Origin of the sequence: Streptomyces sp. NPDC056734, assembly GCF_042790455.1 — a bacterium.
GTDB lineage: Bacteria > Actinomycetota > Actinomycetes > Streptomycetales > Streptomycetaceae > Streptomyces.
The window spans coordinates 56127-113535 of record NZ_JBHTZD010000014.1; the positions used below are offsets into that span (position 1 = coordinate 56127).

Sequence of the window (57409 nt, forward strand, 5' to 3'; positions counted from 1 at the left end):
ACGAAGCCGAGGTCCTGGACGTCCTCCGCGAGCCGCTGGAGCAGCCGGTAACCCAGCTCGGGCCGGGACTGCTCGCGTCCGCGGAACATGATCGTGATCTTGACCTTGTCGCCCTGCTTGAGGAACCGGACGACGTGACCCTTTTTGGTGTCGTAGTCGTGCGGGTCGATCTTCGGCCGGAGCTTCATCTCCTTGATGACCGTGTGCGCCTGGTTCTTGCGCGCCTCACGGGCCTTCATGGCCGACTCGTACTTGAACTTGCCGTAGTCCATGAGCTTGCATACGGGCGGACGGGCGTTCGCCGCCACCTCGACGAGGTCGAGGTCGTACTCCTGGGCAAGCTCCAGTGCCTTGGCCAGCGGGACGATACCCACCTGCTCGCCACTGGGACCGACAAGTCGCACCTCAGGAACGCGAATCCGGTCGTTGATGCGGGGCTCGGCGCTGATTTGTCCTCCTCGGTAGCACCACACGGCAGTCTGGCGGACGGCCGCGTTACGTCACTTTTCGGTAGACCTAACCGCGCCGAAGCACAAAAAATGCCCCGGGACGATCACAGGCGGGGCTCCTCGAACTACCGGAACACCGCCGCGAGGATCGCGGGGCGCGTTTCGGACGGATCACCGCCGGATGGGCGGGACCGTCTGACCGGTGACCCGCCGCCCGGCAGGGCGATCAGGTGGGAGTTCGAAGCCTCCACTTGTGGGCCGGGCTCGTGAGCCGCGAGGCATACGTGTCCGGCCGGTCGTCACACAAGGTTAGCAGCTCCCCAGGGCCACGGCGAACCGGGAGGCAGGGGCGGCCTCCGACGCGCGCGGGAGGGGTGGACGACTGGCGCCCGGCCGGATCCCGGACCGGCGGGGGCGAGGCCCCTGCGTCCCCCTCTAAGGTGAACGCCATGAGTGAAGAGACCCCCGACTTCAACGACATGACCCGGGACATCGCCGAGGTCCCCGCGGTCGAGGTGATTGTGACGGTCGCCGTCAATCTGATGAGTGCCGCCGCCGTGAAGCTCGGGCTCACGGAGGAGGGCGAGAAGCACAAGGACCTGGACGAGGCCCGCAAGCTGATCCACGCCCTCGCCGGTCTGATGGACGGCAGCGCGACGGAGATCAGCTCCTTCCACGCGGCCCCGCTGCGCGACGGACTGAAGTCGCTCCAGCTGGCGTTCCGCGAGGCGTCCGTGGTGCCGGACGCGCCGGGCCAGGGCCCGGGCGAGAAGTACACCGGCCCGCTCTACACCTGACCCACGCTCCGCCCGCTCCGCTCTTCTCCATTGCCCGTACTACGGCTCGTCCCGTACGTAGAGGGGCTCGCCCGGTGGTGGTGTCCCGGCCGGCAGCAGTGCCAGGTCGAGGCCGCGTACCAGGCGGGCCCGCAGCGTCTCGTCCCCCGCCAGCCGCCCGGCGACGGCCCGTGCCGTACCGGCCGGGGCGGCGTCGGGGTCGAGGACGAGGGCCAGGGTGCCGTCGGCGGGTCCGGGGCCCAGGTAGGCCCGTACGACGGCCGGCTCGGCGGCGACCGCGGCCCGCACCGCCTCGGTGACCGCCGGGTCGGCCAGCGGGTCGGCGCTGGTGCGTCCCTCCGCCAGCGCCCGCAGCGCGGGTCCGGTCAGCTCGAACGGCACCGGCCCGGCCAGGTCCAGCACCACCGTGTCCGCCTTCTCGTGCGCCGCCGCCCGGAGCGCCTGGTGCAGGGGTACGGCGACCGGGCGGGCCGCCGGGTCCCAGCGGGCCAGGGTGGCGGTGGAGGTGAACGCGGGCAGCGCGGTACGGCCGCCCGCCTTCAGGGTGGGCACGGCCATGTCGCTGGTCTTCTCGCGGCGCAGCCCCCGCGCGTCCTCCTCGACCTCGCCGAGCACGGCGACGACCGGGACCAGCAGCCGGCTGTCCTTGAGCGCGGACAGCACCGGCTCCACCGCGGTACGGTCCGTGGCCCAGGCCGCCAGCGCCGCGCTCAGCCGGGGGTCGGCACGGCCGTCGTCGTCGGAGTAGCCCGGGTCGGGAATGTTCTTGTTCGCCACGGTCCCGACCCTATCGAGGCGGTGGCGCCGGACTTGGGCGGGGCGGTTTACCCGGCTGTCACGGCCTCACTCCGCACCCGGGAATCTCTGACGGAAAATTAATGTCCGTCTAACAAGCCGCACAGCCGGCACCCGGAGCATCGCGGGCATGAAGTCCCGACGAGACCGACGTGCCGTGCTCGGCGCAGCCCTCGCCGCGGCCGTCGTGGCGGCCGGTACGGCGGCGGGGATGGCGTACGCCCTGGCCTCGCCCGACTCCGCCCTACGGCCCGTATCCTCGGCGGCGACGTCGTCGGCCCCGGCGGCCGAGGGGACGGTACAGCCCGTGGTGACCCAGCCGCCGATCGACTATGACGCCCTGCTGGCCGACGCGATGGCCGGGGTGCCGCTCGGGGACCAGGCGCGGGTGTCGGTGGCGGTGCTGGACGTGGCGTCCGGGGACAGCGCGGTGTACGGCGACGGCAGCACGTTCGACACCGCGAGCATCGTCAAGGTGGACATCCTGGCGACGCTGCTGCTCCAGGCGCAGGACGCGGGGCGGCAGTTGACGGCGTCGGAGAAGTCGTACGCCACGGCGATGATCGAGCAGAGCGACAACGCGTCGGCGTCGGCGTTGTGGACGGCGATCGGGGAGGCGCCCGGGCTGGACGCGGCCAATGAGCGGTTCGGGCTGACCGGGACGCAAGGGGGCGACGCGGGGTCGTGGGGTCTGACGCAGACGACGGCCGCCGATCAGCTCGTGCTGCTCCAGCAGGTGTTCGAGGACGGTTCGCTGCTGAGCGCGGACTCGCAGGCGTATGTGCAGGGACTGATGGGGCAGATAGTGGCCGGGCAGCAGTGGGGGGTGTCGGCGGCGGCCGACGCGGATGCGTGGGCGCTGAAGAACGGGTGGCTGCCGCGGACGGCCACCGGGTTGTGGGACATCAACAGTGTGGGGCGGGTGTCGGCGGGCGGGCGGGAGTTCCTCGTCGCGGTGCTGTCGGACGGGAATGTGTCGCAGGCCGAGGGGATCTCGGTGGCGGAGGGCGCGGCGCAGGCGGCGGTTTCCGTGTTCGACGGGACCGCCGGATAAGAGCCCGTACAGGGATATGGGGATATCTCGTACAGGGATATAGGGATACGGCCCCGCACCCCTGGGGGCGTTGCCCTCGCCCTTACCCTCCCCCCTGCCCTGTCGCCGTCAGAAGCGCTCGTACTCGCGCCTGCCGCGCCAGATGATCACCGCGCCGACCAGGAGCGCGCCGCCCGTGCCGACCGCCAGGGGAATGGCCCAGCCGCCCGTGGCGGAGTCGTCGTCGGGGCGGTCGGGGCCGGGGCCGAAGTAGTCGGCGCCGTAGGCCGCCGCCGTGAGGTTCTCCGGGGTCAGGTCGGCGGCCTGGGCGATGGCGGCGGCCGGGTCGATGAAGCCGAAGCCCCGGGAGTCGTCGCGGCCGTCGACGGGGGCGTCGCGGGCGGTGTCCTCCAGGAGGGTCTTGATCTGGGCCGGGGTGAGGCCGGGGTGGGCGGACTTGACGAGGGCGACCGCGCCCGAGACGAAGGCGGCGGCGGCGCTGGTGCCCCAGCCCTCGTAGTACTTGCGGTCGGGGTCGGCGATGACGACGTCGACGCCGGGGGCGCTGACCGTGGCGTACCAGCGGCGGGTGGAGAAGGAGGCGCGGGTGCCGTACTTGTCGACGGCGGTGGCCGCTATCACGCCGGGGTAGGCGGCCGGGTAGGAGATGTGGTCGCCGCTCTCGCCGCCGTTGCCGGCGGAGGCGACGACGACCGCGCCCTTGTCGAGGGCGTACTGGACGGCCTCGTCCTCGGCGGGTTCGGGGTGGGCGGAGGCGGAGTCGTCGCCGAGGGAGAGGTTGATGACGTCGGCGCCCTGGTCGGCGGCCCAGCGGATGCCTTCGGCGAGGGCGTTGCCGCGGGTCTCGCGGGCCTCGGCGCGGGAGGCGTCGCCGTCCTCCAGGATCACCCGGACCGGGAGGATCTTGGCGGCGGGCGCGATGCCGAGGACGCCGTCCTCGCCCTCGTCCCCGTGGCCGTGTCCGGCGATGATGCCGGCCATGGCCGTGCCGTGCCGGGCCCAGGCGCGGTCGCCCTGCTCGGCGCCGAAGCCGACCATGTCCTTGCCGGTGAGGACGTTGCCGACGAGGTCCGGGTGGTCGGCGTCGACGCCGGTGTCCAGGACGGCGACGGTGATGCCCTCGCCCTGGGTGGTGCGCCACGCCTCTTCGGTGTGCATGGCCTCCAGGGCCCACTGCTGGGCGCGGATGCTGTCGGCGTGCGCGGTGGTGGGCGGTACGAGGGTGACCGCGGCGGCGAGGAGGACGGCGAGCGGCCCGGCCCGGCCGGGGGTCCGCCCGCCGTGCGTACGGCGGCTCATGACGGCTGCTCCGGGGGTGAGGTGACGTTCTTTCGCAGGGCCCGTTCGACGCGGTCGGCGAGGCCCTTGGCCTCGTGGCCGAGGCCCGCCTGGGCGGGGTCCGTGGCGGCGTCGGCCTTGACGGCCTCGGCGGCGGGTTGCGGGGCGGCGGCCTCGCGGCCGTCGGCCCAGCCGCTGACGGAGTAGACGACAACCGGCGCGTCGGTGAGCACATGCACGGTCCAGGAGGCCCGCTGGGCGTCGCCGAAGCCGGCCGCGGGGGTGTCCTCGGCGGCGTACGGGCGGGGCATGAGGTCGGTACGGTCCGCCAGGCCCTCGTCGTCGAACCGCTGGGCCAGTGCGCGCATCGCGGTGGCGTCGGCGCCGGTGAAGAGCAGGCCGACGGTGGTCACGAAGCTCTGGGTGGCGTCGGTGTAGGTGGCGCGCAGCAGCCGTTCGCAGCCGACGGGGGCGAGCGCCTGGCGCAGCAGCGGGTCGAAGGCGTCGGAGCAGCCGCTGTCCGGTGCCACGGCGATCCGGGTCCAGGTGCGGTCGGCGCCGCCGGGGCCCGCGCCCTGGCCGTCGACATCGGGCGGGAAGAGCTGGTCGACGGGGAGGCTGTGCCACATGTCACCGGCGGTGGCGTACGCGTCCCGCTCCTGTGCCGGGTCGTCGGCCAGCCAGCTGCCGGTGAGGGCGCCGCCGATCAGCCCGAGCCCGAGCACCAGGCAGGAGGCGGCGGCGACGGTACGGCTGCGCAGTCGCCGCCCGAGCGGCCGGGGCCGCGCGTCACCGTCGTACCCCTCGGGCCGCCCGAAACTGACCACCGGCCGCCCGCCGAGGGCGTCCCCCGGCCCGGGGAGCGGGCGTACGCCGTGCTCGGCGTCCGGCGCGAGGGGGCGCGGCCGTCCGGTCCGCTCGCCGGGCGTCTCGACGGGGAGGTGCGGTCGGCGCGGGGCCCGGTCCGGGAAGCGCGCGGAGGCGACGGGCGGGGGCGGCGCGAAGGGGCCTGCGGGGGGCGGGGGGAGGTACGGGGGCGCGTCTGCCGGGGCGGGGCGGGGGTCTGGTGGGGTGGGGCGGGGGTCTGGTGGGGTGGGACGGTCCCGCCGCGGGTGGGAGGGGGAGGTTGCAGGCCCGTTGCGGTGGGGTGGGGCGGGGCGGCCCGGTTGGTCAGCCCCGGCGCCCGTCCGGCGGGCGGGGGAGGTTGCGGCCCCGTCGCCGTCGGGAGGGGCGGGGCGGCCCGGTTGGTCAGCCCCGAGGCCCGACCGGCGGACAGGGGAGGTTGCGGCCCCGTCGCGATCGGGCTGGGCAGGGACGCCCGGTTGGTCAGCCCCGGCGCCCGTCCGGCGGGCAGGGGAGTCCGGAGGGCCGTCGCCCTCGGGTGGGGTGACGGGAGCGTCGGTCGGCCTTGGGGGCGTGGGTGCGGGGCCACGGTTGTGCGGGGGGATGCCCTCCCGGTGGACGGGCTGGGCGCCTGGCTCGGGGGTGGGCGAGCCCTCTAGGTCGGGTGGGGCGGCGGTCGGGGGCCGGGTCCAGGCGTTGCCGGTGGGTGCGGGGGCGCCGACCGGCGTGGAGTCGCCGTCCCGGTGGGCGGATCCGACGCCGGGTTCGCGGGTGGGTGAGCCCGGCGCGCGCTCAAGGGCGGTGGCTGGGGGGCGGGTCCAGGCGTCGCCGGTGGGTGTGGGGATGCCGTCGTCGCGGTGGGCGGGCCCGCGGTGTGGCGGGGCTTCCGGGGTGGGGGGAGGGGGATTCGGGCGGGCGGTGGGGGTGAGTGGCTCGCTCGGGGCGGGGTCGTCCGAGGGCGGGGGGGGCGAATGTGTCGGGGAGGGGGGGCGTCGTGCTTCCGTGCTCATGCGCCCCCCGTTTCCTCATGTTCTGGGCCCGCGGCCGCCCGGACGCTCGTGCCCGCGTCGTACGCGCGTGCCCGTGCGTCCTCCCCGGGCACGCATACCCGCACGGCCGGACCGCCATCCCCGTACACCTACGCGAGCGGTGGCGTTCCCGGTGCGTGCGCGTCACTCTACGGGCTGACCGCGCTCGAACGGGAACCAGTCCGCGGCCCCGGGGCATCTGCCCGGAACGTCCCCCTACCCTGCGGTAATCGGGTCTGGCAGGCTTCGTCCCATGACCGCACGAGCCGCCGACCGGGCCCGCTACGACCGGGCCACCGCTCATCTCGACGCCCCGTTCGCGATCGTGGACCTGGAGGCATTCGACGCCAACGCGGACGACCTGCTGCGCCGGGCGGGCGGCAAGCCGGTCCGGGTCGCCGGCAAGTCCGTGCGCTGCCGGGCCCTGCTCGAACGGGCGCTGGCCAAGGACGGGTTCGCGGGCATCATGTCGTTCACGCTCGCCGAGTCGCTGTGGCTCGCCCGCTCCGGCTTCGAGGACGTACTGCTGGCGTATCCGTCGGCGGACCGGGCCCGGTTCGCCGAACTCGCGGGCGATCCCAAGCTCGCCGCCGCCGTCACGGTGATGGTCGACGACCCGGCGCAGCTCGATCTGATCGACGCCTCGCGCGCGGGCGGACGCGAAGTGGTGCGGGTCTGCCTGGAGTTGGACACCTCGCTGCGGCTGCTCGGCGGACGCGTACGGATCGGCGCCCTGCGCTCCCCGCTGCACTCCCCCGCCCAAGTCGCCGACCTCGCGCGGGCGGTGACCCGGCGGCCGGGGTTCGAGGTCGTGGGGATCATGGGGTACGAGGGTCATGTGGCCGGCGTGGGCGACTCGGTCGCCGGGCGGCCGGTGCGCTCCCGGGCGGTGCGGCTGATGCAGGCCGCCGCGCGCCGGGAACTGGCCGAGCGGCGGGCCGCGGTGGTGCGGGCGGTGCGGGCGGTGGTACCGGACCTGGAGTTCGTCAATGGCGGGGGCACCGGGAGTGTGCAGTACACCGCCGCTGAGGACGCCGTCACCGAGATCGCGGCCGGGTCGGGGCTGTTCGCGCCGCGGCTGTTCGACAACTACACGTCCTTCCGCGGGCGCCCCGCCGCCCTGTTCGCGCTGCCGGTCGTACGCCGGCCCGGTGTGGGAGTGGTGACGGTGCTCGGCGGCGGGTATCCGGCGTCGGGGCCGGTCGGCCGCGACCGGCTCCCGGTGCCGTATCTGCCGCAGGGGCTGCGCTACGACGCCCAGGAGGGGCCCGGCGAGGTGCAGACGCCGCTGCTGGGCGCACCGGCCGACGATCTGCTGATCGGCGACAAGGTGTGGTTCCGGCACGCCAAGGCCGGGGAGGTGTGCGAACGGTTCGAGGCGCTGCACCTGGTGGAGGGGGGCGCGGTGACGGCGACCGTACCGACGTACCGGGGCGAGGGCCGGACGTTTCTCTGACACCCCTTCTCCGGCCTAGGACCCCGCCCCGCCGGTCGGGCGGATGCCCTCGGTGATCCGGTCCATGTCGGTGAGCGGCGGGGCGTCCTGGCCCGCGTCGAAGATGTACCGGACGACGACCGGGGCCTTGGTGCCGGTGCTGGACGGGAACGCGAGGGACTGCACGTAGCCGCCCGGTCCGAGGGCCGTCTCGACCCGCCAGCGCACGTAGTACCCGGCGCGTCCGGCCACCGTAGCCGGCCCGGCGGCGATCTCCCGGTGCGACTCGATGCCGCCGAAGGGGCGCCGGTCGATCGCGTCGCGGTCGTACGCCTCGTCGGCGGCGTGGTCGATGTCGGCCCGGGCGAGGGCCTCGGGTGAGGTCTCGTCGTTCTCGGTGACCGTGCGGGACGTGACCGTGCCGTGGCGGCACACCGAGCCCTCGCCGGGGCAGTCGTAGCTGCCGTCGGTGTGCAGCACGGAGTGCTCCGGCAGCCCGCTCCCGGCGGGCTCCCAGCCGTCCAGGACCGGGAAGGTGAGCCCGTTGAGGTGGTCCACGACCATGTCGGGGGCAGCGGTCGTGGCCGACGGGGCCGGTCCGCTGCCGGTGGCCGTGGGTGCGGGGACGGGTTGCACCTGGGTGTCGCCGCCGCCGGTGTCGGCGTCGCGCAGGACGAGGGCGCCGGTGACGATGACGGTGACCAGGACCGCGCCCGCGACGGTCATGGCGATGGCCTTGGCCCGCGCGGACTCGCCGCCGACGGGTGGGGGCCCGAACGCCCGGTGCTCGTGCGGCGGGGGCGGTGTGGGCTCCGGCTGCCGCCAGTGGTCGGTCCAGGCCGTGCCGTCCCACCATCGTTCGAGGTGCGGGGCCGACGGATCGTGGTACCAGCCGGGCGGCGGTGAGGTGCTCACCCCGGCACTGTAGGACGAGCGCGGGCCCCGCGGCGCGGGCGGGCTACAGGGGTGTGACGTACGCTCCCGAGATCCCGCCGTCCACCAGGAAGTCGGTGGCGTTGACGAACGAGGAGTCGTCGCTGGCCAGGAAGGCGACGGCGGCGGCGATCTCGTCGGCCTCGGCGAACCGGCCGACGGGGATGTGCACGAGGCGGCGCGCGGCCCGCTCGGGGTCCTTGGCGAACAGCTCCCGCAGCAGCGGGGTGTTGACCGGGCCGGGGCACAGCGCGTTGACGCGGATGCCCTCGCGGGCGAACTGCACGCCCAGTTCGCGGGACATGGCGAGGACGCCGCCCTTGGAGGCGGTGTAGGAGATCTGGCTGGTGGCGGCGCCCATCCGGGCCACGAACGACGCGGTGTTGATGATGGAGCCCTTGCCCTGGCGCCGCATATAGGGGAGGGCGGCCTTGCAGCACAGGTAGACGGAGGTGAGGTTGACCTCCTGGACCCGCTTCCACGCCTCCAGGCCGGTGTCCAGGATGGAGTCGTCGTCGGGCGGGGAGATCCCGGCGTTGTTGAAGGCGATGTCGACGCTGCCGTAGGTGTCGTACGCCGCCTTGAAGAGGGCCTCGACCTGCTCGGCGTCGGTGACATCGGCCTTGACGAAGAGGCCGCCCGCCTCGTCGGCGGCGGCCTTGCCGCTCGTCCCGTCGATGTCGGCGCAGACGATGTGCGCGCCCTCGGCGGCGAGGCGGCGGGCGGTGGCGAGGCCGATGCCGCTGCCGGCTCCGGTGATGACGGCCGTACGGCCCACGAGGCGGCGGCAGATGCTGTCTTCGGTCACTGTGCGGGGTCCTCCGTGCTCATGAAGCGGTGCTGATCGGCCGATGCGGTGCTGATCAATCGTTACGGCGCTGATCAGCCGTTGCTGATGAAGACGTTCTTGGTCTCGGTGAAGGCGGTGAGCGCGTCCGGGCCCAGTTCGCGGCCGATGCCGGACTGTTTGAAGCCGCCGAACGGGGTCCAGTAGCGGACGCTGGAGTGCGAGTTGACGGACAGGTTGCCCGCGCGCACGGCCTGCGAGACGCGCAGCGCGCGGCCGACGTCCCGGGTCCAGATGGAGCCGGACAGGCCGTAGTCGGTGGCGTTGGCGAGACGGACGGCGTCGGCCTCGTCCTCGAAGGGCAGGACGACGGCGACCGGGCCGAACACCTCCTCGGTGGCGACGCGGGCGGCCGGGTCGACGCCGGTGAGGACGGTCGGCGGGAACCAGAAGCCGGGGCCTTCGGGGGCCTTGCCGCGGATGCCGCCCAGTTCGGGGGTGACGTAGGAGCGGACCCGTTCCAGCTGGGCCCGGGAGATCAGCGGGCCCATGTCGGTGCCGGGTTCGGCCGGGTCGCCGACCGTGACGCCCTCGACGGCCGGGGCGAGTAGGGCGAGGAAGCGGTCGTAGGCCGTGCGCTGGACGAGGATGCGGGTGCGGGCGCAGCAGTCCTGGCCGGAGTTGTCGAGGAACGACATGGGCGCGGCGGCCGCGGCGGCTTCCAGGTCGGCGTCGGCGAAGACGATGTTGGGGCTCTTGCCGCCGAGTTCCAGGGTGACCCGCTTGAGGTGGGCCGAGCCCTTCGCGAGGACGTGCCGGCCGACGGCCGTGGAGCCGGTGAAGACGATCTTGGCGACGCCGGGGTGTTCGACGAGCGCGTTGCCCGCGACGGGCCCGTGGCCGGGCAGTACCTGGAAGAGGCCCTCGGGCAGGCCGGCCACGAGGGCGAGTTCGGCGAGGCGCAGGGCGGTGAGCGGGGTGGTCTCGGCGGGCTTGAGGATCACGGCGTTGCCGGCCGCGAGGGCGGGGGCGGTGCCCCAGGCGGCGATCGGCATGGGGAAGTTCCAGGGGGCGATCACGCCGACGACGCCGAGGGGTTCGAGGAAGGTGACGTCCAGGCCGCCCGGGACCGGGATCTGGCGGCCGGTCAGCCGTTCGACGCCGCCGGCCGCGTAGTCGAGCAGATCACGGACATTGCCCGCCTCCCAGCGGGCATTGCCGATGACGTGCCCGGCCTCACGGACCTCCAGCTGGGCGAGTTCTTCGAGGTGCTCGTCGACGGTGGCGGCGAACCGGCGCAGCAGCCGGGCGCGGTCCCCGGGGGCGAGGGCGGCCCAGCCGGACTGGGCGCGGGCGGCGCGGCCGACGGCCCGGTCGACCTCGGCGGCGGAGGCCGCGGGGACGGTCGCGATGACGTCCTCGGTGGCGGGGTTCAGCACGTGGAGGGGGAGTTCGTCGGGCACGGGGGGCCTCACATGCGTTCGAAGGAGCGGCGCAGCTCCCAGTCGGTGACGGCGGCGTCGAAGGCGTCCAGTTCGACGCGGGCCATGTTGCGGTAGTGGTCGACGACCTCGTCCCCGAAGGCGGCGCGGGCGAGCGCGCTGTGCTCCCAGAGGTCGGCGGCCTCGCGCAGGGTGGTGGGGACGTGGGCGTAGTCGGCGGTGTAGGCGTTGCCGGGGCAGGCGTCGGGGAGTTCGAGCCGGTGCTCGATGCCGTGCAGGCCGGCGGCGACCATGCCCGCGACGGCGAGATGCGGATTGACGTCACCGCCGGGGACCCGGTTCTCGAAGCGGATGGAGGGGCCGTGCCCGACGACCCGCAGCGCACAGGTGCGGTTGTCGTGCCCCCAGGCGACGGCGGTCGGCGCGAAGGAGCCGGGCTGGAACCTTTTGTACGAGTTGATGTTCGGCGCGTACAGGAGCGCGAACTCGCGCAGGGCGGCCAGTTGTCCGGCGAGGAAGTGCCGCATGACCTCGGACAGGCCGCCGGGGTCGGTGGGGCCGCCGGTCATCACGTTGGTGCCGGTGGGGTCGGTGAGCGAGAGATGGATGTGGCAGGAGTTGCCCTCGCGCTCGTTGTACTTGGCCATGAAGGTGAGGGAGACGCCCTGCTGGGAGGCGATCTCCTTGGCGCCGGTCTTGTAGATGGCGTGCTGGTCGCAGGTGACGAGGGCGTCGTCGTAGCGGAAGACGATCTCGTGCTGGCCGGGATTGCACTCGCCCTTGGCGGACTCGACGGTCAGGCCGGCGGCGGTCATGTCGTTGCGGATGCGGCGCAGCAGGGGTTCGATGCGGCCGGTGCCGAGGACGGAGTAGTCGATGTTGTACTGGTTGGCCGGGGTCAGTTCGCGGTAGTGGGCGTCCCACGCCTGCTCGTAGGTGTCCTTGAAGACGATGAACTCCAGCTCGGTGCCGACCTGGGCGGTCAGGCCGAGCGCGGCGAGCCGGTCGAGCTGGCGGCGCAGGATCTGCCGGGGCGCGGCGACGACGGGGGTGCCGTCGGCCCAGGCGAGATCGGCGATCACCAGGGCGGTGCCCTCGTTCCAGGGCACTCGGCGCAGGGTGCTGAGGTCCGGGTGCATGGCGAAGTCGCCGTAGCCGCGGTCCCAGGACGACATGGCGTAGCCGTCGACCGTGTTCATGTCGGTGTCGACGGCGAGGAGGTAGTTGCAGCCCTCGGTGCCGTGCTGGAGGACCTCGTCGAGGAAGAAGCGCGCCGCGAACCGCTTGCCCTGGAGGCGCCCTTGCATATCGGGGAAGGCCAGGACCACGGTGTCGACGTCACCCGCCGCGACGAGGGCGTGCAGTTCCTCGATGCTCAGCGGGGGTGTGCGGTCTGCCACGGGAGAGCCTCCTTGGGGTTCTTGAGGAGTCTTCGGTCGGCCGGAGCCATAAGGTATTGCGGGAGACCATTGCTTGGGAAGGGGGCACGGCCACATGCCGGTGAATCGTGCGAACGCACCCGTCGACCGGTTGACGCCGGTGCTGCGGCCGGTGCGGGCGGGCAACGGCTTCGAGGAGGCGCTGGAGCAGATTCTCCAGGTCGTCCGGCTCGGGCTGGTCCCGGCCGGGGGCCGGCTGCCCGCCGAGCGGGAGCTGGCGGAGCGGCTCGGGATCAGCCGGGTGACCCTGCGGGAGGTTTTGAAGGTGCTCCAGGACCAGGGCCTGATCGAGTCGCGGCGCGGGCGGTACGGCGGCACGTTCGTGCTGGCGCGCACGGAGTCCGGGGGCGAGGACGAGTTGCGGCGGCGGATCGCCGAGGCCGACCTTGAGGACGTGCTGCGCTTCCGGGAGGTGCTGGAGACGGGCGCGGCCGGGCTGTGCGCGGCGCACGGGCTGAGCGAGGCGGGCGCGGCCCGGCTGCGGGCGGCGCTCACCCGCACGGGGGACGCCCCGCTGGGCGAGTACCGCCGGCTGGACACCCTGTTCCATCTGGCGCTGGCCGAGCTGTCCGGCTCACCGTCGCTGACCGCGCAGTACGCGGCGGTCCGGGCCGCGGTGAACGACCTGCTGGACTGCATCCCGCTGCTGGTACGCAACCTGGAGCACTCCCAGCGGCAGCACGCGGCGGTGGTGGAGGCCGTGCTCGACGGGGACGCGGACGCCGCCCGGGAGATCATGCGGGAGCACTGCGCGGGGACGGCGGCGCTGCTGCGGGGGTTTCTGGCCTGAGGTGGGGTCGGCCGCCGGGGCGGGGCGGGGATTCCCGGGGGTGGGGCGGTAGGTGTGTCCTTGGTGTGTCCTTGGTGTGTCCTTGCCTTCGAGGTTCCTTCGGGCAAAGGTGTGAGGGTGATCCATTGGGGGTGTGTGGAGCGGTGGGAGGACCGATGACCGGCAGGCCGTTGATCGGCGTCAGTACGTATCTGGAGTCCGGCGTGCGCTGGGGCGTCTGGGAGTGGCCGGCGGCGCTGCTGCACGCCGGGTACCCGCGGCTGATCCAGCGCGCGGGCGGGCTCGCGGCGATGCTGCCGCCGGACGCGCCCGAGCACGCGGCGGCGGCCGTGGCCCGGCTGGACGGGCTGGTGATCGCGGGCGGCCCGGACGTCGACCCGGCGCGGTACGGCGCCGAACGTGACCCGCGGACCGGGCCGCCGGCGCCGGAGCGGGACGCGTGGGAGCTGGCGCTGATCGACGCGGCGGTGGCCTCCGGCGTGCCGCTGCTGGGGATCTGCCGGGGGATGCAGCTGCTGAACGTCGCCGTCGGGGGGACGCTCGTCCAGCATCTCGACGGGCACGCCGAGCGGCCGGGGGTGTTCGGGACGCATGTCGTGGAGCCGGTGCCGGGGACGCTGTACGCGTCGGTGGTTCCCGAGGTGGTGGAGGTGCCGACGCATCATCATCAGGCCGTGGGGCGGGTGGGGGCGGGGCTGATGGTGTCGGCGTATGCGGCGGATGGGGTGGTGGAGGCGGTGGAGTTGCCCGGGGAGGGGTGGGTGCTGGGGGTGCAGTGGCATCCGGAGATGGGGGAGGACGTGCGGGTCATGCGGGCGCTTGTTTTGGCATCGGGCGCCCACTGACTCGGGGGTGGCTGCTGGATCGCGGGTGCGGGTTGTTCGTGGTTGCTCGCGCAGTTCCCCGCGCCCCTTCGGGGCGCTGGTGCTCAGGGCGTCGGGGTGCGGGTTCTTGTCAACGTCAGGAGGTCTCGGGCCGGGCCTGTGGGGCGGTGGCCGGTGCGCCAGACCGCTCTCAGGTCTCTGCGGAGGCGGACTCCGGCCACCGGGACGCTCGTCAGGCGTCTGGTGGTCAGCTCCTCCAGTACCGCCAGTTCGCTGAGGACCGCCGGGCCCGCGCCGCCCACCGCCGAGGACTTGACCGCCGTGGTGGAGGAGAGTTCGAGCAGCGGGCGGGCCAGGCCGCCCAGGGCCGCGTCCAGGACCTGGCGGGTGCCCGAGCCCTGTTCCCGCAGGACCAGCGGGGTCGCGGCGAGTTCCGCCGGGGACAGGGGGGTGCGGCGGCGGGCCCAGGGGTGGGTGGGAGCCGTGACGACCACCAGCTGGTCGTGGGCCACCACCACGGAGTCCAGGCCGGACGGCACGGACAGTCCCTCCACGAAACCCAGGTCGGCCTCGTCGGCGAGCAGGCGTTCGGCGACCGTCGCCGAGTTGCCCGCGAGCAGCGACACGGCGGTGTCGGGGCGTTGGACGCGCAGCGCGAGCAGCCAGCCCGGCAGCAGGTATTCGGCGATGGTCATGCTGGCGGCCACCCTCAGCCGGGAGTCACGGCGGTCCCGCAGCGCCTGCGCGCCCGCGTCGAACGCCTCCGCCGCCTCCACCACCCGGCGGGCCCAGTCGGTCACCAGCGCACCCGCGTCGGTGAGCCGGGAGCCGCGCGGCGACCGGTCGAGCAGGGCGACACCGAGCTGGCGTTCCATCGAGCGCAGCCGGCTGCTGGCGGCGGGCTGGCTGATACCCGTCGCCCGGGCCGCCGCGCCGAGGCTGCCGAGCCGGGCCACCGCCAGCAGCAGCTCCAGCGCCCCGAGATCCGGCACCCGATGGGCCAGCGCGCCCGGCACCGGACGGTGGTCCGCGTCCCGGCCCTCGCCACCCTCCACACTCTCCATGCTGCTCATAACTCCAGCTTATGCCCCCATAGAGGCGTAGTCCCTGGTGGCGGGGGCGCGGCGGCGCGACCGTGGAGGCATGGTCACCGCCGTCCGTCCCCTGCCCTTCCCCGTCACCCCGGGCCGGGTCCGCGCGCGGGCCGTCCGTCATCTCGGGCCCAACTGGTACGCCGCCGTCATGGGCACCGCCATCGTCGCCACCGCCGGCGCGGCGCTGCCCGTCCAGGTCCCCGGCCTGCGCACCCTGTGCGCCGCCGTATGGGCGCTGTCCCTGCTGCTGCTCGTGGTGCTGCTCGGCGCGCGGGCCCTGCACTGGCGGCACCACGCCGACCAGGCCCGCGCACATCTCCTCGACCCCGCCATGGCCCCCTTCTACGGCTGTCTGGCGATGGCCCTGCTGGCGGTCGGCGGCGGTGCGGTGACCGTCGGCGCCGACTGGATCGGCACCACGGCGGCGGTCGCCCTGGACGCCGTGCTGTTCACGGCCGGTACGGCGATCGGGCTGGCGGCGGCGGTCACCGTCCCGTATCTGATGGCCGTACGGCATCGGGTCGGGCCGGGGCAGGCCAGTGGGGTGTGGCTGCTGCCGCTGGTCGCGCCGATGGTGTCGGCGGCGCTCGGGCCGCTGCTGGTGCCGCATCTGCCGCCCGGCCAGCCGCGCGCGACGCTGTTGCTGGCGTGTGTGGCGCTGTTCGGGCTGAGCCTGGTGGCGACGCTGCTGACGCTGCCGCTGATCTTCGCCCGGCTGCTCACCGGCGGCCCGCCGCCGCCCGCCCTGGCCCCGGCGCTGTTCCTGGTGCTGGGCCCGCTGGGGCAGTCCACGACCGCCGCCGGGCAGTTCGCGGACGTCGCCCCGGGGGTCGTACCGGAGCCGTACGCGGCCGGGTTCGGGGTGTTCGCGGTGCTTTACGGGGTGCCGGTCATGGGGTTCGCGCTGCTGTGGTTCGTCCTGGCGGCAACCTTCGTGGTGCGGGCGCGCCGGCTGGGGCTGCGCTTCGCGATGACGTGGTGGGCGTTCACGTTCCCGGTGGGCACCTGTGTGACGGGGGCTGCGGCGCTGGCCCGGCACACCGGGCTCCTCGCCTTCGACGCGCTCGCCGTGCTGCTGTACGCGGTGCTGGTCACCGCCTGGCTCACGGCCGCCGCGCACACCGTACGGGGCGTGCTCAGCGGAGCGCTGCTCGCAGCGCCTGCCCCAGCACCCGCGGGGCCTCGCTGAGGGAGGGGCCGTACCAGGTCAGATGGCGTCCGCCGACCAGGGCGCTGGGGATGCCGGGGAAGGCTTCGGGGCCGTCGTCGGCGGTGAAGCGGTACGGCTCGTCCGGGAGGATCACGAGGTCGGGCTTCGCGTCCAGCAGCTCGGGCAGCGGGATCCTCGGGTAGCGCTCGGGGTGGGCGGCGTACAGATGGTCCACGCCGAGGCGGGCCAGGACGTCCCCGGCGAAGGTGTCGCGGCCCAGGACCATCCAGGGGCGCCGCCAGATCGGCACGACGGCGGTCCTGCGGCGGCCGGGCGCGGGCAGCGCCGCCCAGGCGGCCTCGGCCTCGTCCAGCCAGCGCGGCCGGGAGGGGGCACCGCAGACGGTGAGGACCCGGGCGAGTTCGGTGAACGCCTGCGCAACCGTGCGCACCTCGGTGACCAGGACCTCGATCCCGGCGGCGCGCAGGGCGGCCAGGTCGGGCTCGCGGTTCTCCTCCTCGTTGGCGATCACCAGATCGGGGGCGAGGGCGACGATCCGCTCCACGTCGGGGTTCTTGGTGCCCCGTACGCGGGTCACGGCCAGGTCGGGCGGGTGGGAGCACCAGTCGGTGGCGCCGGCCAGGACACCGGGGAGGGAGACGGCGACGGCCTCCGTCAGCGAGGGCACCAGGGAGACGACACGCGGCGGCATACCCGCAATCATCCCTGACGGCTCCGGGGAGCGCTGAAGGGCCCTACGGGCGGTCCTCGACGGCCTCGATGTGCTCGGACACGGCGACGACCAGGACCCGGGTCTCCGGCTCGGTCGCCCGCCAGCGGTGCCGGACGCCGCCGGTGAGATACAGCGAGTCGGCGCGGCCCAGGCGGTGGACCCGGCCCTCGGCCTCGATCTCGACGGCGCCGTCGGCGACGTACAGCAACTGGTCGTTGCGGTGCTGGAATTCGCGGCCCGCCTCGTGGTCGCCGGTGAACTCGGACGCCTGCATCTGGTGGTGACCGCGCACCAGGGAACGCACCCGGGGCCCGGTCACCGGTTCGGCCTGCTCCGCGCGCACCACGTCCACGCTGCACGCGGGGTCGGCGGCGGCGAGCAGTTCGACGGCGGTGGTGCGCAGGGCGTCCGCGACCTTCTCCAGGGAGCTGCGGCTGGGCCGCGCCCGGTCGTTCTCGACCTGGCTGAGGAAGGGCACCGACAGGCCGCTGCGCTCGGCCACGACGGCGAGGGTCAGGTCCAGGGCCCGGCGGCGGCGCCGCACGGCCGCGCCCACCCGCAGGGGCTGTTCTTTGTGGTCGCCCATCGCTCCGGCTCCCTCCTTCGCGCGTCGGTCCGGGTGCTTCGGTCCATCCTGCGACGAGTTCTCTTCTGTGACGAGTCCGCTTCCGCCGGTGACGAGTCCTCTTCTTGCGGTGACGAGTCCTCTTCCGGTGGCGTGGTTCTCTTCTGATGAGTTCTCTGCACCCTACGCATGTTCGGCAAACCGTTTCGGGTGGCCGTCATATCGCCGACACATTGTCCGAGGTCCGGCCCCTCGATTCACGCCATTTCGCGGGATCGCGTACGGCGTGGAGGGGCCGGTCCGGCGCGTGTGGCGGGGCTTCGCGCCGGATTCCTGAACATTCGTGCGCCGGTTGACGCCTGGTGCCGCCTGGTGGTGGCACTCCGTGATTGGCCGGATTCTTGCCGTGACTTTTCGGCAGGGCTTCGGCAGGGGCTCGCGGGCGGGGCCGACCGCTGGGACAGTCACGCGGGGGTCACCCCGTCTGGTCCGGTGTTCCCGGAGCGCCGGTGTCCGGCACGGGCGCGTACGTGTCGACCAGGCCCGGGTTCTGCTCCAGCCAGGTGCGCACGGCCTGCTGCTGGTCGCCCTTGCCCGCCTTGTTGATCTCGGCCTCCAGGCCGGTGAGCTGCTCCTCCGTCATGGTGAAGTCACGCAGCCACTGCGCGACGACCGGGTGCTCGTCGGTGAAGCCCTGGCGGGAGAGCATGTGCACCCCGTCGCCCGAACCCCAGGCGCCCTTGGGGTCCTTGAGCTTCTTCAGGTCGTAGTCGTTGTACGCCCAGTGCGGCGACCAGAGGGTGACGACGATCGGTTCCTGTTTGGCGTACGCCCGCTTCAGCTCGGCGAGCATCGCCGGGGTGGAGCTGTCGACGACCTGGTACTCGCCCTCCAGGCCGTACTCCTTGAGGATCTTGCTCTTCAGCAGGGCCATCTCACCGGCGCTGGCCTCGATGCCGGTGATCTTCCCGCCGAACCGGTCGGCCTGGCCCTTGAGGTCTTCCAGGGAGTCGATGTCCTCCATGTAGCTGGGGACGGTCAGTTCCAGGGAGGTCTCGTCGTACCAGGAGCCCAGGTCCTCGAGCCGGTCGCCGTACTTCTCCCAGTACTGCTCATGGGTGGTGGGCAGCCAGGAATTGGTCTCGAAGTCGAGGTCTCCGGCCGCCAGGGACGTATACATCGGCCCGGCGTCCAGTTGCTTGGCCTCGACCTCGTAGCCGCGCTGCTCCAGGATCTCCTTCCACAGGAAGGTGGAGGCGATGCCCTCGTCCCAGGGGATGTAGCCGATGGTGAGCTGCTCGCCCTTGCCGACGTTGCGTGCGTCGGCGGTGGCGGTGGTGTCGGAGGTGCTCTTGCCGCCGCCGAAGATGCCGAGGCCGCCCGCCACCAGGGCGAGGACCAGGACTCCGGCCATGGCGACGGCCGGGCGGGGGCGGTACTGCCAGACCTTGACGGCGTGCGCGGTGTGCGCGGCACGGGCCCGGGCGGCGGCGCGGCGGGCCATCGGGGAGACCTGGGTGCCGAGCGCGCCGGTCATCCGGTCGAGGTAGATCGCGAGGATGACGATGGCGACGCCCGCCTCCGAGCCGAGGCCGACGTTGAGCTGGCCGAGGGCCTCGTTGACATCGGCGCCGAGGCCGTCGGCGCCGACCATGCCGGCGATGGCGGCCATGGACAGGCCCAGCATGATCACCTGGTTGACGCCGGCCATGACGGTGGGCAGGGCGAGCGGCAGCTGGACCCGCAGCAGGATGTCGCGGCGGCTGGTGCCGAACGCCTCGGCGGCCTCGACCAGGTCCTTGTCGACCTGGCGGATGCCGAGTTCGGTCATCCGGACGCCGGGGGCGAGCGCGAAGATCAGGGTGGCGACGATGCCGGCCGGGGCGCCGCTGCCGAAGAAGAGGATCGCCGGGATGAGGTAGATCATCGCGGGCAGCGTCTGCATGAAGTCGAGGACCGGGCGGACCAGCCCGCTGACCCGTTCGGAGCGGGCGGCCCAGATGCCGACCGGCACCGAGATCACCAGGGCGATCAGGGTGGCGACGAGGACCAGGGAGAGGGTCATCATCGCGTTCTCCCACAGCCCCAGGGAGTCGATGAAGGCGAAGCCCGCGAAGGAGAGCACTCCGGCGAGGGTGCCGCGCAGCCAGAAGGCGATCACGGCGAAGATACCGGCGAGCAGCAGGGGCTGGGGGGCCTGGAGGACGGCGTCGATGCCGTCGTACACGCCCAGGAAGAGGGTTTTCAGGAAGTCGAACAGCCAGGCAACATTGTCCAGGAGCCAGTCGACGGTGCTGTTGACCCAGTCGCCGAAGGGGATTCTAGGCACGGGCGATCACCTTCTCGCCGCCCTGGTCCTCGCGGCCGGGTCGGTCTTCCCCGCTGTGTGGGCTGCGTGGGCCGCTTGAGCCGCCTGGGCTGTTGGGGTCGCTTGAGCCGCCTGGGCTGCTTGGGTCGCCTGGGCTGCTGGGGTCGCTTGAGCCGCCTGGGCTGCTGGGGTCGCCTGGGCCGCGGGGGGTCCCGCAGGGCTCGACCGGGCCCCGCTCGTCGCCGACGAGGGCCACCAGCCGCTGCCGGGGGACCACGCCGACCAGCTCGCGGTCCCTCAGCACGGCCACGGGGTGCGGCAGCCGGGCGCTGAGCGCGCACAGCTCGTTGAACGGGGTGCCGGGGGCCGCGGTGGGACAGCGGCAGTCGGCCTCGTCGCCGCGCAGCTCGGTGTCCATGACGGCCTCGGCGGTCAGCACGCGGGAGCGGTCGACGTCCTGGATGAAGGAGGCGACGTAGTCATTGGCCGGGCGCAGCAGGATGTCCTCGGCGGTGCCGTTCTGCACGATCTCGCCGTCCCGCATGACGGCGATGCGGTCACCGAGGCGCATGGCCTCGTTGAGGTCGTGGGTGATGAAGACGATGGTCTTCTTCAGGGTGCGCTGAAGGGTCAGCAGCTGGTCCTGCATGTCCCGGCGGATCAGCGGGTCCAGGGCGCTGAAGGACTCGTCCATCAGCAGCAGATCGGCGTTGGTGGCGAGCGCGCGGGCGAGGCCGACGCGCTGCTGCATACCGCCGGACAGCTCGTCGGGCCAGGACTTCTCCCAGCCTTCGAGGCCGGTGAGGGCGAGGGCCTCGGCGGCCCGCCGCTCCCGCTCCGCCCGGGCCACGCCCTGTACGGCGAGTCCGTAGCCGGCGTTCTCCAGCACGCTGCGGTGCGGGAAGAGCGCGAAGTGCTGGAAGACCATGCTGATCTTCCGGGCCCGTACGTCGCGCAGCGCGCGCGGGGTGAGCCCGGTGAGGTCCTGCCCGTCGAAGCGGACGGCGCCCGCGGTCGGCTCCAGCAGCCCGTTGAGCATGCGCAGCAGGGTGGACTTGCCGGATCCCGACAGCCCCATGACCACGAAGATCTGACCGGGTTCCACGGTGAAGGAGGCGTCGATCACGGCGGCTGTGGTGCCGTCGGCGCGCAACTCCTCCCGGTCGGCTCCGTCGCGGAGCCGTTGTACGGAAACGGCCGGTCGTCTTCCGAACACCTTGTACAGGTGCTCGGCCTCAAGCCTGGATGACACGCGAACCTCTTGTCTCGGGGGCAAGGACAAAGGAGCGACGCCGGGCCTCGCAGCGGTGAAGCTGCAACCGGCATCACTCCGAGGCGGCGCCTGCCCCTGCCCTCTCGCGCCAAACGAAATGTGTTCCGGCTCACAGGGAGTGGGTCTTGATTTGAGGTGGGAGTTGACTTTCGAGGCGGCTCCCCCGCCGGACCTGACCTTCCGGGCGACCTCCCGCGCCGGACCTGACCTTCCGGGCGCCTTCCCGTGCCGGACCGGTGACCCCGCGCCCCGCCCGTGCCCCCGAGCCCGTTGTCAGTGCCGTGCGGCATGATGCGAAGGTGACCGGACAGCTGATGCTCCTCGACACCGCCTCGCTCTACTTCCGCGCCTATTTCGGCGTCCCGGAGTCCGTGAAGGCCCCGGACGGCACACCGGTGAACGCGGTGCGCGGACTGCTGGAATTCATCGAACGCCTGGTCCGGGACCACCGCCCCACCCACCTGGTGGCCTGCATGGACGCCGACTGGCGCCCCCACTGGCGGGTCGAGCTGATCCCCTCGTACAAGGCGCACCGGGTGGCCGAGGAGCGCGAGAGCGGGCCGGACGCGGAAGAGGTGCCGGACACCCTGTCCCCGCAGGTGCCGGTGATCGAGGCGGTCCTCGACGCGCTCGGCATCGCCCGGGTGGGCGTCGCGGGCTACGAGGCGGACGACGTGATCGGCACCTTCACCGCGCGGGCCACCGGCCCGGTCGACATCGTCACCGGCGACCGTGATCTGTACCAGCTGGTGGACGACGCGCGCGGGGTGCGGGTGCTGTACCCGATCAAGGGCGTCGGCATGCTCCAGCTCACCGACGAGGCGGTGCTCCGCGAGAAGTACGGCGTGGACGGCGCCGGGTATGTGGATCTGGCGCTGCTGCGCGGCGACCCCAGCGACGGTCTGCCGGGCGTGCCCGGCATCGGGGAGAAGACGGCGGCGAAGCTGCTCGCCGAGTTCGGTGACCTGGCCGGCATCATGGCCGCCGTCGAGGACCCCCGGGCCAGACTCACCCCCTCGCAGCGCAAGCGGCTGACGGAGGCGCGGCCGTATGTCGAGGTCGCGCCGAAGGTGGTCCGGGTCGCCGACGACGTACCGCTGCCGCCGGTGGACACCGCGCTGCCGCACGGGCCGCGCGATGGGGCGGCGCTGGACGAGCTGACGGCCCGCTGGAATCTGGGCGGCTCCCTGCACCGGCTGCTGCTGACCCTGGAGGCGGTCCGGTGACACGCGGTCCGGTGACACGCGGTCCGGTAACACCCGCCGCTGGCCGCAGGCCCTTTCACCAAAAATCGGCCACCGCAAACACACGATAGGAAAATGCCCTGCTCCGCACAGGTGCGAGAGCCGGTCACTATGCCAAAACATGGTCATGTCGCCGCACAAGGGCGGGTGCCGACGGGAATGGAGTGCTAACTTAGGTAAACCTAAGCATGGAACAGCAGGGAGGCTGTCATGGCAGCACGTCCGGCCCGCAGGCCGCCGAAGTCGCATTCCGCGCAGGTCGTCCGCACCGAGCGGCTGACCCCTCATATGCAGCGCGTGGTGCTCGGGGGCGACGGCCTCGCCGATTTCGCGGCGGACAGCTGCACCGACCACTACGTGAAACTGCTGTTCCCGGCCGAGGGCGTCGTCTACCCCGAGCCGTTCGACGTCCAGCGCATCCGCGCCGAGTTCCCGCGCGAGCAGTGGCCGGTCACCCGGACCTACACCGTGCGCGCCTGGGACCCCCGGCTGCGCCACCTCACCCTGGACTTCGTGATCCACGGGGATGAGGGCCTGGCGGGCCCCTGGGCGCTGCGGGTACAGCCCGGTGAGACCGTGCGCTTCCTCGGCCCCGGTGGCGCCTACGCCCCCGACCCGAGCGCCGACTGGCATCTGCTGGTGGGCGACGAGAGCGCGCTCCCGGCCATCGCCGCGGCGCTGGAGGCGCTGCCGCGCGGGGCGCAGGTGCGGGCCTTCGTGGAGGTCTCCGGCCCCGAGGAGGAGCAGAAGATCGACTCCGACGCGGAGATCGTCTGGCTGCACCGCGGTGACCGCCCGGTCGGCGAGGCGCTGGTGACGGCCGTACGGGCGCTGCGTTTCCCGGAGGGCCGGATGCACGCGTTCGTGCACGGCGAGGCGAGCTGGGTCAAGGATCTGCGCCGGATGCTGCGCATCGAGCACCAGGTGCCCCGCGAGGACATCTCCATCTCCGGCTACTGGCGACTCGGCCACGACGAGGACGGCTGGCAGGCGGCGAAGCGGGACTGGAACGCCCGGATCGAGGCGGAGCAGGAGACGAGCGACGGCGAACAGACGGCGGCCTGACCCGGTCTGCCCGGACGCACCCGGACGCACCTGAGCCACCTGGGCCACCCGTACGCCCCACCCCCCTGCCGTACGCCGCAGCCGACCCCCCTCCCCCGGCAATCCCGAGAACGGCGGCGCCCCACCAAGGGCGCCGCCGTTCCACGTACCCGGACACCCCCCGAAACCGCAAACCGCAAGCCCCCGCACACACACGACATATCGCGACCGTCGGACATTGGCCACGACGTGAGCACATGGGTCCGGAGCGGACATGGCCGTGTCACGCGGCCGAAACAGCGCGTCCCTAATTTCTGTCGCTCGACAGGAATTCTCCGCGCTCCCAGGCAGGTGCCACCGTGACCACCACCGCTGACTCCGACGTCCGCCCCGACCCGCCGCGCGCCGCGCAGTCCGCCCCGGACGGCCCGCTCGCCGAGTTCGGCTACCGCCAGGAACTGCACCGCAGCCTGGGCCGGTACGCCTCGTTCGCCGCCGGGTTCTCCTTCATCTCGGTCCTGACCACCGTCTTCCAGTTCTTCGCCATCGGTTACGCGTTCGGCGGCGCGGTCTTCTTCTGGACCTGGCCGGTGGTGCTGGTGGGACAGTTCCTGGTGGCCGCCTGCTTCGCGGAACTGGCCGCGCGCTACCCGATCTCCGGCGCCATCTACCAGTGGTCCACCCGGCTCTCGAACGCGGCGTTCGGCTGGTTCGCCGGCTGGATCATGGTGATCGGGCAGATCGTGGTGGTCGCCGCGGCGGCGCTCGCGCTCCAGATGGTGCTGCCCGCGATCTGGTCCGGCTTCCAGCTGATCGGCGACGACCCGGCCCCCACCTCCGCCGACGGCGCCGCCAACGCCGCCGTTCTCGGCGTGCTCCTGCTGGCCCTCACCACCCTGGTCAACACCCTGGACAACAAGGTCCTGTCGGCGGTGAACCGGATCGGCGTCACCGCCGAGATCATCGGCGCGATCCTGATCGTCGTCCTGCTCCTCACCCACTCCGAGCGCTCCCCCGGCATCACCTTCCACACCACCGGCGGCGCCGAGTCCGGGCTCCTCGGCGCGCTGCTGGTGGGCTCGTTCACGGCGGCGTACGTGATGATCGGGTTCGACAGCGCGGGCGAGATGAGCGAGGAGACCCACCATCCGAGGCGTACCGCGCCGCGCACGATCCTCACGGCGCTCGGCGCGGCGGGCCTGCTCGGCGGGCTGATCGTGCTGGGCGGACTGCTGGCCGCGCCGAGCCTCACCGACGGCCGGCTCGCCGTCGACGGGCTGAGTTACGTCCTCACCAGCAGCCTGGGCGACGGCGTGGGCCGGCTGCTGCTGGCCGACGTGGTCGTGGCCATCGCCGTGGCGACGCTCGCCATCCAGACGTCCGCCTGCCGGATGCTCTTCTCCATGGCCCGTGACGGGCAGCTCCCCTTCTCCCGCCGCCTGGCCCGCGTCAACCCCCGCACCGGCATGCCCCACGCCCCCGCCCTGGTGGTCGGCGTGCTGGCCGCCGCGCTGCTCCTGCTGAACTTCGCGTCCCCGGAGGCGTTCCTCGCCATCGGCACCACCTGCATCGTCATGCTCTACCTGGCCTACGCGATGGTCACCGGCCCGCTCCTGATCGCCCGTCTGCGCGGCCGTCTCCCTGGCACCGGCACGGACGAGACCGGCGCCCCGCTCTTCTCCCTGGGCCGCTGGGGCGTCCCCGTCAACGCCCTGGCCCTCCTGTACGGCCTGTTCATGACCGTCAATCTGGCCTGGCCCCGCGCCGAGGTGTACGACCCGGCGGGCGGGCACTGGTACTTCCAGTGGTTCACCCTGATATTCCTGACCGTCACGGTCGCGGCCGGGGCGGCCTACCGGGCGTGGCGGACCCGGCGCCCGCAGCCGGTGCCAGTGCCGGTGCCGGTGCCGGTGCCCGTGCCGGCCGAGACGCCCACGACGACCATCCCGGCGTAGGGCCCGTCGTCATCGTCCTGTCGCCGTCAGTCCCCGCGCACCCGGGCATGCAGGTGCATGTCGTGCCAGCCGTCCGTGTGGAGCAGCGCGGAGCGCTTGGTGCCCTCCAGGGCGAAACGGGCTCGGGCGGCGACCCGGCAGGACGCCTCGTTGGCGACGGAGTGGTGCAGTTCGAGGCGCTGGAAGCCGATGTCGTCGAGGGCCCAGCGGGCGAGGGCGTCGGCGGCACGGACGGCGACCCGTCGGCCACGGGCCTCGGCGAGCGTCCAGTACGCCACCTCGGCCATGCCGTCCCCGAGCGCGAGGGAGCACAGCGCGACCCGGCCGAGCAGCCGCCCGGAGTCCTCACCGGCCACCGCGAACTGGACCCCGCTCTCCGCCGCCCACTGCGCCCGCCACTCCTCGACCCAGCCCCGCACCTCGTCCGCGCCGGCCGCGGCCCGCAGATGCCAGCGGTGCAGCGCGGGGTCCTGGTACGCCCGGTGGACGGCGGGCACGTCCCCGTCCCGCCAGGGGCGCAGCAGCAGTCCGTCACCGGTGGGGAGCGTGGGCTGCGGGCTCCCGGCGAGAACACCGGCGGGCAGCACCCGGGAAGTAAGAAGAGGCATGTCCGGCATCCTGCCGGGCCACGACAGCCCGCTCCCGGCGAATTCCGGCACCCGCACGGCCCCAAGCGCGGCCCCACCCGCCGCCGTTTCCCGGCCCCGCACCCCACCTCGTACCCTGAACCCACCATGACCCGCCGTTCCGCTCCCCCGCCCGCCCCGCTCCCCCAGCGTGACGGGGTCGACGCGGTGCGGGTGCGGCTGCCGTGGGAGGGGGAGTGGGGGTCGGTGCGGGAGTACCTGGTGGAGCGGCTGTCGGGGGCGGGGCCCGGGGTCGTGGCGGGGATGTTCGAGGCGGGGCTGGTCGTCGGGGCGGACGGGCGGGCGGTGGCGCCGGAGACGGAGTTCGTCCCGGGGATGTACGTGTGGTTCCACCGCGAGCTGCCCTACGAGGTGCCGGTGCCGTTCCCGATCGACGTGGTGTACCGCGACGAGCATCTCGTCGTCGCCGACAAGCCGCACTTCCTGGCCACCACCCCGCGCGGCAGCCATGTCGTACAGAGCGCCCTCGCCCGGCTCCGGCGTGAACTGGACCTGCCCGCGCTGGGCGCCGCGCACCGCCTCGACCGGCTCACGGCCGGGCTGGTGCTGTTCACCGTCCGGCCCGGGGAACGCGGCGCCTACCAGCGGCTGTTCGGCGAGCGCCGGGTGCGCAAGGAGTACGAGGCGGTGGCGCCGTACGATCCCGGGCTCGCCCTGCCCCGGACCGTGCGCAGCCGGATCCTCAAGGAGCGCGGGGTGCTGGCCGCGCGGGAGATTCCGGGCGAGCCCAACGCGGTCAGCGAGGTCACGCTGGTCGAGCACCGTGCCGACGGGCTGGGCCGGTACCGGCTGCTGCCCGCCACCGGCCAGACCCATCAGCTGCGGGTGCACATGACCGCCCTCGGGGTGCCGATCCTCGGCGATCCGCTGTATCCGGCGATCGCCCCGCCCGTACCGCCGGGCGACTTCCGCCGCCCGCTGCAACTACTGGCACGGGCGCTGGAGTTCACCGACCCGGTGACGGGTGTGGAGCACCGGTTGCGCAGCGGGCGGGTGCTGGGGGCCTGGGCGGAGCCGGAGGAGTGGGCTGCGGGGCGGTAGCCCCCCGCCGCAGCCGGACCGCCGTCCCGCCCCGGCTTCCTCCTCAGTCCCCCCTCCACCACCGTACGAACCGCCGCCACGCGCCCGGCCGCTTCTCGGGTTCCGGGGCGGGCTCGGGCGGTTGCGGGTACGGCGTCGGCGGGGGCGACGGGTTGGTGCGCAGGGGGGCGGTCAGGGCCGTGCCCGGCCGGGGGGAGACGATCTCCCAGGTCGGAGGGGGTTCCGGGTGCCGGACCGCCGGGGGTGTCTGGATGTCCTGCGTCGGCTTGGGGCCGAAGGTGACGGGGAGGGCGACCAGATGGCGGGAGGCGATGGACTCGGTCCAGCGCAGCCGGTCCTCGGGGCAGTCGAGTTCCACGTCGGGGAGCCGCATCAGCAGCGCGTCGACGCCGGTGTCGGCGATGGCGCGGCCGATGTCCTGGCCGGGGCATTCGTGCGGGCCGCCGCCGAAGGAGAGGTGGGAGCGGTTGCCCTGCATATGGGCGGCGAGGTCGGGCCGCACGCGGGGGTCGATGTTGCCCGGTGCGGGCGCGAACAGCAGGCCGTCGCCGCGTTTGATGCGCTTGCCGCCCAGCTCGGTGTCCTGCTTGGCGAAGTAGGCGAAGACCGTGCTGAACGGCGGTTCGTCCCACAGGGACTGCTCGACCGCCTCGGGCACGGTCATCTGGCCGCCGCTCAGCTGGGCACGGAAGCGGGGGTCGGTGAGGACCATGCGCAGCACGCTGGAGAGCAGGTTGACGGTGGTCTCGTAGGAGGCGAGCAGCACCAGCCGCAGATGCTCGCGGACCTCGTCGTCGCTCAGCTTGGCGGGGTGGCGGACGAGATAGCCGGTGAAGTCCTCCTGGGGGTCGGCGCGGCGGCGCAGGGTGAGCCTGCTGAGCGCGTCCATGACCTTGGCGTGGCTGGCGATGGCGGTCTCGGTGCCCTTGAGGGTGTCGCGGGCGGCGTGCACGAGTTCATCGCTGTACTCGTCGGGCATGCCGAGGATCTCGCACATCACGCCCATCGGCAGATGCTCGGTGAACTCGCTGACGAGATCGGCGGTGCCCCGCTCGCAGAACCGGTTGACGAGCCGCTGGGTGTGCCGGTTGATGTGCCGGCGCAGCGAGCGGTGGTTGATGGTGGACACGGCGCCGGTGACCGCGCCGCGCAGCCGCAGATGTTCGTCGCCCTCGGCGTGCGAGGCGATGGGCTGCCAGGCGATGTGCGGCATCAGCGGGTGGTCGTCCTTGACCCTGCCCTCGGTCATCGGGGTCCAGATGCGGCTGTCGCGGGTGTACTGCGCGGGGCTGCGCACCATGTGCAGGTTCTCGGCGTGGCCGAGCACCACCCACATGGGGATGTCGTCGTGGAGCAGCACGGGCGCCACGGGGCCGTGTTCGGCGCGGAGTTTCTCGTACAGGCCGCTGAGGTCGAGCGCCTCGGGGCCGTAGAGGCGCTGCGGGTCGCCGGGGCCGGGGCGGTGGGCGGGGCCGGGGCGGTGGGCAGGGCAGCCGGGGGGCGGGGCGCCGGGGAGGTCGTCCGTACCGGTCGAGGGGTGGGGTTCTGGCGTCACGGAAAGGCTCCGGTCAGGTGAGGACGCCCGCCGTGGCGAGCTTGTGCAGGAAGCGCATGAGGGTCGTCAGGGTGTCCCGGCTGGAGGCCCGGCGGCGGGCGTCGCACTCCACGATGGGGATCTCCGGGGCGAGGTCGAGGGCGGTGCGCAGTTGCTCCACGGGGTAGTGCGGGGCGCCGGGGAAGGTGTTGACGGCGACCACGAAGGGCACACCGCGCTCCTCCAGCCGGCCCATGACGTCGTAGCTGACCTCCAGGCGCCGGGTGTCGATCAGGACCACCGCGCCGAGGGCGCCCTCGAACAGGCCGTTCCACAGGAACCAGAAGCGTTCCTGGCCGGGGGTGCCGAACAGATAGAGGATCAGTTGCTCGGAGACGGTGATGCGGCCGAAGTCCATGGCCACGGTGGTGGCCGTCTTGGTGTCGGAGCCGCGGTTGTCGTCGACACCGACGCCGGCCTGCGTCATGGTCTCCTCGGTCGTCAGCGGTCTGATCTCGCTGACCGAGCCGACCATGGTGGTCTTGCCGACGCCGAACCCGCCCACGATCACGATCTTCACCGCGGCCCTGGCCGTGTGCGGGAGATGGTCCTCGGTGCGGGGGCCGGGGAGGGTGTCAGAGCCTTTGAAGTCCATGCATCACCGCTTCGAGAAGGGACCGGTCGGCAAGCGCCTGGCGGACGATGGGGGCCCGCGCGTGGACCAGTCCGGCCGCCAGCATCTCGGTGAGCAGGACGGTCACCGCGCTGTACGGGAGGCTGAGGTAGGCCGAGAGTTCGGCGACGGACAGGGGGGCGGCGCACAGGCGCAGCACCGCGGCCTGTTCGGGGGCGGTGGAGGGCGGCGGGTCCTCGGCGCGCGCCACGATCAGGGTGACGAGGTCCAGTCCCGCGCGCTCGCCGTCGGCGCCCCCGAGGACGTAGAAGCGCTCGGGGTTGCCGCCGGGCCTGCCGTCGCCGGGGGCGGTGTCCTCCGGGGGGTTGTCGTCGGGGCGCCGGGCCTCGGGGGCGTGGCTCTGCGGCGGGGACGGGTTCTCAGGGTGCCGGTTCTCCCGGGGGTGGCCGTCCCGGGCGCTCCGGTCGCCACCGGCACCCGGCGGTGGCTGGGAGGTCGACGGGAGCGGCGGTGGCCGGAGCGGCTCCTGGGGGTAACGCCTCTGGCGTTTGGGAGGCGTCATACGGTCTGCCCGTTGCTGTGCCGCGCGGGGCTGGTGAGGTGGGCGCCGATCCGGACGACGAGGTCGCGCATGCGGTTGCTCATCATGCCGGGCTCGCACCTGATGTCGGAGAGGACCGCGAGATAGGCGTTGGCACCGGCCGCCATCAGATAGAAGTAGCCGCGGTCGATCTCGATGACGATGAGGTTCATCTCGCCGTCGCTGCCGGACAGTTCCTGCGCGACGGCGTTGGCGAGGCTCTGCATTCCCGCGCAGGCGGCGGCGACCCGGTCGGCGGCGTCCGGGTCGCCGGAGTAGCGGGCGAGGCGCAGACCGTCGGCGGAGAGCACCACGATCATCTCGATGCCCGGCACCCCGTCGTACAGGTCCTTGAGCAGCCAGTCGAAGTTTGCGCGGTACGTCACTTGACGTCCCCTTCGTCATCATCGGCCTCGGTGCGGGCCGTCTCGTCGATCAGGTAGAGGTACTTGGTCGGGTTCCGGGTGAAGTCGGTCGGGTGGGTGCCGGGCGGCAGGTCCTTCTTCAGGCCCTCCCAGAAGGACTCGACCCACGCCCCGGGCGGCACGAACTCCTTCTCCGGTGCCGGCTCGGGCTCGGGTTCCGGCCTACGGGTCCCGGCGGCCAGGGCGGCCTCACGGGCCTCGCGCTCGGCCTTCTCGGCGGCTTCGGCGGCGTACTGGGCGCGGTACTGCTCGGTGATCCGCTGGGTGATCGGGATGGTGGCCCGGCTGCGGCGCTGCGGCAGGCCGTGGGCCGTCCACTCGGTGATGACCGGGACGTCGTCCTCCAGGGAGACCCCCTGCGGGATCTTCGGGCTGGTGGGGCGCCGCTTCTTGGGCGGACGGGCGGGGCCCGGCAGGGCGTCGCCGGTGACCGGGATGCCGGTGGCGCCGATGCCGTGCGCGAGGCCGACACCGCGCTCGTGGGTGAGCATGTTCATCGGCACGATGAGCACCGCGCGGACCCCGCCGTACGCGGAGGTGCGCAGCGCGATCTTCATGTTGAACTGGCCGCACAGCCGCCCGACGACGGCAAGGCCCAGACGCGGGCTGTCGTCGAGTTCCTGCATGTCGACGCCCATCATGGCGTTCTTGATCATCTCCTCGGCACTTGCCCGGGACTCCTCACCCAGGCCCATGCCGCCGTCCTCGATCTCGATGGCCAGCCCGCTCTGCACCTCGATGGCGGTGACATGCACCTTGGTGTGCGGGGGCGAGTAGCGGGTGGCGTTGTCGAAGAGTTCCGCGCAGGCGTGGATGATCGGCTCGACGTAGATGCCCTTGGCGCTGAGCCGGGCGATGTTGTTCAGCTTGATCCGGCGGTACTCCAGGATCCGGGACATCGCGCCGCGCAGGGTGGAGTACATGGAGACGTCCAGGGGCCAGTTGCGGCCGGGGCGTCCGCCGCCGAGCACGGAGATGGAGTCGGCGAGGCGGCCGATCAGCGCGGTGCCGTGGTCGATGCGCAGCAGGTCGTCGAAGACCTCGGGGTTGGTGCCGTGGTCCTCCTCCATCTCGCGGAGTTCGTTGGCCTGCTGGTGGACGATGGCCTGGACCCGGCGGGCGACGTTGACGAAGGAGCGCTGGGCGGAGTCGCGCAGGTTCTCCTCGTGGTCGACGATCCGCAGCATCAGCCGGATCAGTTCCTTCTGGACCTCGGGGATGCTGCCCCAGCCCTCCTCGATCTCGTCGAGTTCCAGGAGCGTCTCCCGGGCCGTGTTGCCCTTGCGCATGTGGTCGATGGCGCCGGGGACGATGTCGGTGGCGAGATAGAGCATGCGCCCGTCGTTGGCGGCGATCCGCTCTTCCAGCTCGGCGGTGTACCGGGCGTGTTCGGCCCGCAGTTCGCGGATGGCCCGGCCGCGGCGCACCACCTCGGCTGCGGTCAGGATCACCAGGAGCGTGGCCACCGCGCCGCAGCAGCCGACCGCGAGCCGGGCGGCCGGGGGCACCAGGGCGACGGCGGCGCCGGTCGCCGCGGCCATCAGTACGGCGGGCAGCAACAGCAGGCGCGTGTAGGGAAGTTCGCGGCGTCGGGGTGGGGGTTGAACACTCACCATGTGGGCCCTCGGAAGCGAATCGGCGGGGAAGCCGGGCGGATGCCGGACGGGCATCGGACGTGGACAGGGCAGGAATCGGACGGGCATCGGACAGGCATCAGACGGGCATCGGACGGGACAGCGCGGGCATCGGACGTGCGCCGGGCGTGCTTGGGGGCCCTGCGCCGGGGGAACACTCCGCATCGAAACTTCGGGATGTTCGAGACCTTGGGGATTTTTGGGAACAAACGCACGAATGCTCTCAACTCGGTGCGCTACGGGCGAGCTTAGTCCGAGCGGATCATCGCCGTGTCATCTTCGACAAGCCCCTGAAATGGCGGCGCGACGGGAGTAGTCTCGGCCCCATTTGCACACTGAGCGCCATTTCGCACACGCTGTGTAGCGGCGTACGGGCGTCCGAATTCCTCTCACTGTGACGAGTGAAGCCACCTCAGCCCGCGAGAGCCGGAGCGCGCCCCTTTGCCGGGCGCCCCCGCGCAACCGCCCCGCGCAGCCGCTCCCGCTCAGCCCCCCACGATCCGCAGCGCCGCATCCGCCGTGGCCGCCGCGAACACCCGCACCGGGCGTTCGGGCCCCGAGCGCCGGACCAGGATGACGCCCTCGATCAGCCCGAACACCAGATCCGTACGCAGCTCCAGCTCTCCCTTGGCCAGCGCACCCCCGGCGTCCGTGGCGGCCAGCAACTGCCGGTAGGCATCGCGCAGTTCGGCGCGCACCGCGTGGAACCCGGCGAACCGCTCGCTGCGCACCTCGGGCAGCAGATACAGCGCGCCCAGGTTGTCGGGGCCGCCGCACAGCAGTTCCACGTCCGCCCGGCACAGCTCCCACAGCCGCCGCTCGGCGGGCCGGACGTCATCGGCGAGCAGTTCACGGGCGTAGGCGAGCGACGGGGTGACCGTCGACTCCAGGAGTTCGGCGAGGAGTTCCTCCTTGCCGGACACGTAGTGGTACATCGACGCCTGCCGCATCCCGGCCCGCTCGGCGAGGGCCCGGGTGGAGGTGGCCGCGTAGCCGAGGGTGGTGAACAACTCGGCGGCGGCCACCAGCAGTTCGGCGCGTGGCTCCAGCCCGCTGTCCGAGCGCCCCGCGGCCCGGGGCCGTCCGACCCGTCGTGCACCATCCGTCGTCCCCATACGCCCGATCGTCGCACAGCCCATCGCCGGGTGATCACCGCCACCACTCCGGACGATCACCGCCCACCCGCGCGCCCGCCCTCCGTGAGCGATCGGTAACTCCCCGGGAACACACGGGCAACACCGAGGACCCGACCCCCACCTAATTTCTGTCGAGCGACAGAAACCCCCTTCAGAAACCCCCTTCATAGGTCCCCTTCAGAAGTCCCCTCGCGTGTCCCATCGGTACCCCGCCGGAGGTTCCCCATGGCAACAGCCACCACATACGGCGCCCGAGCCCACGCACGGGCGCAGCAAGGCACCCGGGCCGAGGCCATGCCCGTCGTACCGGCCGCCGACTGGCCGGGGCCGCCCTGCGAGGCGGGGCATCTGGTGTGGGCCGAGACGGTCGCGGGCGGGAACTACACCCACCGGGTGCTCGCCCGCGGCACCGAGCTGCGCCTGACCGATCTGCGCGGCGACGCCTGCGCCCATCTGCTGCTGTACGCCGCCGACCGTCCCTGGGAGCGGCTGAACGTCGCCGACACGGTCAAGGTGCAGTGGAACGCCTACCTGGGCGAGGGCGGGCTCCTGCTGTCCGACCAGGGGCGGGTGCTCGCGTCGACGGTCGCCGACAGTTCCGGGCGCCACGACGCCCTGTGCGGCACCTCCACCCTCGTCCGCAACACCGCCCGCTACGGCGACGGCACCCCCCAGTCCGCCTTCCCCGCCGGGCGTGAACTGTTCAAGCTGGCCGCCGCCAAGAACGGCCTCGGACCCCGCGATCTGCCGCCCTCGCTCTCCTTCTTCCAGGGCGTCGAGGTCGGCGAGGACGGCGCCCTGGACTTCACCGGCTCGGCCGGGCCCGGCGCGAGCGTCACCCTGCGCGCCGAGCAGGACATCACCGTACTCATCGCGAATGTCCCGCATCCCTTCGATCCGCGCGCCGGCTACCACAGCACCCCGCTGGAGGTGCTCGCCTGGCGCGCGGCCCCGACCGGCCCCGGCGACCCGCTGTGGGACGCCACCCCCGAGGGCCACCGCGCCTTCCTCAACACCACCGAATTCCTCGCCGCGAGGGGGCTCGCATGACCAGCACCCAGCACACCGGGGCCGACACGGGACCCGACCCCGACACCACCCCCGTCACCCACACCACCGTCCCCGCCCGCGCCGCCTGGTCGTCCGTGATCCGCCCCGGCGAGACCCTCACCATCACCGACCTGCACGGCAACCAGGCCGTCGACTTCCTCGTCTACGACGCCCAGGACACCGCGATCCGCTACAGCGCGCCCGACACGATCCACGCCCAGGGCGGCATCTTCCTCAGCACCGGCAGCGTGCTCCTCTCCACCGAGCACACGCCCCTGATGACGGTGACCGCGGACGAGGTCGGCCGCCACGACACCGTGGGCGGCGCCTGCTCCAAGGAGTCCAACACCCTGCGCTACGGCCACCACACCTGGTCCCAGCACGCCTGCGTCGACAACTTCCTCGCCGAGGGCGCCCGGTACGGCCTCGGCAAGCGCGACCTGGTCTCCAATATCAACTGGTACATGAACGTCCCCGTCGAGCCGGACGGCACCCTCGGCATCGTCGACGGCCGCTCGGCCCCGGGCCGCTCCCTGACCCTGCGCGCCGAACGCGAGGTCCTCGTCCTGGTCTCCAACTGCCCCCAGATCAACAACCCCTGCAACGGCTTCGAGCCGACCCCGGTCGAGCTGACCATCAGGAAGCCCAGGGCCTCGCGGACGACCCCGGAGGCCACCCGATGACCTACGACACCCTCCTGATCGCCAACCGCGGCGAAATAGCCGTACGCATCATCCGCACCGCCCGTGACCTGGGCCTGCGCACGGTCGCCGTGTACTCCGACCCGGACCGCTCCGCCCCGCACGTGCGGCTCGCGGACGAGGCGGTGCGGCTCGGTCCGGCGCCCGCGCGGGAGTCGTACCTGGACGCCGATCTGGTGCTGAAGGCGGCGAAGGACACCGGCGCGGGCGCGATCCACCCCGGCTACGGCTTCCTGTCCGAGGACGCCTCCTTCGCGCGGCGCTGCGAGGACGCGGGGATCGTGTTCGTCGGCCCGACGCCCCGGCAGCTGGAGCTGTTCGGTACGAAGCACACCGCGCGGGCGGCGGCCCAGGCGGCCGGGGTGCCGCTGGCGCCGGGCACGGGACTGCTGGCGACCCTGGAGGACGCGCTCGGCGAGGCGGCGGTCATCGGCTACCCGGTGATGCTGAAGGCCACCGGCGGTGGCGGCGGCATCGGCATGTCGGCGTGCCGGGACGCCGCCGGACTGACCGAGGCGTGGGAGCGGGTGCAGCGGGTCGCCGCCGCGTCCTTCGCGACGCCCGGCGTGTTCCTGGAACGGCTGGTCGAGCACGCCCGCCATGTCGAGGTGCAGATCTTCGGCGACGGCGCCGGGAAGGTCGTCGCCCTCGGGGACCGTGACTGCTCCCTCCAGCGCCGCAACCAGAAGGTCCTGGAGGAGGCCCCGGCCCCCGGCCTGCCCGACCGCGTCCGCGCCGGGCTCGCCACCGCCGCCCGCGACCTGTGCGCCTCGGTCGGCTACCGCTCCGCCGGAACCGTCGAGTTCGTGTACGACGCCGCCCGCGAGGAGGCGTACTTCCTGGAGGTCAACACCCGCCTCCAGGTCGAACACCCGGTCACGGAGGAGACGTACGGCGTCGATCTGGTCGCCTGGATGCTGCGGCTGGCGCGCGGTGAGCGGGACGTCGTGCGCGACCCGGGACCGCCGCGCGGTCACGCCGTCGAGGCCCGGATCTACGCCGAGGACCCCTCCCGCGACCACCGGCCCGGCGCCGGGCTGCTGACCCGGGTGGAGTTCCCGCCGGGCGTCCGCGTCGACGGCTGGGTGGAGACCGGCACGGAGGTGACGACGTCGTACGATCCGCTCCTCGCGAAGGTGATCGCCCACGGCCCGGACCGCCGGACCGCGCTCGAACGGCTGGACGAGGCGCTGGCCCGCACCCGCGTGGACGGCATCGAGACCAACCTGGGCCTGGTCCGCGCGGCCCTCACCCACCCGGACTTCCGCGCCGCGCACCACTCCACGGCCACCCTCGCCGGCGTCCACGACCCCACCCCGCGGATCGAGGTGGCCGCCGCCGGGACGCTCACCACCGTCCAGGACTGGCCGGGCCGCACCGGCTACTGGCAGATCGGCGTCCCCCCGAGCGGCCCCATGGACGACCGCTCCTTCCGCCTCGGCAATCTCGCCCTGGGCAACCCCGAGGGCGCCCCCGGCCTCGAATGCACCCTTGAGGGCCCGTCCCTGCGCTTCACCCACCCCACCACCGTCTGTGTCACCGGCGCCCCGGCCCCGGTGACGCTCGACGGCACACCGCTCGCGCAGTGGACGCCGGTCACCGTCCCCGCCGGAGCCCTCCTGGAGATCGGCGCCCCCACCGGACCCGGACTGCGCACCTACGTCCTGTTCGCGGGCGGCCTCGACGTCCCCGCCTTCCTGGGCAGCGCGAGCACCTTCACGCTGGGCCGGTTCGGCGGACACGGCGGCCGGGCGCTGCGCACCGGCGACGTCCTGCACGGCGGCACGCTCGCCGAGGGCACCCCGGTCACCGACCCGCCCGCCTTCACCTCCGTGTGGCACCTCGGCGCCGTCGAGGGCCCGCACGCGGCACCGGAGTTCTTCACCGAGGACGACCTCCGCGACTTCTACGCCGCCGAGTGGAAGGTGCACTTCAACTCCGCCCGCACCGGGGTACGGCTCGTCGGCCCCAAGCCGCGCTGGGCCCGCACCGACGGCGGCGAGGCCGGCCTGCACCCGTCCAACATCCACGACACCCCGTACTCCGTCGGCGCCGTCGACTACACCGGCGACATGCCGGTGCTGCTCGGCCCCGACGGCCCCTCGCTCGGCGGTTTCGTCTGCCCGGCCACCGTGCTCAGCGGCGAGCGCTGGAAGCTGGGCCAACTGCGGCCGGGCGACACGGTCCGCTTCACCCCGGTCCGGGTGGACGGCTCACCGCGCGCGGAGATCGTCGACGGGGGCGTCCTGGCCCGGGACGGCGATGTCACCTACCGGCGCTGCGGCGACGACAACCTCCTCGTCGAGTTCGGTCCGATGCAGCTCGACCTCGCCCTGCGGATGCGGGTGCACGCCCTCATGGAGGCGGTCGGCGCGGCGGACCTGCCCGGGGTCCTGGACCTCACCCCGGGCATCCGCTCCCTCCAGATCCGCACCGACCCCGCCCGGCTCCCCCAGCACGACCTGCTCCCCCGGGTACGGCGGCTGGTGACCGCCCTGCCGCCCACCGACCGCCTGGTGGTCCCGTCCCGCACGGTCCATCTCCCCCTGTCCTGGGACGACCCGGCGACCCGCGAGGCCATCGCCCGCTACATGGCGGGGGTCCGCGACGACGCCCCCTGGTGCCCGTGGAACATCGAGTTCATCCGCCGCGTCAACGGCCTGGACACCGTCGAGGACGTCCACCGCACGGTCTTCGACGCCGAGTACCTGGTGCTGGGCCTGGGCGATGTCTACCTGGGCGCCCCGGTCGCCACCCCCCTGGACCCCCGCCACCGCCTGGTCACCACCAAGTACAACCCGGCCCGCACCTGGACCGCCGAGAACTCGGTCGGCATCGGCGGCGCGTATCTGTGCGTCTACGGCATGGAGGGCCCCGGCGGCTACCAGTTCGTGGGGCGGACCACCCAGGTCTGGTCGGGGTGGGCGCAGCGGGGCGCGTTCGAGCCCGGCAAGCCGTGGCTGCTGCGCTTCTTCGACCGGATCAAGTGGTACCCGGTGGACGCCGACGAACTCCTCGAACTACGCGCCGACCTGATCTCCGGCCGGTTCGTGCCGAAGATCGAGGAGGGCACCTTCTCACTGGCCGCCTACGAGGAGTTCCTCGCCCGGGACGCCGAGTCGATCGCCGCGTTCCGCGCCCGGCAGCAGTCGGCGTTCACGGCGGAGCGGGACGCGTGGGAGGCGGCGGGCGAGTTCACCCGGGCCGAGGCGGCGGCAGCGCCCGCGCCCCCGGCGGGCGAGGTGACGGTGCCGCCGGGCGGACGGCTCGTCGAGGCGGAGTTCGCGGCGTCGGTGTGGCAGGTCAACATCGCGCCGGGCGACACGGTGACGGCGGGTCAGCCGCTGCTCGCGCTGGAGGCGATGAAGATGGAGTCACGGGTGTCCGCCCCGATGGCGGGCGTGGTGACGGAAGTACTGGCCCGCCCCGGCGACCAGGTGGAGGCGGGCACGGCCCTGCTCGTCCTGGCCCCGGCGACGGGTTGAGCAAGGGAGCAGGCAACCGGGCGAACCGGCACCGATCGCCCGGCCGCCCGAGCAGACGACACAAGGAGCGAGCAAACATGTCCACCACCGTCGACCGGGTCCGTGCCGCCTACGAGCGGATCGCGGCCGTGGACCGCCCGGAGATCTGGATCGGCCTGCGCCCGCGCGCGCAGGCCGAGGCGGAGGCGGCGGCCCTCGACGCCCGCGTGGCCGCCGGGGAACGCCTCCCGCTGGCGGGCAGGCTGCTCGCGGTCAAGGGCAACATCGACGTGGCGGGCCTGCCCACGACGGCGGGCTGTCCGTCGTACGCCTACCGCCCGGACGTGGACGCCCCGGCGGTGGCCCGGCTGCGCGCGGCGGGCGCGCTGGTCCTGGGCACCACCAATCTCGACCAGTTCGCGACCGGCCTGGTGGGCACCCGCTCGCCCTACGGGGCCGTGCGCAACGCCCACGACCCGGCGCGGGTGAGCGGCGGCTCCAGCTCCGGCTCGGCGGTGGCGGTCGCCCTGGGCATCGCCGATCTGGCCCTCGGCACCGACACGGCGGGCTCGGGCCGGGTCCCGGCCGCCTTCAACGGCGTCGTCGGCCTCAAACCGACCCGTGGCCTGATCCCGACTGCCGGAGTGGTCCCGGCCTGCGCCACGCTGGACTGCGTGACGGTGTTCGCCCGCACCCTCCCGGAGGCCGAGACGGCCCTGTCGTACCTGACGGCCCCACCGGCCCGGGACCTCCCGCCGCTCCCCGCACGCACCCCGGGCCCCTGGCGCATCGCCGTCCCGCCGACCGGACAGCTGGGCGAGCTGGACGAGGGCTGGGCCCAGGCGTACGAGGCGGCGGTGGCCCGGCTGGCGGAGGCGGGCGCCGAGATCCGACCGCTGGACCTCACCCCGTTCACCCAGGCGGCGGCGATGCTGTACGAGGGCGCGTTCGTGGCCGAGCGCTACACGGCCGTGGGCGCCTTTGTCGACAAGTCCCTGGCCACCGGTGCCACCGACCTGGACCCGACCGTGTCCGGCATCATCACCGGCGCCCGCGATGTCCCGGCCCACCGTCTCTTCGCCGACCAGGCTCGCCTGGAAGTCCTGCGCGCCCACGCCCTGACGGAACTCTCCGACGCGGACGCGCTCCTGCTCCCCACCGCCCCGGGCCACCCCACCCTCGCCGAGGTCACGGCGGACCCGCTGGGCGCCAACGCCCGGCTGGGCCGCTTCACCAACTCCACCAACCTCTTCGACCTGGCGGCGGTGGCCGTCCCGGCGGGCGAGGTGTCGGGCCTGCCGTTCGGCGTGATGCTGATCGGCCCGGCGTTCACCGACGACCGCCTGACCCGCATGGCGGCCTCACTGCCCCCACAGGCCCAAGTGGCAGTGGTGGGCGCCCACTTGACAGGCCAGCCCCTCAACCCCCAACTCCTGTCCCTGGGCGCCCACTTGTCCCACACAACAACAACGGCCCCCCTCTACCACCTCCACGCCCTCAACACGACCCCCGAAAAACCGGGCCTGGTGTACGTAGGAGAGGGCGGCAAGGAGATCGAGACAGAGATCTGGACCCTCCCCCCGGAGTCCCTGGGCACCCTCCTGACGACCCTCCCCCGCCCGATGACACTGGGCCGAATCCACCTGACAGAAGGCACAACCACCCCAGGCTTCCTGTGCGAGCCAAGCGCACTGGAAGACGCGAGGGACATCACGTCATTCCAGAGCTGGCGCGCATATGTCAATCGCCGTGCGGCCATCTGACCTCAGGGGCGCGGGGAACTGCGCGACCAGCCCCCACCGACCCGCACCCGCCGACGAACCCCTCACCCCACCGACGAATAGGCCACAACCCCCCGCAACAACCCATCAACCGCCTTACGCGCAGCCTTCCCCACAGTCGACCCGCTCGGCGCAGCCGCCGCCACCTGCCCCAACACATCAATCACCTGCTTGCACCACCGCACAAAATCCCCCGCCGGCATCTCCGCCTCCCGCAGCACCTCGTCGAGCCCCTTCCCGGAGGCCCACTGGTACGCGGCCCAGGCGAACCCGAGATCCGGCTCCCGCTGCCCGACCCCCTCGGTCTGGGTGATCCGGAAGTCCTCCTCCAGGGCATCCAGCCGCCCCCAGATCCGCACCATCTCGCCCAGCGCGGCCGTGGCCTTCCCGGACGGCACCTTGGGTGCCATGGCGTCATCGGCGGCCCGCGCCTCGTACACCAGCGCGGACGCGCAGGCCGCCAGCTCGGCGGGCGCGAGCCCCTCCCACACCCCGGCGCGCAGGCATTCACTGGCCAGCAGATCCAGCTCGCCGTACAGCCGGGCGAGCCGCTTGCCGTGCTCGGTGACCTCGTCGTCGCGGAGATAGTCCAGCTCGGTCAGCAGGGCCACGATCCGGTCGAAGGTGCGGGCGATGGTGTTGGTACGCCCCTCTATCCGCCGCTCCAGCTGGGAGGTGTCCCGCAGCAGCCGGTGATAGCGCTCGGCCCAGCGGGCGTGGTCCTCACGGTCGGAGCAGCCGTGGCAGGGATGCGCGCGCAGCTCGGCGCGCAGCCGGGCGATCTCCCGGTCGTCGGCGGCCTGCGAGCGCTGCTTGCGGTGCCGGTCGGCCGGGATGTGCCCGGCCTTGGTGCGCAGCGCGGAGGCGAGATCACGGCGGGACTGCGGGGAGCGCGGGTTGAAGGACTTGGGGATCCGCATCCGCTCCAGCGCCTCCACCGGCACCGGGAAGTCCATCGCGGCGAGCCGCTTGACCTGCCGCTCGGCGGTCAGCACCAGCGGCCGGGGCCCGTCGTGCGCCTCGAAGCCGCGATGCCCGTTGGACCGCCCGGCGGGCAGCCCCGGATCGAGCACCAGCGCCAGCCCGGCGTACTTCCCGGTGGGGACGTGGATGACATCGCCCGGCTTGAGCCGCTCCAGCGCGACGGCGGCCTCGGCTCTGCGCTGGGCGGCGCCCTGCCGGGCCAGGTCGTTCTCCCGGTCCTTGAGTTCGCGGCGCAGCCGCGCGTACTCCTCGAAGTCGCCGAGATGGCAGGTCATCGACTCCTTGTAGCCGTCGAGACCTTCCTCGTTGCGCTGCACCTGCCGGGAGATCCCCACCACGGACCGGTCGGCCTGGAACTGCGCGAACGACGTCTCCAGCAGCTCGCGCGAGCGGTGCCGCCCGAACTGCTCGACCAGGTTGACCGCCATGTTGTACGACGGCTTGAAGCTGGAGCGCAGCGGATAGGTGCGGGTGCCGGCGAGCCCGGCGAGCTGGTCGGGGTTCATGCCGCGCTGCCACAGCACCACGGCATGGCCCTCGACGTCGATGCCCCGGCGTCCGGCGCGGCCGGTGAGCTGGGTGTACTCGCCGGGGGTGATGTCGGCGTGCTGCTCGCCGTTCCACTTGACGAGCTTCTCCAGGATCACGGACCGGGCGGGCATGTTGATGCCCAGGGCGAGGGTCTCGGTGGCGAACACGGCCTTGACCAGGCCGCGCACGAACAGTTCCTCCACGACCTCCTTGAAGGTCGGCAGCATGCCCGCGTGGTGGGCGGCGATACCGCGCTCCAGGCCCTCCAGCCACTCGTAGTAGCCCAGGACGTGCAGATCCTCGGACGGGATGGACGCGGTGCGCTCCTCGACCAGTTCACGGACCTTCAGACGGGCCTCGTCGTCGTTGAGCCGCAGGCCCGCGTACAGGCACTGCTGGACGGCGGCCTCGCAGGCGGCGCGGCTGAAGATGAAGGTGATCGCGGGAAGCAGGCCCTCGGCGTCGAGCCGCTCGATGACCTCGGGGCGGCTGGGCGTCCAGATCCGGGACCGCTGTCTGCGCTCGCGCTCGCGGTCGGCCTCACGCATGGACCGGCCGCGTCTGCGGTCCTGGTAGGAGGGCCGGCTGGCCTCCATGCGGGCCATCCGGGTCAGATCGGGGTTGACGGCCTTGCGCTGGCCCTCGCCCTCCTCGAACAGGTCGTACATCCGCCGCCCGGCGAGGACGTGCTGGAACAGCGGCACCGGCCGGTGCTCGGAGACGATCACCTCGGTGTCGCCGCGCACGGTGTCGAGCCAGTCGCCGAACTCCTCGGCGTTGGAGACGGTCGCCGAGAGTGAGACGAGCGTCACCGACTCGGGCAGATGGATGATCACTTCCTCCCAGACGGCGCCCCGGAAGCGGTCGGAGAGGTAGTGCACCTCGTCCATCACCACATGGCCCAGGCCGAGGAGGGTCCGCGAGCCCGCGTACAGCATGTTCCGCAGCACCTCGGTGGTCATCACGACCACGGGGGCGTCGGAGTTGACGCTGTTGTCGCCGGTGAGCAGGCCGACCTTGTCGGCGCCGTAGCGGCGGCACAGGTCGTTGTACTTCTGGTTGGACAGCGCCTTGATGGGTGTCGTGTAGAAGCACTTGCGGCCCTGGGTGAGGGCGAGGTGGACGGCGAACTCGCCCACGATCGTCTTGCCGGAGCCGGTGGGGGCGGCGACCAGCACGCCCTTGCCGGACTCCAGCGCCTCACATGCCTCGATCTGGAAGGGGTCGAGGCCGAAGTCGTACATCTCGCGGAAGGACGCGAGCGCGGTGGCCTGGTCCGCAGCACGCCTGCGGGCTGCCGCGTACCGCTCGGCAGGTGAGAGGTCCTGTGTCATCGTGCTTTCGAGCGTACCGGGCCGCACTGACAACAGGACGATCATTATCCCGATCCACGTCCCGGCCCCCGCTCCGCCGCCGGGATCCACGCGGCTCAGGGCGCGGCGACCCGTACGGCGGCGGGGACACAGCGCGCGGTCAGCGGCAGCGGCCCCAGCGGCTCGCCGTCGGCGTACCCGGTGAGCCCCTCCGCCACGATCTCGACCGTCGCGGCCCGCATCACACTCACCTTCGGATGCCCGACGTGCGTGCCCCGGTACACCTTCGGGAACACCCGCACCAGCGTCCGCCGGCTGCAATCCCCCACCACGGTGATGTCGAACAGCCCGTCCCCGAGATCGGCCCCGGGACAGATCCGCATCCCGCCCCCGTACGAGGACCCGTTGCCGACCGCGACGAGCGTGGCCTCGATCTCCCGCACGGCCCCGCCGTCGAGCGTGATCCGGTACGGCAGCGGGCGGAACGCGGCGAGTTCGGCGAGCATCGCCAGGTCGTACTTGAGCCGCCCGGTGGGCCACCGCATCCGGTTGCCGCGGTCATTGACCCGTGAGTCGAAGCCGGTCGCCAGGACGGTCGCGAACCAGCGGTCCCCGACCCGGCCGAGGTCGATCTCCCGGAGCCGGGCGGCCTTGAGCCGGTCGGCGATCAGCCGCCCCGCCGCGGCCGGGTCGCGCAGGGGCAGCCCGAGGGCGCGGGCGAGATCGTTGCCGGTACCGGCGGCGACCAGACCGAGCGGCGTCGGGGTGCCCGCGACGGCCTGGAGCGCGAGGTGTGCCATGCCGTCGCCGCCGACGGCGACCAGCGCACCGGTGCCCGCGGCGACGGCCGCCCGCGCGCGGGCCAGCGCGTCCGGGGCGTCCCGCCCGAGGACCGTACGCACCGAGAATCCGGCGGCCCGCAACGCGGAAGCGGCCGGCCGCGCCGCGTGGGCGCCCCGGCCGCGACCCGCGGTGGGATTCACGAAGAGGGATATCTCGCCGATGTCACTGATCTCGCCGGTCATCCCCCAGACCTTATGAGGACCCCGGACCCCCGGACCCCCTGAGGAGCCCCCGGGCTCCCGGGTGGATCCTCAGGTCACGTCGTCATAACCGTTGACCCGGTCCGAGGACGCCTGCTCGGGCAGCGCGCGCGCAGCCGGCACGGTCTCCACCTCGCCGATCGCCTCGGGGGTGAGATCGAGGTCGGAGGCCTCGTCGTCGGCGGGGCCCGCTGCCTCGCGGCGGCGCCTGCGGCGGTCGTTGAACAGCGAGACGGCCACGGCCACGAAGTACAGGACCCAGATCGGCCCGGCCAGCCCCATCATGGTCAGCGGGTCGGTGCTGGGCGTGGCGATCGCGGCGAAGACCGTGATGCCCATGATCATGGCCCGCCACCAGCCGAGCATCCGGCGGCCACTGATCGCGCCGGTGAAGTTCAGCATGATCAGCAGCAGCGGCAGTTCGAAGGACAGGCCGAAGACGATGACCATACGGGTCACGAGGTCGAGCAGATCGTCCAGCGGCAGCAGGTTGTCCACGCCGAACGGGGTGAACTCGATCAGCACCTTGGCGGTGGTGGGCAGCAGCTTGTAGGCGAAGAAGGCACCACCGAGGAAGAGCGGGAAGCCGGTGGCGACGAACGCGTAGGCGTACTTCTTCTCGTGCCGGTGCAGGCCGGGCGCGACGAACGCCCACAGCTGGTACAGCCAGACCGGCGAGGCCAGCACCACACCGGCCATCAGGGACACCTTCAGCGCCAGCGTGAACGGCGTCAGCAGACCGTTGATGGTGATCTGCGCGCACGGTTCGGTCGTGTCCTGCGACTGCGCCAGTTGCTCGAAGGTCTGCGAGCAGCCGACCGATTCAAGGATCGGGTCGGTGAAGAAGTTGATGATGTCGTTGTAGAAGAAGGCGGCGACCACCGTGACGAGGACGATGGCGAGCAGCGCCTTGGCGAGCCGGTTGCGGAGCTCACGCAGGTGTTCCGCGAGGGGCATCCGCCCCTCGGGATCCTTCTCCTTGTTGCGGGCAGGCTTCAGCAACCCACGTTCCCATCTCGTGCGGCGGGCCGGAGGTCACCGGCCCATGATCAGCGCTTGGTCGAGTCCGTCGGCTCGGTGACCGGGCGGGAGCTGGTCACATCGCCGGGCGACGCCTGGATGATGCGCTGAGCCGGGCCCTGCTCGTCCGTCGTGGGCGGGTCGGCGGGGGCGGCGGTCTTGCTGCCGTCGTCCTTCATCGCCTTGGCCTCGCTCTTGAGGATGCGCGCGGACTTGCCGAGCGAACGAGCCATGTCCGGAAGCTTCTTCGCGCCGAACAGCAGGATGATGACGACGAGGATGAGAATGATCTCGGGGGCTCCGAGCCTTCCGAACATAAGTCTTTACCTTCTCACCGAGGCGGCTGGGTGGGTGCTGTCCAGCCGGTCGGACAAGAGTCCGATCAGCCGTGCGACAGCGATCGTAACGCTCAGGGGTGAACGCCGAGCAATCCCTGTGCGTACTCCGTACTCCCAATCCGCGGTCCGCGCCTCGTCTCCGGGCCGCGATCAGCAGCGTACCTGCCGGATACGGCCGGGTGACAGGGCGAAGGGGCCCAAATCGCGTCCGTCGCGGGACTCCGCATTGGTCGCACAGCGCAGCCGCTCCTGTCCCGCGAACCCTGATTCACGGCGGATCCACAGCTCGCGTTCACAGCGAATCCGCAGATCGCGCGGTGCTCACCGACGCCCGTTCCAGATCCTCGGCGGCCCGGTTGATCCGCGTCGCGGACTCCGTGACCTGGCGGCCCAGTCCTTCGGCCGCCAGGAAAACCCGGACGGCGAGCACACCGAGCACCATGATCCCCAGGAAACCCACGCCTACCGCGAACATCGGCCAGAACATGGGCCAGAGCCTAGACCGTCACGGGTGCGGGGGTGCACGCCGGTCCGGGCGGGGCCGTGAATCCGGGCGGGACCGCGAGGCGGCCCGGGAGTGACCTCAGTGCGCCGAGTGCAGTCTCAGGGTGCTGACCCCGCCGCCGGTGAGCAGCTGCACGATCCGCTCACTGGCCGGCTTGCGCACCAGCGTCTCGCACTGCGGACAAGTGAAGGAGTAGAACGTGCTGCGGCTGGTGGCCCCGATGGCCAGCCGCAGCGCGCTCGCGCCCAGCTCGAAGCTGCCCCGGCAGTCCGGGCAGCCCGCCCGGAACACCACGGGAGCCACACTTCTCATCCCGGCGAACGCGGCGGCGACCGTCATGCCCCGCGCACCGGACGACACCGTCTCACTCACAGCGCCAGCTCCTCTTCCCTCGCTCATCACCCCGGACGCCCCGACCGGTGCCGGGTCCCTCGCCCGTGTGTTGCCCGCATGTTGTACGTGTGTCCTCGGCGCTCTTGGCCGGGGGGGTCGGGTGGGCCCGGCCGGAGGCCCGGGTGGGCTCCGGCCGGGGCCCGGGTGCCCGGGGCCCGCATGGGCTGCGCCCAGGGGCGGATGCCGTCCGGCCGGAACCGGGGCGGGCCGCCTGCCGGGACCCCTTGCCGGATGCCGGGGCCGGGGGCCGGATGCCGGGAGCGGCGATCAGGTATCCGGCGGCTCCCGGGCGGCGCCCGGCGCGACCGCACCCGTACCGCCTTCACCGGCACCAGGGTGGTCGCCCCCGCGGCTCACGGCGTCCGGTCGCCCGATCCGCCGCCCGGTCTCTCGTCGGGACCGTCACCGACGGCATCCGACTCACCCGGCACACCCGAGGCACTCACCGCACCCGGTGCACTCGCTGCACCTGACGCACCTGACGCACCCACGGTCCGGTCTCCCGGATCAGCCTGGCCCGTCGGATCCATCTGACCCATCTGACCCGTCTGACCCATCCGATCCAGCCCGACCCATCCGATCCACCTGATCTGTCCGGCCCGTCTGATCCGACTGCCCAGCCTGCCCTGACTGCCCCTTCCCGCCCGACTGACCCTCCAGGTCCGTCCTACCCGTCCCCTCCGTGTAATCCGCCTCGACGCCGTCGTACGCCGCCAGCGCCTCGCGGGCCGCCTGGCGGGCGCTGGCGGCCAGCTCGCGGGGGGCCACGATGTGGCCGTCGGCGCCCAGGCGCAGGGCCAGGCGTCTGAGGGACGTCGGGTCGGGGGTGCGCAGGGTGATACGGAGGCCGCCGTCGGGCAGCTCGTCGGCACTGTCGTGCGGGTAGTACTCGGCGACCCAGCGCCCGCCCGGCCCGACCTCCACCACCACCTCGGGATCCTCGGCGGCGGGCTGCACCAGCCCCTCCGACAGATCCCGCAGTTCGACCTCGGGCGGCGCGGACGGCTCGTCCAGGACCTTGATCTCGGCGACCCGGTCCAGCCGGAACGTGCGCCGGGCCTCGGAGCGGCGGCACCACGCCTCCACATAGGTGTGCCCCACGCTGACCAGACGGATCGGGTCGATCTCGCGCTCGGTCAGCTCATCGCGGGCCGGCGAGTAGTAGCGGATCCACAGCCGGCGGCGCTCGGAGATCGCCCGGTCCACATCGGCAAAGACCCCGCCCTCGGACTCGAAGGTCACCGACAGCCGGGAACTGGCCCCGGCCGTCTCCCCGGCGGCGGTCTCCACCTTGGCGGTGGCCCGCAGCAGCGCCTGCCGGTCGCCCTCGCGCAGACCGGGCAGGGTGGACACCGCCCGCGCGGCGACGAGAAGCGCGGTCGCCTCGTCGGCGGCCAGCCGCAGCGGCTCGGCGGCCTCCGCGCCGAGGGCGGCCGGATTGTGCCACCAGATCCGCTCCCCGTCGGTGTCGATGTCGAGCAGATCGCCACCGCGGAAGCTGGTCCCGCACATGGGCAGCACATCGAGATCGGAGACCAGCTCGTCCTCGGTGATCCCGAAGGCGCGCGCCACATCCTCGATCCGCGCCCCGGGCCGCTCCCGCAGATAGGTCACCAGGGAGAGCATCCGCCGGGTCTGGTCGATGGCGTTCACAGGCCTGATCGGTTTACCGGCCACAGTCCCCACTTCCTGTTCCGCTCCCCCTCAGCCCTTGGCCACGGCACGCAGCCGGTCCAGCACATCGGCCCGCAGCTCCGACGGCTCCAGGACCACCACATCGGGCCCGAACTCCACCAGCCAGGCATCCAGTCCATGCCCGTACGGAACATCCAACTCGTCCCAGCCGTCGCCGAGTTCCCGGACCATGGTGGCCTTCGCCCGCAAGGGGTACCCGGAGCCCGAGCGCAGCCGGATCCGGGCGCTGCGGTCGGCGGTCTCCCCCGCCCAGCCGGCGACCGTCTCACGCACGGTGACCACATCGGGGACGGGCACCGAGAACCGCCCGCCGCGCGAGCGCACCTTCCCGGTGATCCGCGACAGTCTGAACACCCGCTCGGCGCCCCGGTCCCGGTCGAACCCGGCGAGATACCAGTGCCCGCGCCAGCACTCCAGCGCCCACGGCTCGACCGTACGGGCCTCGGGGTGCGCGGCGGTGGCCTTGCGGTACTCGAAGGCGACCGGGCGCCGGTCGCGGCAGGCCAGCATCAGCGGCTCGAACGCCGCCTCGTGCACCGGGATACGGGGTTCGAGGGCGCTGTGGGCCTCGTACGGGTCGACGTCCTCGGGCAGTCCGGCGGCGCGCAGCTTCTGGAGCGCGCCGCTCGCGGCACCGGCCAGCCGGGCCTGCTGCCACACTTTCGCGGCCAGCCCGAGCGCGGCGGCCTCCTCGGCGTCGAGAGTGATGGGCGGCAGCCGGTTGCTGTCCCGGCGGGCGAGATAGCCGACCTCGCCGTCCAGATTCTCCACGGTCTCGATGACCAGGCCCAGTTCGCGCAGATCGTCCTTGTCCCGCTCGAACATGCGATTGAAGGAGTCGTCGCTGCCCGCTTCGAGATAGGCCTCAATGGACTCCCGCAGCTCACGCTTGCTGAGCGGGCGCCGGGTCCCGAGCAGACACAGCGCGAGGTTCATCAACCGCTCGGCCTTGGCAATGGCCATCGACGCCCTTCGCCTTCCCTATGGTGCTTAGACCGATGACCGTACCGTTCCACAGTACGGTCACAAAAGCCGAGGGCCCATGCCCGCACAGGCATGGACCCCAGCTGATCGAATCCGGTCCGGTCCCGGACGCGACACGTTCGAGAACCGGACCGGAATCAGAACGCCTCGGCGCTCCGTACGACGATCAGACCTTGACCAGGTCGCAGACGAAGATCAGCGTCTCGCCCGGCTTGATCCGGCCACCGGCACCCCGGTCGCCGTACGCCAGATGCGGCGGGATGACCAGCTGACGCCGGCCGCCGACCTTCATGCCCTGCACCCCCTGGTCCCAGCCGGAGATGACCTGGCCGACACCGAGCTGGAAGCTCAGCGGCGTCCCCCGGTTCCAGGACGCGTCGAACTCCTCACCACTGGAGAAGGCAACACCCACGTAGTGCACGGAGACGGTGTCGCCCGCCTTCGCCTCCGGGCCGTCGCCCTCCCAGATGTCCTTGATCTCAAGGTTCGCCGGGGGCTCGCCGCCCGGGAAGTCGACCTCGGGCTTGTCGATGCTCACGTCTCGCTCCTGCGTCTTCTGCGGATAGTGCAACGCGTCCAGTGTTTCATCCCGACCGCGCCGGGGCGCGGGCAGCGGGCCCCGCCCTGCGCCGGAAGGGCGCCCCGCCTACATTTTCGCCAGGATGTCCACCGAGAAGATCAGCGTCGAGTCCTTCGAGATGCCGCTGCCCTCCGGCGGCTGGTCCCCGTACCCCAGCGCCGGCGGGACCACGATCAGGACCCTGCTGCCCACCTTCTTGCCGGTCAGGCCCTGCGACCAGCCCTGGACGACCTGCTGGAGCGAGAACGACGTCAGCGCGTCACGGCTGTAGCTGGAGTCGAACTCCTTGCCCGTGTCCCACAGCACACCCTTGTACTGCACCAGCACGGAATCCTCCGCCGCCAGCTCCACCCCGTCGCCCTCGATGACATAGTTCGCCACCAGATCGGTGGGCGGATCCGACTTCGGGACCGTGATCGCCGGCGACTTGCCGTCCGTGTTGGTACCGACCTTCGGCAGATCCACATTGTCCTGGGCGACATCCGTGCCCTGAGCGGAACTCTTCGAGTTGAACGCCTTCTGGATGTCCACCACGAACACCAGCGTGTCCGTGCCCTTGATCCCCGCCTGCTCATTGCCCGACGTGCCGTACCCCCAGGTCGGCGGCACGGACATCTCCACCCGGCTGCCCGCCTTCTTGCCCGCCAGCGCATACCGCCAGCCATCGATGATGGAACCCGCCGCGAGCTGGATGACCAGCGGAGTACCCCGGTCGTAGGAGTTGTCGAAGACCGTCGCCGTGTCCCAGACCTGACCCAGGTAGTTCGCCTGGACATAGTCGTTCTCCGCGACCGTGGTACCGCCGCCCGCGATCACCGTCTTCACCGCGAGCTGGTCCGACGGCTCCCCGCTGCCCTTGGCGACCGTCGGCTTCTCATCGAACTTCGTGCCCGCCGTGATCGCCGGCAACGGACCGTCCACGATCTTCGGCGGCGGCGCCGCCGACGACGAAGCCGACGCGGACGGCGACGCACTGCCACTGGCGTCGCCGGAGTCGGAGCCGTCGTCCCCGCACCCGGCGAGAGTGACCAGGCCGGCGGGAACGGCGATGAGAACAGAGCGACGGCGCACGGTGGGGGCCTCGTAATCGATCGATCTTGTCGGTTGGGTGCGCGCAACTCTACGACGTGAGAAGGGCGCCGTACGAGAAACGTACGGCGCCCGTGTGGCGTTCCGGCGATCGTCCGGAACGGGGCACTCACATACCGGCGATCAGCTTCTCCACCCGGTCGTCCACCGAACGGAACGGGTCCTTGCACAACACCGTGCGCTGCGCCTGGTCATTGAGCTTCAGATGCACCCAGTCGACCGTGAAGTCCCGGCGCTGCTCCTGCGCCCTGCGGATGAAGTCACCCCGCAGCCGGGCCCGAGTGGTCTGCGGGGGCACGGACTTGCCCTCGAAGATCTTCAGGTCATTGCAGATCCGCGCGGCCTGCCCCCTGCGCTCCAGCAAGTAGTACAGGCCCCTGCGGCGGTGGATGTCGTGGTAGGCGAGGTCTATCTGCGCCACGCGCGGATGCGACATCGTCATGTTGTTCTTGGCCCGGTACCGCTCGATGAGCTTGTACTTCATCACCCAGTCGATCTCGGTACCGATCCGGTCCAGATCCTCGGCCTCGATCGCGTCGAGCGTACGGCCCCACAGCTCCAGCACCTGCTCGACCGTACCGGTGCGGATGCCCCGGCGCTCACAGAAGTCCACGGCCTTCTCGAAGTACTCGCGCTGCACCTCCAGCGCGGACGCCTCCCGGCCGCTGGCCAGCCGCACCTTGCGGCGGCCCGTGATGTCATGGCTCACCTCACGGATCGCCCGGATCGGGTTCTCCAGCGTGAGATCACGCATCACCGTGCCCGCCTCGATCATGCGCAGCACCAGGTCGGTGGCCCCGACCTTGAGCAGCATGGTCGTCTCGGACATATTGGAGTCACCCACGATGACATGCAGCCGCCGATAACGCTCGGCGTCCGCGTGCGGCTCGTCCCGGGTGTTGATGATGGGCCGGGAGCGGGTCGTCGCCGAGGAGACGCCCTCCCAGATGTGCTCGGCACGCTGACTGACGCAGTACACGGCACCGCGCGGCGTCTGGAGCACCTTGCCCGCACCGCACAGCAACTGCCTCGTGACGAGGAACGGAATCAGAATGTCCGCGAGCCGGGAGAACTCCCCGTGCCGGGCCACCAGATAGTTCTCATGGCAGCCGTAGGAGTTTCCCGCCGAATCGGTGTTGTTCTTGAAGAGGTAGACGTCGCCCGCGATTCCTTCCTCATGCAGGCGTCGTTCGGCGTCCACCAGGAGTCCTTCGAGAATGCGCTCGCCGGCCTTGTCGTGGGTGACCAGTTCGGTCAGGTTGTCACATTCGGGTGTCGCGTATTCCGGATGTGACCCGACGTCGAGATAGAGCCGGGCGCCGTTGCGCAGAAAGACATTGCTGCTTCGGCCCCATGACACGACACGGCGGAAGAGGTACCGCGCCACCTCGTCAGGAGACAGACGCCGCTGTCCCCTGAACGTGCACGTGACGCCGTACTCGTTCTCCAGCCCGAAAATGCGGCGGTCCATGACTGAACATTACGCCCGTTCACCGGAACTGAAACGGGCTTCGGGGGCACGGTTCAGATCATTTTCCGAAGAAGCCGCCACAACCGCTTCCCGCACAGGAGCTGCGAGGACCCGCCCCATGGCCACCAGGACCAGCAACGACACGGCCCCCGACACCGCCGGCACCGCGAACCCCCACCGGGCCCCGCCCCACTCCACCACCGGCCCCGCCAGCCCCGTACCCACCGACGCTCCCACCGTGAACGTCGTCACCAGCCACGAGAACGCCTCCGTCACCGTCCCCGCCGGAGCGTGCCGGTCCACGATCACGAACGCACACGCCAGCGCCGGCGCCAGGAACAACCCCGCCACCGCCGTCAGCACCGTCATCGCCACCGGACCCGGAATCAGCATCAACGGCACATACCCCACCGCCAGCAACGCCACCAGCACCCGCAGCCGCCGCTCCGGCACCCCCGTCCACCGCCGCGCCCCGTACACCGCGCCCCCCACCAGCGCACCCAGACCGACGCCCGCCATCAGCCACCCGTACACCACATCACCACCACGGCCGTCCGCGTACGACACCGCCGCCACCGTGATCGAACCCAGCGCCACACCGACGAACAGAAACGCCCCCAGCAGCGCCAGCAGCCCCGGCGAGCGCAGCGCCCCCAGCCAGTGCGCCGCGCGGGGCGCCGAACGCCACGCGCGCGAAGGCGCCGACACGGCCACCGACAGCGCACCCAGCACCCCGACCACGTTCAGCACCACCAGCGCCACCGGCGCCGACCACAGCGCCACACACACCGTGACCAGCAGCGGGCCGACCGTGAACAGCACCTCCTGCGCCACCGCGTCCATCGCGTACGCCGTGTGCACCTGCCCGTCCTTGCGCAGCACCGACGGCCACAGCGCCCGCAGACCGCCCTCCAGCGGAGGCGTGAACAGCCCCGCCGCCGCGACGGCCGCATAGGCGAGCACCAGCGGAGCGGTGCCCGCGAGCGCGAACACCGCCATGGCGGCCGCCGAGGCGAGCACCGCCGGCAACTGCACGCGCGGCTGCCCGTACAGATCCACCAGCCGGCCCAGCAGCGGCTGCCCCACCGCGTTCGCCACGCCGTACACCGCCGCCAGCGCCCCCGCCAGGCTGTAGGAACCGCCCTCCGCGCGGACGAACAGCACGATCGCGATCGGCGCGGTGGCGTTCGGCAGCCGGCCCACCAGCGTGCCCACGAGCAGCCGGACGGCGTATCTCGTCCTGAGGATCTCCAGGTAACCCGTGGCCACCACGCACGCCCTTCCGGCCTAAGTGTTACGTATAACGTCCGAGGTCATACGTACCATGAGCGCTGACCGGACGTCCACACAGCCGGACGCGCACACAGGCCCACGCAGGCCCACGCAGAAGGAGCAGACGCACGGTGGCACACGGCAGCACCCGCCCCACCAGCCGGGACGTCGCCCAGACCGCAGGCGTCTCGCAAGCCGCCGTCTCCCTCGTCCTCGGCGACAAATGGCGCGGCCGGGTCTCCGAGACCACCGCCGAACGCGTCCGCGAAGCCGCCCGCACCCTCGGCTACCGCCCCAACCTCGCCGCCCGCAACCTCCGCCTCGGCCGCACCCGCACGATCCTCCTGGTCGTCCCCGCACTCACCACCGAGTTCTTCGCCGGGGTCTACACCGGCGCCGCCCGCATCGCCGCCCACCACGGCTTCGGCGTCGTCCTCTACCCCTCCCCCGAAGGCATCGGCCCCGCCCGCTCCCCCTTCGCCTCCGCACAGGCCGCCCTCGACGGCGTCCTCGCCTCCTCCATGGCCGCCGACGCCCTCACCGCCATCCGCGGCGACCAGCTCCCCCTCGTCATGCTCGACAGCGACCCCCACGGCAGCCTCGGCGCCGCCACCGTCAACCTCGACATCGCCGACGGCGTCCGCCAGCTCACCGACCACCTCACCGGCCTCGGCCACCGCCGCATCCTGCACCTCGCGGCCGACATCGCCTCCTGGACCTTCGAGGTACGCGCCCGCGAACTCACCACCCGCCTCGCCACCGTCCCCGGCGCGACCGTCCGCACCACCCGCGCGCCCATCGACATCGACGCCGCCCGCGACGCCACCGAGCAGGCCCTCACCGCCCCGGGCCCCCGCCCCACCGCCGTCATCTGCGACGACGACAAACTCGCCGCCGGCGTCTACAAAGCCGCCCGCCGCCTCGGCCTGACCATCCCCGACGACCTCTCCGTCACCGGCCTGGACGACCTCGCCCTCGCCACCGCCCTCGACCCCGAACTCACCACCGTCCGCCTCGACGCCGAACTCTTCGGCGAACGCGGCATGCAAGCCCTCCTGGCCGTCCTGGAAGGCCACGAGCCCCACGGCGGGGACATCCCCGTCCACCTCGTCATCCGGGGCTCCACCGCCCCACCACGCCCCTCCTGACACACCTGTGCCCCGACCGGACGGCCGGGGCACAGGTAAGCAAAGGCGGGACGAGCGGGGGTGGCGGGTGGCTACTCGTCGCCGGACCCAGCGGACTTCCCAGAACCGGAACCCGAGTCGGAACCCGAACCCGCATCGGAACCCGAACCGGACGACTCGCCGTCCGCGTCCCCGTCCTCCACCGCCGGCGCCTCGCCGCCCTCCAGCAGACGCACCAGCTGGCTCCCGACGATCCGCCGGAACTTACGCTTCTGCGGACGCGTCCGGTCCAGCACCGCGACCTCCAGCCGCTCCGCCGGAATCTCCCGCTGACTCCCATTGGACTCACGCGACAGCGCCTGGACCGCCAGCTTCAACGCCGCGGCCAAAGACATCCCGTCCTCATGCCGCTGATCGAGGTAATTACTGATCAGCTCGGCATTCCCACCCACCGCGACCGAACCGTGCTCATCCACGATCGAACCGTCATGCGGCAGCCGATAGATCTGGTCACCCTCCGGAGTCACCCCCACCTCGGCGACCACCAGCTCCACCTCGTACGGCTTCTCCGCCGCACTGGAGAAGATCGTCCCCAGCGTCTGCGCATACACGTTCGCCAGACCACGGGCCGTGACATCGTCCCGGTCGTAGGTGTACCCCCGCAGATCCGCGTACCGCACACCACCGATCCGCAGATTCTCGTACTCGTTGTACTTACCGGCCGCGGCGAACCCGATCCGGTCATAGATCTCGCTGAACTTGTGCAGCGCACGGGACGGGTTCTCACCGACGAACACGATGCCGTCGGCGAACTGCAACACGACGAGGCTGCGGCCCCGGGCAATGCCCTTACGGGCGTACTCCGCCCGGTCGGCCATGGCCTGCTGAGGTGAGACATAGAACGGCGTCGACACCGGTTATCCGTCCCTTTCTGTGGAAGTCACTCGATCACCCGGACACAAGAGGCACACGACACACGCCCCGGCTACAGCAGCGCGGCCCGCGGGCCGTCAGGCTGCTCCAGCCGCCGCTCCAGCACCGAACGGGCGATCCCCGCCGACTCCACCTCGCCCAGCCGGCGGAAACCGTCATCGGTGATCACGGTGACGATCGGATAGATCCGGCGGGCCACATCGGGACCACCGGTCGCCGAATCGTCGTCCGCCGCGTCGTACAGCGCCTGCACCACGAGGGTGATCGCCTGCTCCTCGTCCAGATCGTCACGGAACAGCTTCTTCATCGCGCCCCGCGCGAAGATCGAACCGGAACCGGTGGAGGCATAACCCTGCTCCTCCGAACGGCCACCCGTGACGTCGTACGAGAAGATCCGGCCCTTGCCCCGATCCACGTCATACCCGGCGAACAACGGCACCACCGCCAGACCCTGCATCGCCATGCCCAGATTCGAGCGGATCATCGTCGACAGCCGGTTCGCCTTGCCCTCCAGGGACAGCTGCGCGCCCTCGACCTTCTCGAAGTGCTCCAGCTCCAGCTGGAAGAGCTTGACCATCTCCACGGCCAGACCCGCCGTACCGGCGATCCCCACCGCCGAGTACTCATCGGCCGGGAACACCTTCTCGATGTCCCGCTGCGCGATCACATTCCCCATGGTCGCCCGGCGGTCACCGGCCAGCACGACACCGCCCGGGAACGTCACGGCCACGATCGTCGTGCCGTGCGGCGCCTCGATCGCGCCCTGCACCGGGGGCAGCCTGCGGTTCCCCGGCAGCATCTCGGGCTGGTGGTCCGAGAGAAAGTCCACGAACGAGGCCGACCCAGGCGTCAGGAAGGCAGCCGGTAGACGCCCGGTGCTACGAGTGTTGGCTTCCACGAGGTTCCTTCCAGATAGACGGCAGCCCGACGTACAGCGTCGGGATCGTCTCCCAACTTGCCGATGGCCGAATTGCAGTTGAAGCACAGTACGCCACGGACCCTACCCGTCTTGTGGCAGTGATCCACATGAACGGCCGGAGCCTTCAGACAGATCACACACAGCCCCATCTGGGAGGCGACCATCTCGCCCCGCTCGGCCTCGGTGAGGCCGTACTGCCGCTTGAGATGTCCGGCGCGGCCCTCGCCTGCTCGGCATGTCTTGCAGCGCGTGGAGAGTCCGTCCGAGGCAGTCGCGTTGCGATGCCACTCACTCCACGGCTTGACCTCACCACACCTGCGGCAGAGTTTGTGCCCCTCGGGCACCTCCACCCGCTCGCGGACGGCCTTACCCATGGCCTCCCGGCGCCGCCGGTAGTGCGCGGCGCTGTACTGCGCCACACACTCCCGGCAGTGCACCTGGAGGCCATCACGCCTGTTCCGATCTCGTGCGAACGCCGCAGGAGGCAAGTCCCGCCCACACTTCCTGCACCACTTCGCGTCCGGTCCCTCGGCCATTCCCGCATCCCCCGCCATTTTCAATTCGAAGGCGAAATGGCCAATTCGCCTCTACTCCCCACCTTTTTGCACGAAGGAGCGCACGAAATCCTCGGCGTTTTCCTCGAGTACGTCATCGATTTCGTCCAGGACGGAGTCCACATCATCGTTCAGCTTCTCGTGTCGCTCCTTGAGGTCCTCGGCAGACTGGGTCTCCGCTGCCTGCTCCTCGACCTCTTCCGTGGAGCGCGTCGCCTTCTGCTGTCCGCCGCCGGTGTCCTTGGTCGCCATCACCCTCACCCCGCTCGGTTCGCCCGACAAATTCGGCATTGCTGCCGATCGGTCATGATCAGACCCTACTCGCCGGGTCTGACAATGGCCCCGCAGTTGTTCCAACGTACGGGGACCACCTCGATGATTCCCGGGCGCGGGACTTCCCACCCAGTGGGAACGGCCCGCCCGGGGTCGCTGTCAGCCGCCGGAAAGTACCCTGACCAGGTCTTCTGCGGTCCGACAGCGGTCGAGTAGTTCCTTGACGTGATTACGCGTTCCGCGAAGCGGTTCGAGGGTTGGGACCCGCTGGAGGGAGTCCCGGCCCGGCAGATCGAAGATCACGGAGTCCCAGGAGGCGGCGGCGACGTCGTCGGCGTACTGCTCCAGGCAGCGGCCGCGGAAGTAGGCGCGGGTGTCCTCCGGGGGCTTGCTCACGGCCCGCTCGACCTCGGTCTCGTCCAGCAGCCGTTTCATCCGGCCGCGGGCCGCCAAACGGTTGTAGAGGCCCTTCTCGGGGCGTACGTCGGCGTACTGGAG

At 72.1% G+C, this 57409-nt stretch carries 49 protein-coding genes and 3 pseudogenes (2 of these 52 only partly in view); 15 read left to right on the forward strand and 37 right to left on the reverse strand.

The genetic code is table 11. The features are described 5' to 3' along the window. On the reverse strand, positions 1-473 hold the 5' portion of the coding sequence (gene infC / locus ACFRFC_RS21855) for a translation initiation factor IF-3 (RefSeq protein ID WP_382687782.1). The gene continues 226 nt to the left of window position 1, outside the view; the window shows 473 of its 699 coding nt (coding positions 1-473); the start codon lies at positions 471-473; the stop codon falls past the left edge of the window. A 425-nt stretch (positions 474-898) separates the two neighbouring features. On the opposite strand from infC, the gene ACFRFC_RS21860 reads away from it, so the two are divergent. After that, complete coding sequence (locus ACFRFC_RS21860) at positions 899-1246, forward strand: DUF1844 domain-containing protein (protein ID WP_382687785.1); 348 nt, start codon at positions 899-901, stop codon at positions 1244-1246. Positions 1247-1285: 39 nt separating this feature from the next. On the opposite strand, the gene ACFRFC_RS21865 is transcribed toward ACFRFC_RS21860, so the two are convergent. Continuing rightward, a complete protein-coding gene (locus tag ACFRFC_RS21865) occupies positions 1286-2023 on the reverse strand; it encodes an SseB family protein (RefSeq protein WP_382687787.1) in 738 nt (245 codons plus the stop codon). Positions 2024-2171: 148 nt separating this feature from the next. On the opposite strand from ACFRFC_RS21865, the gene ACFRFC_RS21870 reads away from it, so the two are divergent. After that, positions 2172-3095, forward strand: a complete 924-nt coding sequence (locus ACFRFC_RS21870) for a serine hydrolase (RefSeq protein WP_382687789.1) — start codon at positions 2172-2174, stop codon at positions 3093-3095. A 108-nt stretch (positions 3096-3203) separates the two neighbouring features. Here ACFRFC_RS21870 and mycP read toward each other — a convergent pair whose 3' ends face one another. Beyond that, on the reverse strand, positions 3204-4394 hold the full coding sequence (gene mycP / locus ACFRFC_RS21875) for a type VII secretion-associated serine protease mycosin (protein ID WP_382687792.1): 1191 nt from the start codon (positions 4392-4394) through the stop codon (positions 3204-3206). Then, the gene (locus ACFRFC_RS21880) at positions 4391-5200 is read right to left on the reverse strand and encodes a hypothetical protein (RefSeq protein WP_382687795.1); all 810 of its coding nucleotides are present in this window, start codon (positions 5198-5200) and stop codon (positions 4391-4393) included. Before ACFRFC_RS21880 ends, mycP begins: the two co-directional genes overlap by 4 nt. Before the next feature lie 1297 nt (positions 5201-6497). Between ACFRFC_RS21880 and ACFRFC_RS21885 the strand changes: the two genes are divergently transcribed. Next, complete coding sequence (locus tag ACFRFC_RS21885; RefSeq protein WP_382687798.1) at positions 6498-7700, forward strand: amino acid deaminase/aldolase; 1203 nt, start codon at positions 6498-6500, stop codon at positions 7698-7700. 15 nt (positions 7701-7715) lie between these two features. Here ACFRFC_RS21885 and ACFRFC_RS21890 read toward each other — a convergent pair whose 3' ends face one another. From ACFRFC_RS21890 to ACFRFC_RS21905, 4 genes are all read right to left on the reverse strand, one after another. Further along, positions 7716-8594, reverse strand: a complete 879-nt coding sequence (locus tag ACFRFC_RS21890) for a DUF2510 domain-containing protein (protein WP_382687800.1) — start codon at positions 8592-8594, stop codon at positions 7716-7718. 43 nt (positions 8595-8637) lie between these two features. Further along, entirely contained in the window at positions 8638-9420 is a 783-nt protein-coding gene (locus tag ACFRFC_RS21895) for a 3-oxoacyl-ACP reductase (RefSeq protein WP_382687803.1), read from the reverse strand. A gap of 74 nt (positions 9421-9494) precedes the next feature. Next, positions 9495-10862 (reverse strand): aldehyde dehydrogenase family protein, encoded by a 1368-nt coding sequence (locus ACFRFC_RS21900; protein ID WP_382687806.1) that lies wholly within the window; start codon positions 10860-10862, stop codon positions 9495-9497. An 8-nt stretch (positions 10863-10870) separates the two neighbouring features. Then, positions 10871-12241: a glutamine synthetase family protein gene (locus ACFRFC_RS21905; protein WP_382687809.1), complete on the reverse strand. Its 1371-nt coding sequence runs from the start codon at positions 12239-12241 to the stop codon at positions 10871-10873. A gap of 94 nt (positions 12242-12335) precedes the next feature. Here ACFRFC_RS21905 and ACFRFC_RS21910 point away from each other — a divergent pair, with 94 nt between their 5' ends. Beyond that, positions 12336-13070 carry a FadR/GntR family transcriptional regulator gene (locus ACFRFC_RS21910; RefSeq protein ID WP_382687810.1) on the forward strand — a complete coding sequence of 245 codons (735 nt, stop codon included), beginning with the start codon at positions 12336-12338 and terminating at the stop codon, positions 13068-13070. A gap of 155 nt (positions 13071-13225) precedes the next feature. Continuing rightward, the gene (locus ACFRFC_RS21915) at positions 13226-13915 is read left to right on the forward strand and encodes a gamma-glutamyl-gamma-aminobutyrate hydrolase family protein (RefSeq protein ID WP_382687813.1); all 690 of its coding nucleotides are present in this window, start codon (positions 13226-13228) and stop codon (positions 13913-13915) included. An 83-nt stretch (positions 13916-13998) separates the two neighbouring features. Here ACFRFC_RS21915 and ACFRFC_RS21920 read toward each other — a convergent pair whose 3' ends face one another. Then, positions 13999-14958, reverse strand: coding sequence for a LysR family transcriptional regulator (locus tag ACFRFC_RS21920; RefSeq protein ID WP_382687960.1), 960 nt, complete (start codon positions 14956-14958; stop codon positions 13999-14001). 79 nt (positions 14959-15037) lie between these two features. Here ACFRFC_RS21920 and ACFRFC_RS21925 point away from each other — a divergent pair, with 79 nt between their 5' ends. Continuing rightward, positions 15038-16177, forward strand: coding sequence for a TDT family transporter (locus ACFRFC_RS21925; protein ID WP_382687816.1), 1140 nt, complete (start codon positions 15038-15040; stop codon positions 16175-16177). On the opposite strand, the gene ACFRFC_RS21930 is transcribed toward ACFRFC_RS21925, so the two are convergent. The 4 genes and pseudogenes from ACFRFC_RS21930 to ACFRFC_RS21945 form a co-directional block, all read right to left on the reverse strand. Next, positions 16125-16850: a helical backbone metal receptor gene (locus tag ACFRFC_RS21930; protein ID WP_382687819.1), complete on the reverse strand. Its 726-nt coding sequence runs from the start codon at positions 16848-16850 to the stop codon at positions 16125-16127. The genes ACFRFC_RS21925 and ACFRFC_RS21930 overlap by 53 nt on opposite strands. 43 nt (positions 16851-16893) lie before the next feature. Then, positions 16894-17457 carry a helix-turn-helix domain-containing protein gene (locus tag ACFRFC_RS21935; RefSeq protein ID WP_382687822.1) on the reverse strand — a complete coding sequence of 188 codons (564 nt, stop codon included), beginning with the start codon at positions 17455-17457 and terminating at the stop codon, positions 16894-16896. A gap of 469 nt (positions 17458-17926) precedes the next feature. Continuing rightward, positions 17927-19765: pseudogene (locus ACFRFC_RS21940) on the reverse strand (ABC transporter permease/substrate binding protein); the annotation flags it as partial. After that, the gene (locus ACFRFC_RS21945; protein ID WP_382687824.1) at positions 19758-20996 is read right to left on the reverse strand and encodes a glycine betaine/L-proline ABC transporter ATP-binding protein; all 1239 of its coding nucleotides are present in this window, start codon (positions 20994-20996) and stop codon (positions 19758-19760) included. The gene ACFRFC_RS21945 and the pseudogene ACFRFC_RS21940, both read right to left, overlap by 8 nt. Before the next feature lie 335 nt (positions 20997-21331). Here ACFRFC_RS21945 and ACFRFC_RS21950 point away from each other — a divergent pair, with 335 nt between their 5' ends. From ACFRFC_RS21950 to ACFRFC_RS21960, 3 genes are all read left to right on the forward strand, one after another. After that, on the forward strand, positions 21332-22243 hold the full coding sequence (locus ACFRFC_RS21950) for a 5'-3' exonuclease H3TH domain-containing protein (protein WP_382687962.1): 912 nt from the start codon (positions 21332-21334) through the stop codon (positions 22241-22243). Between the two features lie 228 nt (positions 22244-22471). Beyond that, positions 22472-23326, forward strand: coding sequence for a siderophore-interacting protein (locus ACFRFC_RS21955; RefSeq protein WP_382687827.1), 855 nt, complete (start codon positions 22472-22474; stop codon positions 23324-23326). A gap of 338 nt (positions 23327-23664) precedes the next feature. After that, positions 23665-25260 carry an amino acid permease gene (locus ACFRFC_RS21960; protein WP_382687830.1) on the forward strand — a complete coding sequence of 532 codons (1596 nt, stop codon included), beginning with the start codon at positions 23665-23667 and terminating at the stop codon, positions 25258-25260. A gap of 26 nt (positions 25261-25286) precedes the next feature. Here the strand turns inward: ACFRFC_RS21960 and ACFRFC_RS21965 are convergent, their stop codons facing one another. After that, positions 25287-25868 (reverse strand): GNAT family N-acetyltransferase, encoded by a 582-nt coding sequence (locus tag ACFRFC_RS21965; protein WP_382687833.1) that lies wholly within the window; start codon positions 25866-25868, stop codon positions 25287-25289. A 126-nt stretch (positions 25869-25994) separates the two neighbouring features. On the opposite strand from ACFRFC_RS21965, the gene ACFRFC_RS21970 reads away from it, so the two are divergent. After that, positions 25995-26948, forward strand: a complete 954-nt coding sequence (locus ACFRFC_RS21970; RefSeq protein ID WP_382687835.1) for a pseudouridine synthase — start codon at positions 25995-25997, stop codon at positions 26946-26948. Positions 26949-26991: 43 nt separating this feature from the next. Here ACFRFC_RS21970 and ACFRFC_RS21975 read toward each other — a convergent pair whose 3' ends face one another. From ACFRFC_RS21975 to ACFRFC_RS22000, 6 genes and pseudogenes are all read right to left on the reverse strand, one after another. Beyond that, positions 26992-28503: a cytochrome P450 gene (locus tag ACFRFC_RS21975; protein ID WP_382687837.1), complete on the reverse strand. Its 1512-nt coding sequence runs from the start codon at positions 28501-28503 to the stop codon at positions 26992-26994. Positions 28504-28516: 13 nt separating this feature from the next. Next, positions 28517-29137, reverse strand: coding sequence for an ATP/GTP-binding protein (locus tag ACFRFC_RS21980; protein ID WP_382687839.1), 621 nt, complete (start codon positions 29135-29137; stop codon positions 28517-28519). Then, positions 29118-29438: pseudogene (locus tag ACFRFC_RS21985) on the reverse strand (DUF742 domain-containing protein); the annotation flags it as partial. The pseudogene ACFRFC_RS21985 and the gene ACFRFC_RS21980, both read right to left, overlap by 20 nt. A gap of 236 nt (positions 29439-29674) precedes the next feature. Next, positions 29675-30082, reverse strand: coding sequence for a roadblock/LC7 domain-containing protein (locus tag ACFRFC_RS21990; protein ID WP_382687841.1), 408 nt, complete (start codon positions 30080-30082; stop codon positions 29675-29677). Continuing rightward, positions 30079-31737, reverse strand: a complete 1659-nt coding sequence (locus ACFRFC_RS21995) for an ATP-binding protein (RefSeq protein ID WP_382687844.1) — start codon at positions 31735-31737, stop codon at positions 30079-30081. Before ACFRFC_RS21995 ends, ACFRFC_RS21990 begins: the two co-directional genes overlap by 4 nt. 503 nt (positions 31738-32240) lie before the next feature. Next, entirely contained in the window at positions 32241-32870 is a 630-nt protein-coding gene (locus ACFRFC_RS22000; RefSeq protein ID WP_382687847.1) for a TetR/AcrR family transcriptional regulator, read from the reverse strand. A gap of 246 nt (positions 32871-33116) precedes the next feature. Between ACFRFC_RS22000 and ACFRFC_RS22005 the strand changes: the two genes are divergently transcribed. The 4 genes and pseudogenes from ACFRFC_RS22005 to atzF form a co-directional block, all read left to right on the forward strand. Further along, a complete protein-coding gene (locus tag ACFRFC_RS22005; protein ID WP_382687849.1) occupies positions 33117-33941 on the forward strand; it encodes an urea amidolyase associated protein UAAP1 in 825 nt (274 codons plus the stop codon). Further along, on the forward strand, positions 33938-34624 hold the full coding sequence (locus ACFRFC_RS22010) for an urea amidolyase associated protein UAAP2 (RefSeq protein ID WP_382687852.1): 687 nt from the start codon (positions 33938-33940) through the stop codon (positions 34622-34624). The genes ACFRFC_RS22005 and ACFRFC_RS22010 overlap by 4 nt, the downstream gene beginning before the upstream one ends. Beyond that, positions 34621-38127 (forward strand): 5-oxoprolinase/urea amidolyase family protein, encoded by a 3507-nt coding sequence (locus ACFRFC_RS22015; RefSeq protein ID WP_382687855.1) that lies wholly within the window; start codon positions 34621-34623, stop codon positions 38125-38127. The genes ACFRFC_RS22010 and ACFRFC_RS22015 overlap by 4 nt, the downstream gene beginning before the upstream one ends. Positions 38128-38189: 62 nt before the next feature. Then, a pseudogene (atzF, locus tag ACFRFC_RS22020) lies at positions 38190-39869 on the forward strand (allophanate hydrolase); the annotation flags it as partial. 62 nt (positions 39870-39931) lie between these two features. Here atzF and ACFRFC_RS22025 read toward each other — a convergent pair. The 12 genes from ACFRFC_RS22025 to ACFRFC_RS22080 form a co-directional block, all read right to left on the reverse strand. Continuing rightward, the gene (locus ACFRFC_RS22025) at positions 39932-42781 is read right to left on the reverse strand and encodes a DEAD/DEAH box helicase (protein ID WP_382687857.1); all 2850 of its coding nucleotides are present in this window, start codon (positions 42779-42781) and stop codon (positions 39932-39934) included. Between the two features lie 50 nt (positions 42782-42831). After that, positions 42832-43740: a diacylglycerol kinase gene (locus ACFRFC_RS22030; protein ID WP_382687859.1), complete on the reverse strand. Its 909-nt coding sequence runs from the start codon at positions 43738-43740 to the stop codon at positions 42832-42834. 69 nt (positions 43741-43809) lie between these two features. Then, positions 43810-44760, reverse strand: a complete 951-nt coding sequence (gene tatC, locus ACFRFC_RS22035; RefSeq protein ID WP_382687862.1) for a twin-arginine translocase subunit TatC — start codon at positions 44758-44760, stop codon at positions 43810-43812. Between the two features lie 47 nt (positions 44761-44807). Beyond that, the gene (gene tatA / locus ACFRFC_RS22040) at positions 44808-45095 is read right to left on the reverse strand and encodes a Sec-independent protein translocase subunit TatA (RefSeq protein ID WP_382687865.1); all 288 of its coding nucleotides are present in this window, start codon (positions 45093-45095) and stop codon (positions 44808-44810) included. A 313-nt stretch (positions 45096-45408) separates the two neighbouring features. Continuing rightward, the gene (locus ACFRFC_RS22045; protein ID WP_382687868.1) at positions 45409-45603 is read right to left on the reverse strand and encodes a hypothetical protein; all 195 of its coding nucleotides are present in this window, start codon (positions 45601-45603) and stop codon (positions 45409-45411) included. Positions 45604-45699: 96 nt separating this feature from the next. Beyond that, positions 45700-45993 (reverse strand): hypothetical protein, encoded by a 294-nt coding sequence (locus ACFRFC_RS22050; protein WP_382687871.1) that lies wholly within the window; start codon positions 45991-45993, stop codon positions 45700-45702. 528 nt (positions 45994-46521) lie between these two features. After that, the gene (locus ACFRFC_RS22055) at positions 46522-47691 is read right to left on the reverse strand and encodes a helix-turn-helix transcriptional regulator (RefSeq protein ID WP_382687874.1); all 1170 of its coding nucleotides are present in this window, start codon (positions 47689-47691) and stop codon (positions 46522-46524) included. A 27-nt stretch (positions 47692-47718) separates the two neighbouring features. Beyond that, entirely contained in the window at positions 47719-48672 is a 954-nt protein-coding gene (locus ACFRFC_RS22060) for a helix-turn-helix transcriptional regulator (protein ID WP_382687877.1), read from the reverse strand. Between the two features lie 187 nt (positions 48673-48859). Next, positions 48860-49231, reverse strand: coding sequence for an FKBP-type peptidyl-prolyl cis-trans isomerase (locus ACFRFC_RS22065; RefSeq protein ID WP_382687880.1), 372 nt, complete (start codon positions 49229-49231; stop codon positions 48860-48862). A gap of 108 nt (positions 49232-49339) precedes the next feature. Further along, positions 49340-50344 (reverse strand): FKBP-type peptidyl-prolyl cis-trans isomerase, encoded by a 1005-nt coding sequence (locus ACFRFC_RS22070; protein WP_382687881.1) that lies wholly within the window; start codon positions 50342-50344, stop codon positions 49340-49342. Positions 50345-50471: 127 nt separating this feature from the next. After that, a complete protein-coding gene (gene pafA, locus ACFRFC_RS22075; protein ID WP_382687883.1) occupies positions 50472-51833 on the reverse strand; it encodes a Pup--protein ligase in 1362 nt (453 codons plus the stop codon). A gap of 9 nt (positions 51834-51842) precedes the next feature. Next, entirely contained in the window at positions 51843-53102 is a 1260-nt protein-coding gene (locus ACFRFC_RS22080; protein ID WP_382687886.1) for an MFS transporter, read from the reverse strand. A 134-nt stretch (positions 53103-53236) separates the two neighbouring features. Here ACFRFC_RS22080 and ACFRFC_RS22085 point away from each other — a divergent pair, with 134 nt between their 5' ends. Further along, positions 53237-54253, forward strand: a complete 1017-nt coding sequence (locus ACFRFC_RS22085; RefSeq protein WP_382687889.1) for a LacI family DNA-binding transcriptional regulator — start codon at positions 53237-53239, stop codon at positions 54251-54253. Between the two features lie 71 nt (positions 54254-54324). Here ACFRFC_RS22085 and prcA read toward each other — a convergent pair whose 3' ends face one another. The 5 genes from prcA to dop all read right to left on the reverse strand — a co-directional run. Beyond that, positions 54325-55146 carry a proteasome subunit alpha gene (gene prcA, locus ACFRFC_RS22090; protein WP_382687892.1) on the reverse strand — a complete coding sequence of 274 codons (822 nt, stop codon included), beginning with the start codon at positions 55144-55146 and terminating at the stop codon, positions 54325-54327. Between the two features lie 71 nt (positions 55147-55217). Further along, entirely contained in the window at positions 55218-56063 is an 846-nt protein-coding gene (gene prcB / locus ACFRFC_RS22095) for a proteasome subunit beta (RefSeq protein WP_382687894.1), read from the reverse strand. Further along, positions 56015-56620, reverse strand: a complete 606-nt coding sequence (locus ACFRFC_RS22100; protein ID WP_382687897.1) for an endonuclease VII domain-containing protein — start codon at positions 56618-56620, stop codon at positions 56015-56017. Before ACFRFC_RS22100 ends, prcB begins: the two co-directional genes overlap by 49 nt. A gap of 51 nt (positions 56621-56671) precedes the next feature. Then, positions 56672-56890: a ubiquitin-like protein Pup gene (locus tag ACFRFC_RS22105; RefSeq protein ID WP_382687900.1), complete on the reverse strand. Its 219-nt coding sequence runs from the start codon at positions 56888-56890 to the stop codon at positions 56672-56674. Positions 56891-57070: 180 nt separating this feature from the next. Next, positions 57071-57409, reverse strand: partial view of a depupylase/deamidase Dop gene (gene dop / locus ACFRFC_RS22110; RefSeq protein WP_382687902.1) — the 3' portion only. 1173 nt of this gene lie beyond the right edge of the window; only the last 339 of its 1512 coding nucleotides appear in the window; its start codon lies off the right edge, out of view; the stop codon is at positions 57071-57073.

Excerpts from the sequence above, each read along its gene's own strand:
- pafA (WP_382687883.1), bottom strand. The coding sequence starts at position 51,833 with ATGGACCGCCGCATTTTCGGGCTGGAGAACGAGTACGGCGTCACGTGC.
- ACFRFC_RS21995 (WP_382687844.1), bottom strand. The coding sequence starts at position 31,737 with ATGGTGAGTGTTCAACCCCCACCCCGACGCCGCGAACTTCCCTACACG.
- ACFRFC_RS22030 (WP_382687859.1), bottom strand. The coding sequence starts at position 43,740 with ATGACCGGCGAGATCAGTGACATCGGCGAGATATCCCTCTTCGTGAAT.
- ACFRFC_RS21920 (WP_382687960.1), bottom strand. The coding sequence starts at position 14,958 with ATGGAGAGTGTGGAGGGTGGCGAGGGCCGGGACGCGGACCACCGTCCG.
- ACFRFC_RS21955 (WP_382687827.1), top strand. The coding sequence starts at position 22,472 with ATGGCAGCACGTCCGGCCCGCAGGCCGCCGAAGTCGCATTCCGCGCAG.
- ACFRFC_RS22045 (WP_382687868.1), bottom strand. The coding sequence starts at position 45,603 with ATGTTCTGGCCGATGTTCGCGGTAGGCGTGGGTTTCCTGGGGATCATG.
- ACFRFC_RS21910 (WP_382687810.1), top strand. The coding sequence starts at position 12,336 with ATGCCGGTGAATCGTGCGAACGCACCCGTCGACCGGTTGACGCCGGTG.
- ACFRFC_RS21870 (WP_382687789.1), top strand. The coding sequence starts at position 2,172 with ATGAAGTCCCGACGAGACCGACGTGCCGTGCTCGGCGCAGCCCTCGCC.
- ACFRFC_RS22025 (WP_382687857.1), bottom strand. The coding sequence starts at position 42,781 with ATGATCGTCCTGTTGTCAGTGCGGCCCGGTACGCTCGAAAGCACGATG.
- ACFRFC_RS21915 (WP_382687813.1), top strand. The coding sequence starts at position 13,226 with ATGACCGGCAGGCCGTTGATCGGCGTCAGTACGTATCTGGAGTCCGGC.
- ACFRFC_RS22000 (WP_382687847.1), bottom strand. The coding sequence starts at position 32,870 with ATGGGGACGACGGATGGTGCACGACGGGTCGGACGGCCCCGGGCCGCG.
- ACFRFC_RS21970 (WP_382687835.1), top strand. The coding sequence starts at position 25,995 with ATGACCCGCCGTTCCGCTCCCCCGCCCGCCCCGCTCCCCCAGCGTGAC.
- ACFRFC_RS22010 (WP_382687852.1), top strand. The coding sequence starts at position 33,938 with ATGACCAGCACCCAGCACACCGGGGCCGACACGGGACCCGACCCCGAC.
- ACFRFC_RS22060 (WP_382687877.1), bottom strand. The coding sequence starts at position 48,672 with ATGGCCATTGCCAAGGCCGAGCGGTTGATGAACCTCGCGCTGTGTCTG.
- ACFRFC_RS21930 (WP_382687819.1), bottom strand. The coding sequence starts at position 16,850 with ATGCCGCCGCGTGTCGTCTCCCTGGTGCCCTCGCTGACGGAGGCCGTC.
- ACFRFC_RS21860 (WP_382687785.1), top strand. The coding sequence starts at position 899 with ATGAGTGAAGAGACCCCCGACTTCAACGACATGACCCGGGACATCGCC.
- ACFRFC_RS22105 (WP_382687900.1), bottom strand. The coding sequence starts at position 56,890 with ATGGCGACCAAGGACACCGGCGGCGGACAGCAGAAGGCGACGCGCTCC.
- ACFRFC_RS21935 (WP_382687822.1), bottom strand. The coding sequence starts at position 17,457 with ATGGGCGACCACAAAGAACAGCCCCTGCGGGTGGGCGCGGCCGTGCGG.
- ACFRFC_RS21950 (WP_382687962.1), top strand. The coding sequence starts at position 21,332 with ATGCTCCTCGACACCGCCTCGCTCTACTTCCGCGCCTATTTCGGCGTC.
- ACFRFC_RS21965 (WP_382687833.1), bottom strand. The coding sequence starts at position 25,868 with ATGCCTCTTCTTACTTCCCGGGTGCTGCCCGCCGGTGTTCTCGCCGGG.
- ACFRFC_RS22015 (WP_382687855.1), top strand. The coding sequence starts at position 34,621 with ATGACCTACGACACCCTCCTGATCGCCAACCGCGGCGAAATAGCCGTA.
- ACFRFC_RS21925 (WP_382687816.1), top strand. The coding sequence starts at position 15,038 with ATGGTCACCGCCGTCCGTCCCCTGCCCTTCCCCGTCACCCCGGGCCGG.
- tatA (WP_382687865.1), bottom strand. The coding sequence starts at position 45,095 with ATGTTCGGAAGGCTCGGAGCCCCCGAGATCATTCTCATCCTCGTCGTC.
- ACFRFC_RS21885 (WP_382687798.1), top strand. The coding sequence starts at position 6,498 with ATGACCGCACGAGCCGCCGACCGGGCCCGCTACGACCGGGCCACCGCT.
- ACFRFC_RS21980 (WP_382687839.1), bottom strand. The coding sequence starts at position 29,137 with ATGGACTTCAAAGGCTCTGACACCCTCCCCGGCCCCCGCACCGAGGAC.
- mycP (WP_382687792.1), bottom strand. The coding sequence starts at position 4,394 with ATGAGCCGCCGTACGCACGGCGGGCGGACCCCCGGCCGGGCCGGGCCG.
- ACFRFC_RS22100 (WP_382687897.1), bottom strand. The coding sequence starts at position 56,620 with ATGGCCGAGGGACCGGACGCGAAGTGGTGCAGGAAGTGTGGGCGGGAC.
- ACFRFC_RS22005 (WP_382687849.1), top strand. The coding sequence starts at position 33,117 with ATGGCAACAGCCACCACATACGGCGCCCGAGCCCACGCACGGGCGCAG.